At 53.7% G+C, this 56,740-nt stretch carries 56 protein-coding genes and 6 pseudogenes (2 of these 62 running past the window's edge); 37 read left to right on the forward strand and 25 right to left on the reverse strand.

Annotated elements, in window-relative coordinates; all coding sequences use genetic code 11:
• Positions 1–167, reverse strand: the beginning of a protein-coding gene (locus H9L05_RS18800; RefSeq protein WP_187732209.1) for a nucleoside phosphorylase. 706 nt of this gene lie to the left of the window's left edge; 167 of the gene's 873 nt are visible here — the first part of the coding sequence; the start codon lies at positions 165–167; the stop codon falls past the left edge of the window.
• 162 nt (positions 168–329) lie between these two features.
• Here H9L05_RS18800 and H9L05_RS18805 point away from each other — a divergent pair.
• Positions 330–1,752 (forward strand): annotated as a pseudogene (locus H9L05_RS18805) (Glu/Leu/Phe/Val family dehydrogenase).
• Between the two features lie 83 nt (positions 1,753–1,835).
• Here the strand turns inward: H9L05_RS18805 and trhO are convergent.
• From trhO to xerD, 9 genes and pseudogenes are all read right to left on the reverse strand, one after another.
• Positions 1,836–2,789, reverse strand: a complete 954-nt coding sequence (gene trhO / locus H9L05_RS18810; protein ID WP_187732210.1) for an oxygen-dependent tRNA uridine(34) hydroxylase TrhO — start codon at positions 2,787–2,789, stop codon at positions 1,836–1,838.
• Positions 2,790–2,894: 105 nt separating this feature from the next.
• Positions 2,895–3,527, reverse strand: a complete 633-nt coding sequence (locus H9L05_RS18815; RefSeq protein ID WP_187732211.1) for a NeuD/PglB/VioB family sugar acetyltransferase — start codon at positions 3,525–3,527, stop codon at positions 2,895–2,897.
• A 102-nt stretch (positions 3,528–3,629) separates the two neighbouring features.
• The gene (locus H9L05_RS18820) at positions 3,630–4,919 is read right to left on the reverse strand and encodes a hypothetical protein (protein WP_187732212.1); all 1,290 of its coding nucleotides are present in this window, start codon (positions 4,917–4,919) and stop codon (positions 3,630–3,632) included.
• Positions 4,916–5,494, reverse strand: coding sequence for a DUF2851 family protein (locus H9L05_RS25305; RefSeq protein WP_187734340.1), 579 nt, complete (start codon positions 5,492–5,494; stop codon positions 4,916–4,918). Before H9L05_RS25305 ends, H9L05_RS18820 begins: the two co-directional genes overlap by 4 nt.
• Positions 5,443–6,219, reverse strand: a complete 777-nt coding sequence (locus H9L05_RS25310) for a DUF2851 family protein (protein WP_187732213.1) — start codon at positions 6,217–6,219, stop codon at positions 5,443–5,445. The genes H9L05_RS25305 and H9L05_RS25310 overlap by 52 nt, the downstream gene beginning before the upstream one ends.
• A gap of 180 nt (positions 6,220–6,399) precedes the next feature.
• Positions 6,400–7,044 carry a LolA family protein gene (locus H9L05_RS18835; protein ID WP_187732214.1) on the reverse strand — a complete coding sequence of 215 codons (645 nt, stop codon included), beginning with the start codon at positions 7,042–7,044 and terminating at the stop codon, positions 6,400–6,402.
• A 126-nt stretch (positions 7,045–7,170) separates the two neighbouring features.
• Positions 7,171–8,694 (reverse strand): annotated as a pseudogene (locus H9L05_RS18840) (DNA translocase FtsK); the annotation flags it as partial.
• A 233-nt stretch (positions 8,695–8,927) separates the two neighbouring features.
• Entirely contained in the window at positions 8,928–9,887 is a 960-nt protein-coding gene (locus H9L05_RS18845) for a DNA translocase FtsK 4TM domain-containing protein (RefSeq protein WP_187732215.1), read from the reverse strand.
• Between the two features lie 495 nt (positions 9,888–10,382).
• Positions 10,383–11,269, reverse strand: a pseudogene (gene xerD / locus H9L05_RS18850) (site-specific tyrosine recombinase XerD).
• Between the two features lie 211 nt (positions 11,270–11,480).
• Between xerD and aroQ the strand changes: the two are divergent.
• The 7 genes from aroQ (at position 11,481) to H9L05_RS18880 (ending at position 16,288) form a co-directional block, all read left to right on the forward strand.
• Positions 11,481–11,927, forward strand: a complete 447-nt coding sequence (gene aroQ / locus H9L05_RS18855; RefSeq protein WP_187732216.1) for a type II 3-dehydroquinate dehydratase — start codon at positions 11,481–11,483, stop codon at positions 11,925–11,927.
• A 151-nt stretch (positions 11,928–12,078) separates the two neighbouring features.
• Positions 12,079–12,597 carry a hypothetical protein gene (locus H9L05_RS24195; protein WP_223284566.1) on the forward strand — a complete coding sequence of 173 codons (519 nt, stop codon included), beginning with the start codon at positions 12,079–12,081 and terminating at the stop codon, positions 12,595–12,597.
• A 50-nt stretch (positions 12,598–12,647) separates the two neighbouring features.
• Positions 12,648–13,139 (forward strand): hypothetical protein, encoded by a 492-nt coding sequence (locus H9L05_RS24200; RefSeq protein ID WP_223284567.1) that lies wholly within the window; start codon positions 12,648–12,650, stop codon positions 13,137–13,139.
• A 131-nt stretch (positions 13,140–13,270) separates the two neighbouring features.
• Positions 13,271–13,831, forward strand: coding sequence for a MarC family protein (locus H9L05_RS18865; protein WP_187732217.1), 561 nt, complete (start codon positions 13,271–13,273; stop codon positions 13,829–13,831).
• A 100-nt stretch (positions 13,832–13,931) separates the two neighbouring features.
• On the forward strand, positions 13,932–14,396 hold the full coding sequence (gene rnhA, locus H9L05_RS18870) for a ribonuclease HI (RefSeq protein ID WP_187732218.1): 465 nt from the start codon (positions 13,932–13,934) through the stop codon (positions 14,394–14,396).
• A gap of 63 nt (positions 14,397–14,459) precedes the next feature.
• On the forward strand, positions 14,460–15,626 hold the full coding sequence (locus tag H9L05_RS18875; RefSeq protein WP_187732219.1) for an acyltransferase family protein: 1,167 nt from the start codon (positions 14,460–14,462) through the stop codon (positions 15,624–15,626).
• Positions 15,566–16,288: a tRNA1(Val) (adenine(37)-N6)-methyltransferase gene (locus H9L05_RS18880; RefSeq protein WP_223284568.1), complete on the forward strand. Its 723-nt coding sequence runs from the start codon at positions 15,566–15,568 to the stop codon at positions 16,286–16,288. Before H9L05_RS18875 ends, H9L05_RS18880 begins: the two co-directional genes overlap by 61 nt.
• An 86-nt stretch (positions 16,289–16,374) precedes the next feature.
• Here H9L05_RS18880 and H9L05_RS18885 read toward each other — a convergent pair whose 3' ends face one another.
• On the reverse strand, positions 16,375–17,730 hold the full coding sequence (locus H9L05_RS18885) for a saccharopine dehydrogenase family protein (protein ID WP_187732220.1): 1,356 nt from the start codon (positions 17,728–17,730) through the stop codon (positions 16,375–16,377).
• 266 nt (positions 17,731–17,996) lie between these two features.
• On the opposite strand from H9L05_RS18885, the gene cdd reads away from it, so the two are divergent.
• Entirely contained in the window at positions 17,997–18,497 is a 501-nt protein-coding gene (gene cdd / locus H9L05_RS18890; RefSeq protein WP_187732221.1) for a cytidine deaminase, read from the forward strand.
• A 26-nt stretch (positions 18,498–18,523) separates the two neighbouring features.
• Positions 18,524–19,174, forward strand: a complete 651-nt coding sequence (locus H9L05_RS18895; protein WP_187732222.1) for an alpha/beta hydrolase — start codon at positions 18,524–18,526, stop codon at positions 19,172–19,174.
• Positions 19,175–19,182: 8 nt separating this feature from the next.
• Here H9L05_RS18895 and H9L05_RS18900 read toward each other — a convergent pair whose 3' ends face one another.
• Positions 19,183–19,506 carry a hypothetical protein gene (locus H9L05_RS18900; protein WP_187732223.1) on the reverse strand — a complete coding sequence of 108 codons (324 nt, stop codon included), beginning with the start codon at positions 19,504–19,506 and terminating at the stop codon, positions 19,183–19,185.
• Positions 19,507–19,514: 8 nt separating this feature from the next.
• A complete protein-coding gene (locus H9L05_RS18905; protein WP_187732224.1) occupies positions 19,515–20,609 on the reverse strand; it encodes a DUF5723 family protein in 1,095 nt (364 codons plus the stop codon).
• A gap of 336 nt (positions 20,610–20,945) precedes the next feature.
• Between H9L05_RS18905 and H9L05_RS18910 the strand changes: the two genes are divergently transcribed.
• The 3 genes from H9L05_RS18910 (at position 20,946) to H9L05_RS18920 (ending at position 23,618) form a co-directional block, all read left to right on the forward strand.
• Entirely contained in the window at positions 20,946–21,350 is a 405-nt protein-coding gene (locus H9L05_RS18910; protein ID WP_187732225.1) for a hypothetical protein, read from the forward strand.
• A 134-nt stretch (positions 21,351–21,484) separates the two neighbouring features.
• Positions 21,485–22,885: a sensor histidine kinase gene (locus H9L05_RS18915; protein WP_187732226.1), complete on the forward strand. Its 1,401-nt coding sequence runs from the start codon at positions 21,485–21,487 to the stop codon at positions 22,883–22,885.
• A 55-nt stretch (positions 22,886–22,940) separates the two neighbouring features.
• The gene (locus tag H9L05_RS18920) at positions 22,941–23,618 is read left to right on the forward strand and encodes a response regulator (RefSeq protein WP_187732227.1); all 678 of its coding nucleotides are present in this window, start codon (positions 22,941–22,943) and stop codon (positions 23,616–23,618) included.
• Between the two features lie 75 nt (positions 23,619–23,693).
• On the opposite strand, the gene H9L05_RS18925 is transcribed toward H9L05_RS18920, so the two are convergent.
• The 4 genes and pseudogenes from H9L05_RS18925 to H9L05_RS18940 all read right to left on the reverse strand — a co-directional run bounded on the left by H9L05_RS18925 (position 23,694) and on the right by H9L05_RS18940 (position 28,362).
• The gene (locus H9L05_RS18925; RefSeq protein WP_187732228.1) at positions 23,694–24,443 is read right to left on the reverse strand and encodes an SDR family NAD(P)-dependent oxidoreductase; all 750 of its coding nucleotides are present in this window, start codon (positions 24,441–24,443) and stop codon (positions 23,694–23,696) included.
• A gap of 89 nt (positions 24,444–24,532) precedes the next feature.
• Positions 24,533–25,234 carry a type IX secretion/gliding motility protein PorT/SprT gene (gene porT / locus H9L05_RS18930; protein WP_187732229.1) on the reverse strand — a complete coding sequence of 234 codons (702 nt, stop codon included), beginning with the start codon at positions 25,232–25,234 and terminating at the stop codon, positions 24,533–24,535.
• A gap of 26 nt (positions 25,235–25,260) precedes the next feature.
• Positions 25,261–25,985: pseudogene (gene ubiE / locus H9L05_RS18935) on the reverse strand (bifunctional demethylmenaquinone methyltransferase/2-methoxy-6-polyprenyl-1,4-benzoquinol methylase UbiE).
• Positions 25,986–26,115: 130 nt separating this feature from the next.
• Complete coding sequence (locus tag H9L05_RS18940) at positions 26,116–28,362, reverse strand: OmpA family protein (protein WP_223284569.1); 2,247 nt, start codon at positions 28,360–28,362, stop codon at positions 26,116–26,118.
• A 525-nt stretch (positions 28,363–28,887) separates the two neighbouring features.
• On the opposite strand from H9L05_RS18940, the gene yihA reads away from it, so the two are divergent.
• From yihA to H9L05_RS18955, 3 genes are all read left to right on the forward strand, one after another.
• Positions 28,888–29,505 carry a ribosome biogenesis GTP-binding protein YihA/YsxC gene (gene yihA, locus H9L05_RS18945; RefSeq protein WP_187734342.1) on the forward strand — a complete coding sequence of 206 codons (618 nt, stop codon included), beginning with the start codon at positions 28,888–28,890 and terminating at the stop codon, positions 29,503–29,505.
• Positions 29,506–29,566: 61 nt separating this feature from the next.
• Positions 29,567–29,986, forward strand: coding sequence for a TonB family protein (locus H9L05_RS18950; RefSeq protein ID WP_187732231.1), 420 nt, complete (start codon positions 29,567–29,569; stop codon positions 29,984–29,986).
• Between the two features lie 29 nt (positions 29,987–30,015).
• The gene (locus H9L05_RS18955; protein ID WP_187732232.1) at positions 30,016–30,540 is read left to right on the forward strand and encodes a DUF5606 family protein; all 525 of its coding nucleotides are present in this window, start codon (positions 30,016–30,018) and stop codon (positions 30,538–30,540) included.
• 179 nt (positions 30,541–30,719) lie between these two features.
• Here H9L05_RS18955 and fbp read toward each other — a convergent pair whose 3' ends face one another.
• Positions 30,720–31,751, reverse strand: coding sequence for a class 1 fructose-bisphosphatase (gene fbp / locus H9L05_RS18960; protein ID WP_187734343.1), 1,032 nt, complete (start codon positions 31,749–31,751; stop codon positions 30,720–30,722).
• A gap of 270 nt (positions 31,752–32,021) precedes the next feature.
• Here fbp and H9L05_RS18965 point away from each other — a divergent pair, with 270 nt between their 5' ends.
• From H9L05_RS18965 to H9L05_RS18995, 8 genes and pseudogenes are all read left to right on the forward strand, one after another.
• Positions 32,022–33,188 (forward strand): amino acid kinase family protein, encoded by a 1,167-nt coding sequence (locus tag H9L05_RS18965; protein WP_394368448.1) that lies wholly within the window; start codon positions 32,022–32,024, stop codon positions 33,186–33,188.
• A 28-nt stretch (positions 33,189–33,216) separates the two neighbouring features.
• The gene (locus tag H9L05_RS18970) at positions 33,217–33,990 is read left to right on the forward strand and encodes an enoyl-CoA hydratase-related protein (RefSeq protein WP_187732233.1); all 774 of its coding nucleotides are present in this window, start codon (positions 33,217–33,219) and stop codon (positions 33,988–33,990) included.
• Between the two features lie 152 nt (positions 33,991–34,142).
• Positions 34,143–34,625 carry a Fur family transcriptional regulator gene (locus H9L05_RS18975; RefSeq protein ID WP_187732234.1) on the forward strand — a complete coding sequence of 161 codons (483 nt, stop codon included), beginning with the start codon at positions 34,143–34,145 and terminating at the stop codon, positions 34,623–34,625.
• A gap of 125 nt (positions 34,626–34,750) precedes the next feature.
• A pseudogene (locus tag H9L05_RS18980) lies at positions 34,751–35,391 on the forward strand (redoxin domain-containing protein).
• A 196-nt stretch (positions 35,392–35,587) separates the two neighbouring features.
• On the forward strand, positions 35,588–36,469 hold the full coding sequence (locus H9L05_RS18985) for a 3-deoxy-D-manno-octulosonic acid transferase (RefSeq protein WP_317175021.1): 882 nt from the start codon (positions 35,588–35,590) through the stop codon (positions 36,467–36,469).
• Entirely contained in the window at positions 36,409–36,849 is a 441-nt protein-coding gene (locus H9L05_RS26480; RefSeq protein ID WP_317175022.1) for a 3-deoxy-D-manno-octulosonic acid transferase, read from the forward strand. Before H9L05_RS18985 ends, H9L05_RS26480 begins: the two co-directional genes overlap by 61 nt.
• Before the next feature lie 21 nt (positions 36,850–36,870).
• Positions 36,871–37,797 (forward strand): ribosome small subunit-dependent GTPase A, encoded by a 927-nt coding sequence (gene rsgA, locus H9L05_RS18990; protein ID WP_187732235.1) that lies wholly within the window; start codon positions 36,871–36,873, stop codon positions 37,795–37,797.
• A 207-nt stretch (positions 37,798–38,004) separates the two neighbouring features.
• On the forward strand, positions 38,005–38,706 hold the full coding sequence (locus H9L05_RS18995) for an SDR family oxidoreductase (RefSeq protein ID WP_187732236.1): 702 nt from the start codon (positions 38,005–38,007) through the stop codon (positions 38,704–38,706).
• A gap of 74 nt (positions 38,707–38,780) precedes the next feature.
• On the opposite strand, the gene H9L05_RS19000 is transcribed toward H9L05_RS18995, so the two are convergent.
• Positions 38,781–39,386, reverse strand: coding sequence for a fasciclin domain-containing protein (locus H9L05_RS19000; RefSeq protein ID WP_187732237.1), 606 nt, complete (start codon positions 39,384–39,386; stop codon positions 38,781–38,783).
• Between the two features lie 216 nt (positions 39,387–39,602).
• On the opposite strand from H9L05_RS19000, the gene H9L05_RS19005 reads away from it, so the two are divergent.
• The 7 genes and pseudogenes from H9L05_RS19005 (at position 39,603) to H9L05_RS19035 (ending at position 45,101) form a co-directional block, all read left to right on the forward strand.
• On the forward strand, positions 39,603–40,061 hold the full coding sequence (locus tag H9L05_RS19005; RefSeq protein WP_187732238.1) for a peptidylprolyl isomerase: 459 nt from the start codon (positions 39,603–39,605) through the stop codon (positions 40,059–40,061).
• Between the two features lie 291 nt (positions 40,062–40,352).
• Complete coding sequence (locus tag H9L05_RS19010; RefSeq protein ID WP_187732239.1) at positions 40,353–41,624, forward strand: hypothetical protein; 1,272 nt, start codon at positions 40,353–40,355, stop codon at positions 41,622–41,624.
• Positions 41,621–42,028 carry a hypothetical protein gene (locus H9L05_RS19015; RefSeq protein ID WP_187732240.1) on the forward strand — a complete coding sequence of 136 codons (408 nt, stop codon included), beginning with the start codon at positions 41,621–41,623 and terminating at the stop codon, positions 42,026–42,028. The genes H9L05_RS19010 and H9L05_RS19015 overlap by 4 nt, the downstream gene beginning before the upstream one ends.
• 5 nt (positions 42,029–42,033) lie before the next feature.
• Positions 42,034–42,789 (forward strand): radical SAM protein, encoded by a 756-nt coding sequence (locus H9L05_RS19020; RefSeq protein ID WP_187732241.1) that lies wholly within the window; start codon positions 42,034–42,036, stop codon positions 42,787–42,789.
• Between the two features lie 29 nt (positions 42,790–42,818).
• Positions 42,819–43,280, forward strand: coding sequence for a hypothetical protein (locus H9L05_RS19025; RefSeq protein WP_187732242.1), 462 nt, complete (start codon positions 42,819–42,821; stop codon positions 43,278–43,280).
• A gap of 411 nt (positions 43,281–43,691) precedes the next feature.
• A pseudogene (locus H9L05_RS19030) lies at positions 43,692–44,672 on the forward strand (esterase-like activity of phytase family protein); the annotation flags it as partial.
• Between the two features lie 237 nt (positions 44,673–44,909).
• Positions 44,910–45,101 carry a hypothetical protein gene (locus tag H9L05_RS19035; RefSeq protein WP_187732243.1) on the forward strand — a complete coding sequence of 64 codons (192 nt, stop codon included), beginning with the start codon at positions 44,910–44,912 and terminating at the stop codon, positions 45,099–45,101.
• An 82-nt stretch (positions 45,102–45,183) separates the two neighbouring features.
• On the opposite strand, the gene H9L05_RS19040 is transcribed toward H9L05_RS19035, so the two are convergent.
• The gene (locus tag H9L05_RS19040; protein ID WP_187732244.1) at positions 45,184–46,731 is read right to left on the reverse strand and encodes a sigma 54-interacting transcriptional regulator; all 1,548 of its coding nucleotides are present in this window, start codon (positions 46,729–46,731) and stop codon (positions 45,184–45,186) included.
• Positions 46,732–46,827: 96 nt separating this feature from the next.
• A complete protein-coding gene (locus H9L05_RS19045; RefSeq protein ID WP_187732245.1) occupies positions 46,828–47,931 on the reverse strand; it encodes a vWA domain-containing protein in 1,104 nt (367 codons plus the stop codon).
• Between the two features lie 212 nt (positions 47,932–48,143).
• Here H9L05_RS19045 and H9L05_RS19050 point away from each other — a divergent pair, with 212 nt between their 5' ends.
• The 3 genes from H9L05_RS19050 to H9L05_RS19060 all read left to right on the forward strand — a co-directional run bounded on the left by H9L05_RS19050 (position 48,144) and on the right by H9L05_RS19060 (position 50,158).
• Positions 48,144–48,425 carry a DUF427 domain-containing protein gene (locus H9L05_RS19050; RefSeq protein WP_187732246.1) on the forward strand — a complete coding sequence of 94 codons (282 nt, stop codon included), beginning with the start codon at positions 48,144–48,146 and terminating at the stop codon, positions 48,423–48,425.
• 145 nt (positions 48,426–48,570) lie between these two features.
• Complete coding sequence (locus H9L05_RS19055) at positions 48,571–49,164, forward strand: hypothetical protein (RefSeq protein WP_187732247.1); 594 nt, start codon at positions 48,571–48,573, stop codon at positions 49,162–49,164.
• 136 nt (positions 49,165–49,300) lie between these two features.
• A complete protein-coding gene (locus H9L05_RS19060; protein ID WP_187732248.1) occupies positions 49,301–50,158 on the forward strand; it encodes a bifunctional transcriptional activator/DNA repair enzyme AdaA in 858 nt (285 codons plus the stop codon).
• Between the two features lie 67 nt (positions 50,159–50,225).
• Here the strand turns inward: H9L05_RS19060 and H9L05_RS19065 are convergent, their stop codons facing one another.
• The 3 genes from H9L05_RS19065 to H9L05_RS19075 form a co-directional block, all read right to left on the reverse strand.
• Positions 50,226–51,203 carry an acyl-ACP desaturase gene (locus H9L05_RS19065; protein WP_187732249.1) on the reverse strand — a complete coding sequence of 326 codons (978 nt, stop codon included), beginning with the start codon at positions 51,201–51,203 and terminating at the stop codon, positions 50,226–50,228.
• A gap of 66 nt (positions 51,204–51,269) precedes the next feature.
• A complete protein-coding gene (locus tag H9L05_RS19070; RefSeq protein WP_187732250.1) occupies positions 51,270–52,568 on the reverse strand; it encodes a hypothetical protein in 1,299 nt (432 codons plus the stop codon).
• Positions 52,569–52,632: 64 nt separating this feature from the next.
• Positions 52,633–52,896, reverse strand: a complete 264-nt coding sequence (locus H9L05_RS19075) for a hypothetical protein (protein WP_187732251.1) — start codon at positions 52,894–52,896, stop codon at positions 52,633–52,635.
• 94 nt (positions 52,897–52,990) lie between these two features.
• Here H9L05_RS19075 and H9L05_RS19080 point away from each other — a divergent pair, with 94 nt between their 5' ends.
• Together H9L05_RS19080 and H9L05_RS19085 are read left to right on the forward strand one after the other, a co-directional pair.
• Positions 52,991–53,650 carry a hypothetical protein gene (locus H9L05_RS19080; protein ID WP_187732252.1) on the forward strand — a complete coding sequence of 220 codons (660 nt, stop codon included), beginning with the start codon at positions 52,991–52,993 and terminating at the stop codon, positions 53,648–53,650.
• Positions 53,596–54,498, forward strand: coding sequence for a hypothetical protein (locus H9L05_RS19085; RefSeq protein WP_187732253.1), 903 nt, complete (start codon positions 53,596–53,598; stop codon positions 54,496–54,498). The genes H9L05_RS19080 and H9L05_RS19085 overlap by 55 nt, the downstream gene beginning before the upstream one ends.
• A 631-nt stretch (positions 54,499–55,129) precedes the next feature.
• Here the strand turns inward: H9L05_RS19085 and H9L05_RS19090 are convergent.
• A complete protein-coding gene (locus H9L05_RS19090; RefSeq protein WP_187732254.1) occupies positions 55,130–55,939 on the reverse strand; it encodes a phytanoyl-CoA dioxygenase family protein in 810 nt (269 codons plus the stop codon).
• Positions 55,940–56,105: 166 nt separating this feature from the next.
• Between H9L05_RS19090 and H9L05_RS19095 the strand changes: the two genes are divergently transcribed.
• Positions 56,106–56,740: the 5' portion of a glycosyltransferase family protein gene (locus H9L05_RS19095; protein ID WP_187732255.1), read on the forward strand. The gene runs 619 nt beyond the window's last position; only the first 635 of its 1,254 coding nucleotides appear in the window; its start codon is at positions 56,106–56,108; its stop codon lies off the right edge, out of view.

Raw genomic sequence — 56,740 nt, forward strand, 5'->3', positions numbered from 1 at the left:
CGCTTGTTTACCTGCGTTTCAATGGAGTCGAAGTGCTGACTTACCAGTGCCACCCGGTCAGGGTCGCCAACGGTGATAATAGTTTCGGAAATATGATCGGGCAGCAGGTTGAGGTGATACACGCTGCCGTCGCGATTCAGGATGAGTTCGGAGTCGAGAATAGGCATAGGAAGAGGAATTTGAAAGTGACGCGGAAGCGGCAAATTAGTGATATACTGTTACGCAGCGGCCCAGGCATAGTTTGCGGGCTCGTCCTCTTCCGGTTGAGATACAACTGATTCCGGACTTCACTCGTTGGAATTAAGATACATCCACCAACGCCCCATCCCATGAGCAACACCCAAATTCAGGGAAAAGACTTTTATAATAGCGTACTGCAGTTCTATGATCAGGCCGCGCAGTTTTCCAAACTCGATCCGGGCATTCTTTCCCAGATTAAGGCCTGCAACAGCATTTACAAGGTTAATTTCCCGGTTGAGGTCGATGGGCATGTACAGGTTTTTGAGGGAATACGGGTGCAGCACAGCCACCACAAGCTGCCCAGCAAAGGCGGTATTCGCTACAGTGTGTATGTAGATGAGGAGGAAGTGATGGCTTTGGCCACGCTTATGACCTTTAAATGCGCCCTCGTCGATGTTCCCTTTGGTGGGGCGAAGGGGGCGTCAAAATCAACCCGCGTACCAGCTCCGTGGAAACGCTGGAGCGCGTAACGCGCCGCTATGCCAGCGAACTGATCAAGAAAAATCTCATCGGGCCGGGCATGGACGTGCCTGCCCCGACTACGGCACCGGCAGCCGCGAAATGGCCTGGATTGCCGACACGTATCTGGCGTTCAAATTCGGCGACACCAACGCGCTGGGCTGCGTAACCGGCAAGCCCGTAGGCCAGGGCGGTATCCGCGGCCGGACGGAAGCCACTGGGCTGGGCGTTTTCTTCGGCTTGCGCGAGCTATTGGCCGACGGGGAGCTTCTCAAGAAACTCGGGATGACCAGTGGTATGGCCGGCAAACGCATCATAGTGCAAGGCCTGGGCAATGTAGGCTACCACGCGGCTCACTTCTGCGAGCTGGAAGGCGCCATCATCACAGGAATTGCCGAGCGTGAGGGGGGCATTTTTAACGCCGATGGCCTCGATGTAGCCGCCGTGTTCAAGCACCGCACCGAGAGCGGCTCCATCCTGAATTACCCTGGCGCACAGAACGTAGCCGAAGCCAGCCAACTGCTGGAGTATGAGTGTGATGTATTGTTGCCCGCTGCCTTAGAAAACCAGATTCACGCGGGTAATGCCGCTCGTATCAAAGCCCGGATAATTGCTGAAGGAGCCAATGGCCCTACCACGAAGGATGCTGAAAAGATTCTGATAGAGCGCGGTGTTGTCATCCTGCCCGACCTATACCTGAATGCGGGGGGCGTTACGGTTTCCTACTTCGAGTGGCTGAAGAATCTCTCGAACGTACGCTTTGGCCGCATGGGCAAACGGGCGGAAGAAGCCTCCCTGCGTCGCTTGGTATCCACCATCGAACAAACCACCGGCAAGAGCATCAGTGCCCAGGAAAGGGAGTTGATCATTCAGGGCGCCGACGAAACCAGCCTCGTGCGCTCTGGCCTGGAAGACACCATGATTGTGGCTTACCATGAGATCAGAGAGGTAATGCACCAAATAAAAGGCATTGAAGATTTGCGCACGGCCGCCTTCTACAGCGCCATTGAGAAAGTGGGTGTCAGCTACCAGTCGTTGGGTATTTTCCCATAACCTGCGCACCTTTTTCTAGACAGCCATTAAAAAGCCCCCAGAACTGTTCTGGGGGCTTTTTTTGATAAAAACAAACGCAGGAGTTACAACGTGGGAGCCCGATAAGATAGCAGGCCTTGCTCCGGGCGGTAGTTGTTGCTCAGCTTAAAATAAGTGCCCGTTCCGTCGTAGGCCCGCTTATCGGGGTGGGCCTGGCAGGTGGTTGAACACGCACCCTCGAGTTCCTGGCCACAGTTTTCGCAGAGCGCTAAGTGAGCGTTGCAGTGCGGATTGGCGCAGTTGACGAGTCTGTCGGAAGGGGCCTGGCAGTGGTGGCAGTAGGAAATAATGGTAGGATTAACGCTGTTCACATCGACGGCCACGCGGTTATCGAAAACGTAGCATTTGCCCTCGAAATCTTCGCCACCTTCTTCAATACCATACTTGATAATGCCCCCGTGCAGCTGGTACACGTTCTCGAAACCCTGCTCCAATAAGTAGGCGCTAGCTTTTTCGCACTTCACGCCGCCCGTGCAGTAGGTCAGGATTTTCTTGTCCTTAAACTCCTTTAGTCGCTCTACCCGCTCAGGGAAGTCGCGGAAGTTTTCCATGTCCAGGGTAACGGCGTTCTTAAAACGACCCACATTGTACTCGTAGTCGGAGCGCACATCGACTACTACCACATCGTCGCGGTCTTTAAGCGCCTTAAACTCCTGGGGCGAGAGGTGTTGGCCGGTGCGCTCGTGAGGCCGCACATGACGGAGGCTGCTGTGCACAATTTCAGGCTTCACGCGTACGTGCAGCTTCTGAAAGGTATGCGCAGGAGCTTCGTCAACCTTAAACTCCAAGGCCGCAAAGCGAGGATCAGCTTTTACTATCTGCATATACTCCTCGCAGTCGGCCGCCAATCCTGACACCGTGCCATTGAGGCCTTCAGACGCCACAATGATGCGACCCAACAGCTTCAAACGCAGACACAGCCGATGATGCTCCTCACGAAACGCCTCCGGATTCTCAATCGGTGAATAGCAGTAGTAAAGCAGAACGCGGTAATCCATGTTAGTAATTAAGAATTAGTAATTAAGAATTAAGAATGACGAATTAATGCTGCGTTTCCGGCAGGGAGTTTCTCCCATTATTAATTCGTCATTCTTAATTACTAATTAAACCTTAGCGGCCGGGTTGCCAAACACCGTTTGGTTGGCCGCAACATCAGCCACTACCACCGAGCCGGCGCCAACGCGGGCTTTGGCCCCGATCTTAACGCCCCCAACGATGATAGCGCCAGGTCCGATGAATGCCTGCTCGGCCAGCACGGCACCCGCATTGACGATGGCGCCCGCGCCCACCTGCACAAAGTCGCCCAGCTCTACCTGCACGTCAATTACGGCGTTGGCCCCAATGAGGCAGCTGTTGCCCATTTTGCTGTTGCTCGATACGACGGCCCCGGCCCCGATGAGGTTGCCATGACCCAGCCACGCCTGCTCCGAAACGCTGGCGCGGGCATGAATAGCATTCACGGGCACTACTTCGTACTCATCGCGGAGCATATTGGTGAGGCTGCGGCGGCTGGCCGTATCCTCGGTGGCCACAAACACCTCGCACTTTTTGCCCAGAAGCTTAAGCAGCTCGCGGTCGTCTGTGTTGCCCATCACGGGCACGTTGTTTAGCTCGGTATTCTGCAGCTTAGCATCGTCGTCGAGCAGACAATACACAACCACGTCGTTGCTTTGAAAGGCATCTAGTGCCGTTGCGCCCAGACTTTGAGCGCCCAAAATGATAACTGGATTTTCCATGCGAAGCGAAAATGCCCCCAGGGGCGATTTTTTCTAAACCACAAAGATACACCCTGCCGCGAGTGGGGCCAAGTATTGCGCAATAGTCAGCAGGCGGGCTTGCTATCGGGCAGCTGGCGGCAGCTCGGTTCTAAATCGGGGAAGCCAGCGGGCCGCATAGTCATTTTGAAGCAGCAGAAACACTAGATACGGCAGCAAAACCGCCCGGTAGCGGTTCAGGGTTCCCAGGTTAGGCGTACTCAGCCCCAACAAGGCAGCCAAGGCCAGGCAGTACAGCACCAAAACAACCACCAATGCGAACGGCAGATAACCGGGTCGGCGCCGGGCCAGCGCCACCAAAGCTACACCAATCAGCAGCAGTAAAGCCAGGTTTTCGAGGCCGGCAACGATGTATAGCAGCTGCTTGTCTTCCCCGAGCCAGGGGCGAGTAATGGTGCTTACAATGGCCTTGGGCGTATGGCTCAGGATGCTTTCTACTGTCGGCTTCAGGTTATCGTACTCAATATGCGGGCGAGTGCGCGATGCTCTAACCAGCTGATTATAGTTGTGGCTGAGCTGGTTCGTGAATTTATTCAGGCGAAGAACCGGAATTACCTCAGCGGCCACCCGCATCCCTCCTGCCAGCACTACCAGGATAATGGCCAGCTGCACCAGCCAGTGCCGGGCGCGGCCAAAAAACTGTTGCAGCGTATGCACTACTACAAGACTAGCCAACCCACCCAATAGCAAACCAGCAAAGAAAAAGCGCATCTTGAAGTGCAACCAAGCCAGCAGCAAAGCACCCGCTATTCCTACTGGTCGAACGGGCTGACCGCCATACAGCCACCCTACAACCAAAGCGGTAAGCCAGGCTCCGCTCCCCACCAGCAAACTCTCTTTCGTAATGCCCGACGACCAATACACAACCGACGGCCACGCCAGCCATGCCACCGCTGCCGCACCTGCCGGCACCCGCGGCAACGCTATTTCTACAGCCCGCACCAGCTGCCAGCTGCCGATAAAGCTAAACAGACTCAGGTAAGCCCCATTCAGCAGCGTATTCCCCAACGACCCTAGATTCAATACTGACAGGAGCTTGATGATGAAGAAGGTGTTTGAAAAGCCGTGAAATATCAGTTTCTCTCCGTAGCCATGAAATTCCTCTCCCAGCAAAGTCTGTAGCCAAGCGCCGGGGTTATCCCACAGCTGGGCGTTGAGCAGCTTACCCCAGAACTGAAAATATGCAGCGTCGCTGGTGAGCGCGAGGCAGGCAGCAGCGCCAGCCAAGAGCCTCAGCACCAAGGCAGGCAGCAGCACCTTACCCAACGCAGAAGCACGCGCCTGCCGCCGCAGCCAGTAGGCCAGCGCTACTACCAAAAGTATATTCAACCCTATAGCGACAATAATTTTCACCTAGGGGGCAAATTATGCTGCAGAATCCGGCTGCCAACCGCGCACTTTAGGCAGCGGCGGGGCTGGCAATAGCCGTGGTGCATAGCCAGCAGCCCTTGCGAATCGGCGGCGGTGCGGTGCTCAAAGTGCAGAGCCTCATAAGGAGCCGTCAGATGATTATGCTCAGCGGGCAACTGCTCCAGCAAGGCCACGGCTTGCTCCACCAGCTCAGGCTGACCTACGTGGCGAGCGTAGGCTACCCGCAGAGGCACCACCACATTGATTATCAATAAATGAATGCTGCTCCGGCCCAGAGCAGCGACTTTGCTGGGGCTGCCTGGCCGGTAATGGGCTTGCCAATAGGGAGATACCGCCACCCGAAAAAACTGCTCCAACGCTGCCACGCTACCGGCCGTGAGCAGCGCATCGAACAGGGCCGGCCGGGCATGAAGCAAAGCCGCAAGCTGAGCGATACGTACCGTCGGAAAGTTGGCGGGCCGCAGGCGCAGGAAGTTCCAGGCATGGGCAGGCAAGGCCAGCGCACCTAGCTCATATTTATGACGCAGAAACTCATATTCCCGGCACAGACCGGCCAGGTAAGCATCACTGGGGGCAAATCGGGGGCAGTGGGCAAGAGGCCGGCCTGCCCAAAAAGCAACGCCTCCGTCTGGAGCGAATCGTGGCGGTGGCGCCGCAGAACGCTCAGCGGCACGGCTTTAGCCAAACGAGCCAGCGGCTCACTATTTTTCTTAAACCCGAAAGCGGTGGCCAGCGCATGATAAGTCGTGGCCTCCCAGTCGCCGCCTAAGTGTTTATTCTGAGCTTCTATCAAATCAGCTTTTTGCTCCATTCTTTCCAGTAATGCCCGCCCGAGCATCATGGTGCGCGTAATGCCCGGCACCAATGGCAAAAACGGCGCACACGGCACCGATACGGCATCCAAATTGCCCCCCAGCGCGGCATAAGTGGTCAGCAGTGCGGGTGTTAATCGCGGCGCCAAGGTCAGGGAAGAAATAACGGAGCCATTGGTGCGCTGCACGGGCTGGTCGGCGGCATACACCACGTGCAATACTACCTGGTCGTATTTGGGGTCTGTCTGGTGCTGATGACGCTGCCAGTCGGAAGCGCGCAAATGGATTTCAACGGCACCATTCCACTCTACTTCGCCAATCTGAAGACGAGCATTCAGGAAGTCAGGTCCGGCATCCGTATTGTGGTGGCCGGGGCGCAAAACAATCAGCTTTTCGCCCTGGTCCGTCAACAAATCTGCTTTATCAAAATACTGGTGCTGCCAGACATAGTGAAGTAGCTCTTCTTTCATAAGTGATAAGGTGTTCCAATATAAGTAAGTAGCCGTGCTGGTGAGAATAAAGGCAATTGTCAACTCCTTTTTCGGCCAAAGGCCGCATACAAAAACCAAGCACTTATTTGCGTTTATCCACCAAAAAAACGGCCCGCCTCCACCAGAAGTGAAAGCGGGCCGAAATTCATTAGCGAAGGATTAACGCAGGTCAATCACCTTTACGCCCTTGTACTTCGCTTTATCAAAGTTGAAGGTAGTAGCATCAACCGGTGGATTAGGCTGGAACTTGCGGATGGTTACGGTTGTGCGGCTGCCGTTCTTTTTAAACATCTTCCAGCTTTTCAACGACTTATCAGCCTTACTCACTGATAAGCGCACCTTAAAAACCTGATTATTCTTGTCTTCGGGCGCCAATTCGATGATGTCGACGGCCTCACCAGCTTCTTTGGCTTCCTGCACATAAGAGTACTTGTAGCCTTTTTTATAGAGCGTATAAATCTGGGCCGGCGAAATCTCGCCCTCTTCAGGCTCATAATCAGAGATATTCACCTCATTCTCGTCCTTCATGTAAGTCCACATGGTCTGGCCGTTGTTGATGATCTCCTGACCGCTCAACTTCAGCCGAAACTTTTGGCCACTCACCGTAATATCGCCGGTCATATTCTCTTTTACCTTAGCCGCGTCGTTTTCGAGGGTTTGGGTAAAAGTGGCTTTAAACGCTTTCATTGCCTGGTACTTGGCACTCATCTGGTCGAGAATCTTACCAGCTTTGGGGTCCTGCTGCGCGGGTGCGGCTGCAACCAGTGTAACCGATAACGTCAGCAGAGCGAGGAATTTTTTCATTTGTGGGGAGAGAAATTGCTGTTGCAAAGTGGTGGCTCAGAACCAGAAACTTTATTTGTAGCTATAAGAACAGAGGTAACAGTTCTTCGTTTTTATGCTATAGTTTCCAGCCTTAAGCACTTATTTCTAGGTTTTGTTCAGGTTATTCAATAATTGCTCCAAACTGTACTCATCCGGAATTAATACCTCTCGCGCTTTGCTGCCCTCAAAAGGTCCTACGACGCCGGCGTGTTCGAGTTGGTCAATCAAACGTCCGGCTCGGTTATAACCCAGCTTCAAACGGCGTTGGAGCAACGAGGTACTACCCTGCTGATGTGTCACAATTACGCGGGCGGCTTCCTCAAACATGCTGTCGCGGGAGGCAGGATCAAAGTCCTCGCTGTTACCGCCCGTATCACCTTCGGCACCGGCCACTTCCGGCAACAAATAAGCCTCTGGATAGCCTTGTTGCTCGCCCACGAAGTCGCAAAGACGATCTACTTCGGGCGTATCAATGAAGGCACACTGCACCCGAATCAGGTCGGAGCCGGCCGAAAACAGCATGTCCCCTTGTCCTACCAACTGATCCGCGCCACCCGTATCCAGGATAGTGCGGGAGTCAATCTTGGAGGTCACTTTGAAGGAAATGCGGCAGGGAAAGTTGGCCTTGATGATACCCGTAATCACGTTCACGGAAGGGCGTTGAGTAGCCACAATCAGGTGAATACCAATAGCGCGCGCCAATTGAGCCAAACGGGCAATCGGCGTTTCTACTTCCTTTCCCGCCGTCATCATAAGATCGGCCAGTTCATCAATAACCAGCACAATGAACGGCATGAAGCGGTGGCCTTTTTTGGGGCTGAGACGGCGCTCCACAAACTTGCGGTTGTACTCCTTCAGATTGCGGCAGCCAGCATCCTTCAGTAGGTCGTAGCGCCGATCCATCTCCATACACAAGGAGTTGAGCGTGTTCACCACCTTTTTGGTGTCGGTGATGATGGCTTCCTCAGTGTCGGGCAGCTTAGCTAGGAAATGACGCTCGATTTTGTTGAAGATGCTCAATTCCACCTTTTTAGGGTCAACGAGCACAAACTTCAACTGCGAAGGATGCCGCTTATAAAGTAGTGAAGCCAGAATCACGTTCAAGCCCACTGACTTACCCTGACCTGTGGCACCGGCCATGAGCAAATGGGGCATTTTGGCCAGATCGGCCACAAATACTTCATTGGTAATAGTTCGGCCGAAGGCAATGGGCAGGTCCATTTCGCTGGTGCGAAACTTCTCGTGGCTTAGCACCGACCGGATGCTCACCATTTCCTTCTTGGTATTCGGCACCTCAATACCGATGGTTCCTTTACCCGGAATAGGCGCGATGATACGAATACCTAACGCGGCCAGACTCAGCGCAATATCATCCTCCAGACTTTTGATCTTGGAGATACGCACGCCCGCATCAGGCACAATCTCATACAGTGTCACCGTCGGGCCGATGGTAGCTTTGATGCTCGCGATGTTGATGCCATAATGGCCTAAGGTTTCAACGATGCGGTCTTTGTTGTCCTCCAGTTCCTCCTTGCTTACCTGGGCTTTGGCGGCACCATAGTCGTTGAGCAATTCCAAGGTTGGATATTGATAGCGCGAAAGGTCGAGCGTGGGGTCGTAGTTCTCTGTGCCTTCGGCAAAGAAGTCGTCGTCATCGGCCACTGTGATGGCCATGGGGGGCGTTTCGGCGGGAGTTGCTGGTGCTACGGTTAAAGGCGGCGAAGTGGGTGCAGCAGTAGTCCCATCGGCTAAATCAGCCAAGGAAAGCGGCGTGGGCACACGGCTGGTTACGGGAGCAGCTTCGGCATCAACGGGCATTTCAACCGAGAAGCTAGGTCCGCTCATGCTCGCAGCCGAAGCAGCTAATGCTGCTGCCCCGCTGTAGCCACGCTAGGCGCAACAGACAATGGCAGGGCCGCGCCGGCAGGAGCCGTAATGCTGAAAGCTGGAGAAGCAACCGACCCCGTAGGGGCTGGGCTTTCTGCTTCCAATTCGTCGTCTTCATCCTCCCCTATCGTTGAAGTGAACTGGGGGGCAATTTCTTCTTCCGGCTCTCTCCTGACGACTGGCTTTGTGCTACGCAATGTCATCTGGGGGGCAATTTCCGCTTCTTCGGCATCGAGCGAAGCAGTGGGGTCGGCACCGTGATTTACGCCTAGACCTGTGCGGCCATACAGATCCTGACCATCAGCGCTAGCATTGGCGCTGGTGGCGTCTGCCTCATCTTCGGCGGCTGTTCCCATGCTTAGGCTGGTCACATTAAAGAAGAAGACAACGAAGGAAATCAGCAGAAAAGCCAGCAGTAGCACCGTGCCCCAACCAATAAGGCTATCGAGCCAGGAGGCAACTTCATACCCAATGCCACCGCTCAAAAAATCGAGGGTGTGCGCTAGGTTTGGGTCGGCGTCGGGAGTCTGGAGGGTAAGCACAACATAGCCAAGCAAAGCGCTCAGCCACAGCATCGAAAACAGGCATAACGCGATGACGTAGCTGAGCGACACGCCTACGCCGGCGCGTCGAAACACGATTTTATACCCCAAAAAGAAGACGATAGGAATGACCGCAAACGCGGCTACACCAAAGCCTTTATAAATGAGCACCTGCGCGGCCATTGCCCCTAATAAGCCCAGCCAGTTGCCCGATTCCTGCCCCGCTTCTTTGGCAGGCGTGGTGGCCAAGCTGCCTACTACGCTCTGATCGGCGTGACCCGTAAACAGGAACGACACGAACGCAATAGTGAGGTAAATAGACCCCAATAGGAAGAAAAATCCGAGGAACAACTGAAAGCGACGGTCGTGCAGAAAGCCAAAAATGCCCCCCAACGAAGGCAGCTTGGGCCATTGGCGCGGAGGCTTCTGGGCTTTGGCAGCAGGCTTGGCTGCCGCTGGTTTTGAGTTGGCCTCAGCACGGCGACTGTTTTCGCGGAGAGCCGGGGCGGGCTCTGGGCGGGCGCCGGGCGAGTGGCGGGGCGGGCGGCCGGACGTGGCTCGTTGCCGCGGGCCGGCGGAGTATCAGATTGTTTATATGTATTCTTTGCCATGCTTACGCACCGAAAGGCTATATGTAGAACTTACAAGGCGGCAGTGTAGCTTCTCTCAGGAACGATTTATCCCGGCAGCCAACACCTCACGCTTCGTAAAGATACACTTGCCCGCCCGCAGTCCTAACCGAAAATTTGCCCCCAGACCGCTCCATTGCTTAAATAACCTGGTTCCAAAACCATTACAGGTCAAAAAGCTCCCTGCAAAAACGAACACGTCGCCTTGGGCGAAGGTGTGGATGAGCTTCCCCCAAGGCGACGATGCCCAAACCGGCGACTAGCTGCGCGGGTGAAACTCAGTAATAACTTGCTTCAGATAATCCCGGTCGAGGTGGGTGTAGATTTCGGTGGTGGTGATGCTTTCGTGGCCCAGCATCTCCTGCACGGCGCGCAGGTCGGCGCCGCCTTCAATAAGATGCGTGGCAAAGCTGTGCCGGAACGTATGCGGACTCACCGTTTTGCGAATACCTGCTTTATCGGCCAAGGCTTTGATGATGTTAAAGATCATCACCCGCGACAATTTTGCCCCCGACGATTCAAAAACACGATATCCTCGTGGCCGCGCTCAATGTCGAGGTGGCAGCGTATGCCGGTGAGGTAGATGTTGAGGTGCTTCAGCGCGTCGCGGCCGATGGGCACGAGGCGTTCCTTGTTGCCTTTGCCCGTGACGCGCACAAAGCCCTGATCGGCATACAAATTGGATAGCCGCAGCTCCGTCAGCTCCGATACGCGCAGGCCTGACGAGTACAGTACTTCCAGGATGGCGCGGTTGCGGGTACCTTCGTTGGTGCTCACGTCCACGGCGTCCAGCAATTGTGTTATTTCCTCATACGCCAGCGTATCAGGCAGCTTACGGCCGATTTTGGGAGCTTCCAGGGTATCGGTCGGATCTATCAGCAACATATCTTCCATAATCAGGAAGCTGTAGAAGGCCTTAATACCGGAAAGCGTGCGGGCTTGTGAAGTAGCGCCAAGCCCCAATTCGCCCAACCAAGCCAGAAAATCGCGCAGAATCCGGGTCGTTACCTGCTCCGGGTTTGCGGGTAGCTTCGATATCTCGAGGTACTGCCGCAACTTGCCTACATCCCGCACATACGCCTCCACACTATTGCCTGATAACGATTTTTCGAGTTGTAAATAGCCCTCAAATTGTTTGAGGCTCATGGACCAATTCAATAGTAGTAAATTTAGAAGCGAGAGGTGTGAGGAAGAATCCAAGAGTCGTGCCGAATGGGGGGCTTTTTTCTAGGAATCTTTGGGAATATTCAGGTCAGAAAATATTTGCAGCAGCAAGTAGTACTTTTTAGCGCGATCTAGAAAACACTAGTTTTAGCAACGTTCCCCGACCTTTACCTTTTCGCTTCACTCTTGCTTCATGAAAATCATCATCATCAACGGCCCCAACCTCAACTTATTGGGTCGCCGCGAACCGGGCATTTATGGTAATCGCTCCTTCGAAGACTTTTTGCCTGATTTGCACGAGGCATTTCCCGCCATCAAGCTGGAGTACTTTCAGTCGAGCCACGAGGGCGAGCTAATTGATAAGATACATGAAGTAGGCTTCACTTATCATGGCATTGTGCTCAACGCCGGCGGCTACACGCATACTAGCGTTGCCTTGGCCGATGCCGTAGCCGCTATCAACACGCCTGTAGTAGAGGTACATCTGTCTAACCTGGCAGCCCGCGAAGAGTTTCGGCAGAAAAGTTTGCTTGGCAAACATTGCATTGGCACCATCACCGGTTTCAAGCTCGATAGCTACCGGCTGGCCCTGCATTATTTTGAAGGATTACGGCCGAAGCGCGTTGGATTCAAGGTGTAAAGCAATGATGGTTGCTGGGGGGCTTTTTTGTGCCCATGCCTAAATAATGGACATGAATCAGGCCGAGGTAAACGTTAGTCTCCCCAAGAAAGGTGTCGGCCAAACCCCGCTCCTACTACCTTTGTCTTCTCCACTAGCAATCACCAACTGAATGTATACTTTCAATCCTGGACCATCGGCTGTGTATCCGGCCGTGCGCCAATACCTCACCGATGCCTTCGATGAAGGCTGGCTATCGGCTCCGCACCGTGGCGAGCGTTTCACGGGCCTGATGCGTCAAACCGTTACCGATCTTCGGGCTAAGCTTAATATTCCGCAGGACTACACCGTTTTCTTCCTTAGTTCGGCTACTGAGTGCTGGGAAGTCCTAACGCAAAGCCTGACGCCCACCAAAAGCTTTCACTTGTACAGCGGCGCCTTCGGGGAAAAGTGGCTCGACTATGCCCGCGCCCTGCGCCCCGCCTCTACTGGCCAAGCTTTTGGGCTCGATGAGCTGCCCAATGTGCACACGCTCCCCTTCAACGACGACACCGACTTAGTTTGCCTTACTCAGAATGAAACCTCTAACGCGACCCAGCTTCGCGATGGTTTTATCCTAAACGTTTTCAACCGCCTCGGCAACGCCTTGCTGGCCATCGATGCTACCTCGTCGCTGGGGGCATTCAGCTGAAGTATATTAAGGCAGATATCTGGTTTGCTTCGGTTCAGAAAGCTTTTGGCTTGCCCGCTGGCTTGGCTCTGATGGTGCTTTCGCCCCGCGCTGTAGCCCGCTTCCGCCACCTCAACGAGCGCGCTCACTACAACAGCCTGACGGCCCAGTATGAGAAAATGCTCAACTGGCAAACCAACTACACACCCAATGTGCTGGGCATCTACTTGCTCAGCCGCGTACTTCAGGACCGGGCGCCAATCAAAGCCGTGCACCAGCACCTCCAAGACCGCGCTACCAAGCTCTACGACTTCTTTGATAGCGCTACTCAGCTCAGCCCGCTCGTGCAAAACCCTGAAACGCGCTCCACTACCGTTATTGGCTTGCAAGGCCCCCCAGCCCTGATTGATGAGGTAAAGCGCAGCGCCCTGGCACAGGGTATGCAGCTAGGCAATGGCTACGGCACTTGGAAAGCCAACAGCCTGCGTATCGCCAACTTCCCAGCTATTCCGGATGCGGCCTATGAGAAGCTGGTGCAGTTTTTTGCCAAAGACTTCGCCTAACAACAGCCTAGCACCAAGCTCCAGCTTAGCCACCATCCGCGCCGCATTATTTCTCTGTGCGCCGTCATTGTAATTGACTTGCTCATCAAACCCAAGGTTCGTTTCGCAACCTTCAGGTTGGTGCCAACAATATGTTTTCATTAAAAGAAATCCTCTCCGTCACGCTTACCTTGTTTGCTGTTATCGACATTTTGGGCTCCATCCCTATTATTATCCAGATTCGGCAGCGTGAGGGCAAGGTGCACTCCGAGAAAGCCACACTGGTAGCGGGGGCGCTGATGGTGGTTTTCCTGTTTCTGGGCCAGAGCATTCTATCTTTATTTGGCGTTGACTTTCAATCATTTGCTTTAGCCGGTGCCATTATCATCTTCCTGATTGGTATGGAGATGATCTTGGGCATTGAGCTATTTCGCAACGATCCGCTGGCTGCTTCGGGCTCCATTGTACCGTTGGCTTTCCCCCTCATCGTCGGGGCCGGCACTATGACCACCCTACTATCCCTACGAGCGGCTTACTCCTTGCCCAACGTACTGGTAGGCATCGTTTTAAATCTGGTCTTTGTGTACGCTGTGCTCAAAAGCAGCGCTTGGATTGAGCGTAAACTCGGCAAGGCAGGCGAAGACATTCTACGCCGCGTTTTCGGCGTGATTCTGCTGGCAATTGCCATTAAGCTGTTTAAAGCCAACTTTTAAGTAACTGATTATCCGAATTGTAGGCTACCTACTCATCCATCAAATAGATGGGCGTTCAAGCAACCGACAATTCGGATATGTTGCCATTCAATAAGTCAGAATGATATATCTTTTTACTGACGGATCATCCCGCGGAAACCCCGGTCCGGGTGGCTATGGAGCCATTCTACGCTTCGGCCAACACGAAAAAGAGTTGACTGAAGGCTTTCGGCTCACTACCAACAACCGCATGGAGCTACTAGCGGTCATCGTAGGTTTAGAGGCCGTCACGCGTCCCGAAATACCCATCACCGTAGTCACCGACTCCAAATATGTGGTTGATGCCGTTGAAAAGCGCTGGGTATTCGGGTGGGCTATGAAGCCTGATTTTGGCAAAAAAGCCAATGAAGACCTCTGGCGGCGTTTTCTAAAAGTGTACAAGCAGCGCACCGTGCACTTCCGCTGGGTGCGCGGCCACAACGGCCACCCCGAAAATGAGCGCTGCGACCGCCTGGCGGTGTTCAGTGCCACGCAAGGCAAATTACTCGTGGATGAAGGCTACGAGCTTATTGAGGCCAAGCGCTAGCTTTTATTATTCAGTATATCAATCGCAAAAAATAGTTATACCGCTGGTATAATCAAATAAAGCATGCGACTTCCCTACTATTCTTCATTAACTGGTGTGAGAGCAGTAGCTGCGTTTATGGTTTATTTACACCATTATAATCCAGGGGAATTAATATTTGAAAGTTCGTTTTTAAAATCGGTATTTCACGAATTTCACGTTGGGGTAACTATTTTCTTCACGCTTAGTGGTTTTCTTATTACGGAGAGATATTTTACCACAGAACTATTATCAATCAAAAATATAAAAATATACATTATTAATAGGTTTGCAAGAATATATCCATTGTATATAGTTCTAACCCTTCCCGTTTTCTTTATTGCCTTTTATAATGCTGGCTTTACCAGATATTATTTATATGCGCTTATCCTGAACATCACGCTTCTTAAGAGCTTATCTTTAGAGTATATGTTCACTGGTCTGCCACAGGCTTGGTCGCTAACCGTTGAAGAATGCTTTTATTTTTTCGCAATATTCTTTTTTGCAGCCCTGAATAGTCGCAGATTTAATAAAGCGGCCGTCTGGATATCAGCTATCATTTTACTGCCTACTACGGGGTTTTTGCTGGTTAAAGCCTTTAACTTTCTGCATCTACCCTTCTTCGAAAATGTACCCTTCGTAGCGTACACGACTTTCTTTGGTCGCTTTTCCGAGTTCTTTATTGGCGCTGGTTTGGCGTTGTTACTAAAAAAAGTGAAAACCAAACATGATTTTTCTTTTTTAACATACGGCGGTATCCTATTATTTTCGCTGGGAATATTTGCTCTGATGAAAATAAAAGTGGCGTATGGGGCCAATTTCGGCGTGAGTCCACCTATTGGCACTGCGGTAAACAATCTTTATTTTCCTTTGTGCATAGCTACCATATTTATGGGCCTGCTTCGGGAAAAAACTCTCGTTTCTACATTTTTATCTACAAAGGCATTATCTGTACTTGGAAAAAGCTCTTATGCCTTTTATCTTATTCATATGGGGCTTATTCATGAACTGCTATCGCCTTACTTCAATGAGGAATCTACGCTAGGGGCTGTAGCCATTTATTTGGTATTGGTAGCATTATCTATAGCTCTGTATTACTTCTTTGAAGAGCCGGTGAATAAAAAAATCAAATCACTTACTTCTCGTCACGAGTGGCCAACCCCTACTTCCAGTTCAAGCAATTCCGCGTTGAGCAAGGCCAGTGTGCGATGAAGGTGTGCACCGATGCCTGTGTGCTCGGTGCTGCGGCCAATCTTTCCGAGTCTGCTCGCCTTTTGGATATCGGCACGGGCACTGGTCTGCTTGCTTTAATGGCGGCCCAGCGCAACCCAGCGGTTCAGATAGAAGCTGTTGAACTAGATGAATCGGCTGCTGTGCAAGCCGTTGAAAATGTGGCTGCTAGTCCTTGGTCGGAGCGAATAAAGGTTCACGGGTTGAGTTTGGCAGCATTTGCCAGTACCCAGCCAGCGCCCTTCGATTATATTATCTGTAATCCACCTTTTTTCCGCCACTCCCTGCGCTCACCCGACGCGGCACGAACAACCGCCCGCCATACGGCCGCTGATACTTTATCCTTCGAGGAGCTGATAGCTTTCACTGCCCAATACCTCACTCCTGCCGGGCAGCTTACGGTGCTGTTGCCCCCGCCAGAAATGCGCCATTTTGAACAGATAGCGGCTCTGGGGGGCTTTTTTCCCAGCATCCGCCTTCAAGTGCATCATCGACTGGGCAGCCGCGCCAACCGACATATTACCACTTTTACCCGCACGCCGGAGGCCACCGAAAACTGTAGCCTGGCCATATATACCGAAGCTGAGGCGACCTATTCTCCGGAATTTAAGGCTCTGCTACGCGATTTTTATCTGGCTTTCTGAGTTACTCCCGCTGTTCTCAATAAAGCATGGCACCTTGATAATCAACGATATAATTCGGGTGGTTATCGAGGTTTAATCGCTGATTATTAATTCGATAACTCGCTTTCTTCTTCCTGAAACTGAATTCCGTAGTCAGCCTCCAATTCAGCTAGAACAGGCTCGTAGAGGTCGGCGTGAGTTGGAATAACCACGCCATGCTGTGGTACCAGACCACGGGCCAGGCGGCGCACGACCATACCAAGCGGCAGCCCCACCGTTTTGGCCATGGCGGTGTGCGTGGCATCGTCGCCAGGCACCACCAGCGAGGATGTGCGCCGGTACCGTTTGCCGTGCAGCATAAACTCAAAAAGATGCTGCATCACAATCAGGTCGTGGTCGCCGGGCTGGAGGCGCCATTTTTCGGTCAGTAAATGTTCCAGCAGCTGGGCCGGTGTGGCGTTGGGCAGGCCAACGGCCGTGTGCTTGAACAGCCCGAGCCAGCTAAGTAGTCGCATTTCTTCTCCATCCGGATTCAACCCTAAATAGTCAGCCAATTGAGTTGCCAGATTGCCCCCCACGGCAGCGGCGGGAGGCAAATAGGCGGCAATAAGCTGCGGCCACGTCCAGTCGGCCGTGTTGCCCAGATGCACGGTGTCGTCGGTGAGGCCGAGGCGAACCAGGGCGTTCCAGGCAGCGCAATAGCCCGGCCGGCGCAGGGTGCCGCGCAAAATGGTAGGGATAGTATCGAGGCCGTAGGGTGCGCGGTAGCTGAGCGAATCGCGGTTGGCGTAGCCCTCAAACTGCCCGTAGCCGGGAACGTCCAGAACCTCTAAGCGGCGAAAGAGCTGCTGATACGGAATAAAGTGGGGTCGGCCATTTTCCAGGTATTTGGCGGTGCTTTGTCCGGCCAGCACCACGTTCCGCGGGTTCCAGGTAAACTTGTACCGCCACGGATTATTCCCCTCCGACTCGGGCGTAAGCAGACCGCCGCAGTACGATTTGAAGGACACTAATTGCCCCCCACGCGCCCGAATGGCTCCTATTGCCTGCATAGCCGACATATGATCGAGGCCGGGATCAAGGCCGCATTCCATCAGCAGCGTCACGCCAGCGGCCTGCGCTTCAGCATCCAAGGCGCGAATTTCGTCGGTGGCGTAGCTGGCAGTAGCCAGATGACGGCCGTGGCGCAGGCAAGCGCGGGCTACTACCGGATGAAACGCCGCGGGCAGCATGGAAATCACCACGTCGGCGGAAGTTACCAGCTCCTCCAGCAGCGCATCATTCTGAATATCAAATGGTACGGCGCGGGCGTATTCGGTGTGGGCTACCAGTATAGGCACCAAATGCGCAGGCTGCACATCGGCTACGGTAAGGTGCCAGCCCTCAATGGGCGCATAGCGCAACAGGTAGTTAATCAGAGAAGATGCCGAACGCCCGGCCCCGAGCAGCAGGATATTTTTCAAGAGAAGGGTGCGTAGTGATGCACAAGTCTACGAACTCTACCGCTAATCCGCCGCCCGTCAACAAGTCATTGCGCTCGTTGTGAATGACCAGATACCTAAATGCTCTTAGGGCTTAGCCACGGATGAAATAGGGACTTGGGGGCAAATTTCTGATTGTTTTGATGTTGATACACTGGTAAAAGGATAAATGTCTTACATTCACCGCCCCTTCTCCTACCGGGGCCGCTTGGTTGGTGATGGAACGCTGCATTCCCTTAGACCTGCCAATGGCTCACCCGTTACAACTGACTATTACTGTGGATGTACTGGCCTCCGAAGCGGAGCTCACTCCATCCGAAGCCACCATCTGGCACGCGGCCCGCGCCGCCACTGATCACGCTTACGCCCCTTATTCCCACTTTAACGTAGGTGCCGCGCTGCTCCTCGACGATGGCTCTGTTTTTAAGGGCTCTAATCAGGAGAACGCGGCGTATCCATCGGGTTTGTGCGCAGAGCGTACGGCCTTATTCGGCTTGGCGGTAAGTCAGCCCGAACGCCGCATTGTTGCGATGGCCGTGGCCGCGCGCCCGGCCCAGGGCGACTTCATGCTGGCCATGCCGTGCGGAGCTTGCCGCCAGGTAATGACCGAATACGAAAACCGCCAGGGCCAACAGATTCCGCTGCTTCTGCCCGGCCCCGATGGCACCATCTACCGCTTCCGCACCCTATCCGATTTGCTGCCGTTCCAGTTTTCGGCCGAAAATCTGCCGGGGCAACGCACGGAGTAGTTGCGGCAACATTCTACTTATCAGAGGTGGCTTCAGCTCAGGAACATCGGCTTACGGTAGCGCGTACCGCACGCTATTATCAGTTGGGTGAGCTAACCGAGCGCACCCGGTACATTTGGTTTGTGTGCCATGGTTACGGGCAGCTGGCCGCCTATTTTATCCGGCATTTTGCTGTTCTCACCGAAGTCAACGACACCGTCATAATAGCCCCAGAAAGCCTGTCCCGCTTTTACTTGCAGGGCAATGGAGGCCGCATTGGGGCGAGTTGGATGACACGGGAAGACCGGCTAGCTGAGATTGACGATTATGTGACGTATTTAAACCACCTGGCCGAAACGCTGCTGCAAAAAAGCCCCCCAGATGTAGCTATCACTGTGTTTGGCTTCTCGCAGGGCGCAGCAACAGTTAGCCGGTGGCTGGCCCGCGCAACGTTTCGGCCAGACCGGCTCATTTTGTGGGCCGGCGCTTTCCCTGACGATATAGATTTTGCGGTGGCCACCCACTTATTGCAGCGCCTGCCCGTAGTGCTGGTGTGCGGCGACCAAGACGAATTTATCAAGGAAGCTGACCTGCAAAAGCAGCGCGACTTTCTGGTTCGGCTGGGCGTAGAGCCTATCATTCTGCGTTTTACAGGCAAGCATGAGCTTAACGCCGCCACACTGCGGCAATTGATGTAGCTGGTCGCCTAGCTAGTTTTCTGAGTAGTTTTCACCTTCTGAGTTGGGGTTTTGGCCTTTTTTGGGGTCTTATACCGTTTGTTGGCCCAGGTAAATAACGAAAGCTCGGCATAAGCATTGGCCCCGTATAGATTGCTTTTCTCGAAAAGCGCCTGCAGGTTATTGGAGCCAACGGTCAGAGGGCCAAGCCGTAGCATCAGGCCATAGGCCAGCATCTGATAGTTGTTTACCAGCGAAACCGGAGCGGCAATTTCCAGCCAGCGCGTTTCGAGGCGGGGCGTAAAGGCAGCGTAGGAAAGCTGGCGCATCCCGATGGCATAGCGCCCACGCAAGCTCTGGCTTACGGCTGCGTTAGCGTAAATTTTGCCCCCACATGGTAATCAAAGTCCACATTGAGCGCCGTGGCCAGGCCCGCCACAAACTTGGTGTCTTTACTCAGGTCCTGCGCCCGTAGAATCCGCTCGATGCGCTCATCGAAGTTATCCAGGTCGATGCCGTTCACCTCGTCGTTGCTCACGCCCAGGTTAGCCGTTTTGATTTCGTTGTAAGCCACAGTTTGGTCGCGGTAGCGAATGCCGCCAATATCGGTGATGGCTACGGCCAACCGATAGCGGTACTTGTTGCGGCCGTGGTCTACCTTTTCTGCTCCTTTCGCATCCCGATAACGGTAGCGGTCACCGTCGGGCCGGTACTCATAGACGAAGCCAATATCTGCCCCCCAGCCGCTGCCGGGCGTATTCTGCCCTCTGAGCCAGCGCCCGCCCTCCTCCGTATCAAGGTCGTCGAATGCCCGAGGATTGGAATAGCCAAAGGCGCCATCAAGGTTTCGGATTCGCACGGTAGTATCACTCGCCGCATTTGGCGCAGCTACTTCCAGATCCATGCTTTTGGCTTGCAAATACGCTGATCCGGCGCCCATCAGACGCTTTACCGTGATGCCCGTTTTGAGAAAGTGCGGGCCTTCGTCGAACACAACCCGCCCATAAGTCAGGTTCCATTCAGCAAAGGCATTCATGTTGAGATTAAGCTTGTTATCGGTGAAGCGGCCGCCATTCTCGAATTCATCCACCGCATTTCGAATCAGTTCCTGCGAAACGTTATTGCCCTGAAGCGCAGCCCGAACCCGCGTGCTGACCGCAATGCTGTGCTTGGAATTTAAGCGAAGCAACAGGCCCGGGCCACGGGCGTTCACGCCTACACTTACCAGGTTAGGCCGGTCGCCTGTGCGTTGCTGGAGGTAGCGGCTTTCCAGCTCAAAATCTTCGCTGGGGCTCTTCAAACTCCAAGGACCGGTGTAGCGGTAGGCGGTATTGGTGGCGTGCCCATCAACGGCCAGCAGTTCTAGCTGCACGCTGTAGCGATTGTCGGCGATGGTAGCTGGGTTCCAGATTGCGCCCCCTAGCCCAGCAAAGTTGCTGTGCGAAGGATTGAACATTTGCTGGGCGATTGCATCATAGTTGGGTAGCGCTACAAGTAGCGAGCCACAAACATAGAATAGTATCGATTTTCTCATGTAGGCATATATGGTTTAGTGATTGATCAGCAGATGATTACATTATTAGGCAATAGAACTACAAGCTTACAGCCTTGCACTATTTTATGAAATACCTACATTTAAGTAATTTCTGATTTAAAATCGCATTTATTCAAGAGGTTATTTTGATTCCTAAACTGATATACTTAGAGGCACCGATCAGTTGACTTATCCCGGGTTTTCCTGTTATAAGTCAGCTTTGGTTAGTGTGTCTTATTTCTACTTTTACCCCCGGCCATGCCCAGCTATCTAGGTGTTTTTTTGCTGCTTTGGGTGAGCTTGGTTCTGATACCGACAGCTACGCAAGCTGGTCCCGATTTGCCCCCCAAGCTTTCTGACACGCTCTACCTGCGCGAGTCAAATGGCATCCACCTCTCCGAAACCTACCTCTACATTACGGAGCCTTTTTCGGCCCCGCCCACGCCTGCTCATGCTGACAGCCTCTTTCGGTCTGGTGCTTTTACCGCAGGCCCATGGCACCGGACGCTCAACTTAGGCTTTGTGCATCAGCGGCTTTGGCTGCGGTTGGCAGTTGTGAATACTTTACCGCAGCGCACCCGTTTTATCTGGAGTCTGTATAACTATACCGATAGCGCTACGCTGTATTACCGGGGGGCGGCGATGAGCAGTTCACGCGGATAGCCGCCGCGTCCTCCCAGGTTCCGGCCGCCGAGCGCATATTTCCTGCGCGAGCCTTATGTCTGCCCTTCACACTGGCGGCCGGCGAATACGCCGAGCTTTATCTGCGCATCGATCATCATGCGGGAGCCCTTTACATGCCCACCGACGTGACAACAACGGAGGACTTTTTGGCTTGGGAAGTGAACTATGTCTTTTATAAGCGCTGGATTTGGCTTATCGGGTTTTATTTGGGCAGTGCCGTGTTCAACCTGGTTTTGTTCGGTTTCCTGCGCGACCGAATTCACCTCTGGTATGTAGCGTATGTGGTTTTTACCACTATTTTTCTGCTGATGGAGGATGGGCTGGATGCCTTGACTTTCCCGGGCAGTGTGTACCGCCTGCTGTGGTCTATTGGTCAGTTTAACTTTATGCTGCTGGCGGCCGCCTGTGGGCTTTGCATTCTTCAGTTGTTTCTGCGGCTGCGCAACGGCTGGCCGGTTCTCCACCGTGTAGGCACTGGCCTGGTTGTTACGGCCGCTGTCTTTGTGCTGGCTTATACGCTGCTTTATCCGGCTGCTCGCGCTCAGGAAGGTACGCTGGGGCTTACGCTGCTCAACGGGGGGCGAGAGGTATTGCTGGTTTCCATTTTTACGTACTGCTGGGTTGCGCTGATAGCCGTTTTCCGGTCGCCTCGCCGACGCCGCCTGGCCATCTATTATTCCCTCACCTACTTCTTTTTCTTCGGAGGATTTGTGCTATTCTGGCTAAACCACGTCGGGCTTACTACCCTGCATCTGGTTGAGCCCAATGCCCTGGCTTGGGGGCTATTTCTGGAGTTGTTGGTTCTGAGCTTCCTGCTCACAGGGCGTTTTCGCCACACACTACGCCAAAATGCCAAGCTGCGTATCCGGCAGCTGCGCGAACGTAATGACATGAGCGCCCGTCTGATAGCTGCCCAGGAAGAAGAGCGTGAACACCTTGCCCGTGAGCTCCACGACGCTCTGGGGCCAAACCTGATGGCCTTACACATGGCCTGGCAAGGGCAGGCCATTCGGGATGCGCTGGCCGCTTTTCCGGAAGCCGCTGCCGCCGCTCGCCAAACCGAGCTTCTATTGCGCCACCTGCGCGATGAGGTGCGCACGCTAAGTCATGCATTGCTCCCTGCCGAGCCCGGCCTGGGTAGTTTGAGTGACTCGGTTGCGCACTTAGGTGAACTGCTAAATCTCTATGGCAATCCTGTGGTGCGCACCTATTGTGATACCAGCCTCGACACCATTCCACAGCCCCTACAAATGTCGGCGTATCGCATTGCTGCTGAGCTACTTAACAACGCAGTTCGCCATGCGCGTGCCTCCGAAGTAAAAGTGCAGCTGCTCCGGCACCCCACTTCCCTGGAGGTTCTGGTGGAAGACAATGGGAAAGGCTTTGAGTCGAATGCTGCAAGTAATGGCATTGGTTTGCGGGGCGTACGCGCCCGCGCCGACTATCTGGGCGGTCAGGTCCATATTGATAGCTCCAGTAATGGCACTAGCATTATGGTTTGGCTACCGTGTTGAGTTAAGTCAGTCTCGTTTATAAGATCACAATGATTTCTGAGTAACCACCGCACGCATGAATCAAGTTTTATCTGCTGACGCACCACCTTTGCCTTGCCGACTCCTCATCGTCGATGACCACCAGATGCTGATGCAAAGCCTGACCTTGTTGCTGAATGAGCAGCCCGACCTGATGGTAGTAGGCCAGCTCCGGTCGGGAACCGATCTACTGGCCTGGCTGTCAGTCGCAGCTACCCCACCCGCTGATGTACTTCTGCTCGACCTGCACCTGCCTCCTCCCGATGGCCTTACTTTATTGCCCCAGCTGCGGCAGCAATGGCCCCAGCTGAAGATATTAATCTTAAGTACAGCTGCGGCAGGCACTGAGCTTATTGACCGGATAGCCACTGCCGGTGCACGTGGTTTCGTTTCCAAATCGGCAGACGCTGAGATACTGCTGACGGCTATCCGGGCCATCCAACGGGGCGAGCTGGCCTTTCCGCCCCGGCTTCAGCAGGCTACGTTGCTGACGGTTGGCGCTACAGCGGAGCCGTCGCTGCGCCTCCAGCGCCTCTCGAAGCGGGAGCGGGAGATTGTTCGGCTTATCCGCACCGGCCTTACCTCGCGCGTCATCGCTGATCAGCTTTCGCTGTCGGAGCTGACCGTGGCTACGCACCGACGAAATATTATGTACAAGTTGGAGCTACAGAACCTGGCTTCGTTGGTGCAGTTTGCCATCGACCACGGCTTATAAAGCCAAAAAAGCCCCCCAGAGCTTCATGCTGATTCTGGGGGGCTTTTTATCAGTTTTTTTCATGTAATCAGAAGCTTACAACTCTTTGCGCATAGTAGTAGCGGCTGCCTGGGCTGCTGGCAAAAGCAAAACTTCCGCGATGTTTACGTGGGGTGGGCGCGTTACCATAAACTGAATGACATCCGCCACATCTTCGGGCCGCAGGGGCTCGTAGCCTTTGTATACGCTGCTGGCGCGGTCTGTATCTCCCTTGAAGCGAACTGTCGAAAACTCAGTTTCTACCGCCCCCGGATTGACCTCGGCTACTCGAATGTGGTGGGGCAGCAAATCAAGGCGCATGCCTTTAGAAAGCGCTGCCACGGCCGCTTTGGAGGCACAATACACATTGCCATTGGCGTAGGTTTCGCTCCCGGCAATCGAGCCAATATTGATAATATGGCCCTGCTTGCGCTGTACCATGCTGGGCAAAATAGCCTGACTCACGTTGAGCAAGCCTTTCACATTGCTGTCCAGCATCTGATCCCAATCGTCGGGGTCGCCATCCTGAATGGGCGCCAAGCCATGAGCACCCCCGGCATTATTGACGAGCACATCTATTTGCCGGAAATCAGAAGGTAGACTAGACACGGCTGCATCGGTGGCCGCACGGTCGCGCACATCAAAGAGCAGCAGGTGCACAGGAGTAGGTGCCAGCTGCTGCGCCAATTCCTCTAGCCGTTCCCGGCGGCGCCCCGTCACAACGAGCTGGAAACCAGCCTGTGCCAGCGCTACGGCCGTCGCACGACCAATTCCCGAAGAAGCACCCGTGATAAAAGCAGTTTTCATGTTAAGCTGTACTAATATGGAAGTCCGAAACAAGAAAAAAGCCCCCAGAGCACGAAAACAGGCACTGGGGGGCTTTTTGGACTATTGATTTATTCAAAAGTGAGATATAGAGTAACTGTGTGAGCACGCATGCTTTGTAGGCTACGGCTGTACACGTTGTCGCCGGGCTGAAATAGGTTTGTCAAACCGTGGGAGAAGCGCAGCTCAGGCGCAAACTTAAACAGCGGGTAAAACAAATCGAGCCCGACACCATACTCAATGGCAATGTCGCTATCATCGGTGCGGAGCAGGTTGCGCTCAGGGTCTTTGCGGCGGTTGCCCACGTTAAAGCTCGGCTTCACGCCTCCCACCACATACACCCGCGTATTGCGCCGCCGGTCCGAGTGAAACTTCAACAAAAGCGGGAATTCCAGCTGCGTGGTTCCTATTTCCTGGGTCTGGATGGAATCGCTGGTGAGCAAGGGCTTAAACTCCACACGACGCGTGATGAAGCTCACTCCCGGCGTAAAACGCAAGTTGAAATGGTTGGCCAAGCGTATATCACCCACGAAACCAACCGAAAAGCCGGGGCTAATAATAGAGTTGGCCGTTACTGCTTGGCTGCCTACATACGCTTGCGACTGCTCAATGCTGTAGCTCGAAAAATTGGGGGCAACGTAAAAGCCAGGGTGAAACCACCGGTTGTCGTAATCTGCTAGGTTATCAACCGTGATAGACTTAATATTTCCCCTTTTACCAATTTTGGCGCGGGTCTTTCGCTGCGCCTCTGCACTTAGTGGCAGCAGCAGCAAAACGAACCCGACGAGAGCCAGACAAATTATTTTTGAGCTGTGTAAATGGAGCTTATGCCGAACGTGAGGGGTTGCCATGCGGGATTTTTGAAACCAACCTGCGTTAAAATAGACAGGAAGTCAGGACCATCGGGAAAAGCCTGCACCGATTCGGGCAGGTACGTGTAGGCAGCGCGGTCTTTGGAAATGAGCTTACCAAAAACGGGCAGTACGCGCCGAAAATAGAAATTATACGCTTGCTTAAGCGGAAAGGCAGTTGGTTTGGAGAACTCCAGAATCACCATTTTGCCCCCGGCCGCAATACCCGCTGCATTTCAGCGAGCCCTTGCTTAAGGTTTTCAAAATTACGCACTCCAAACGAAGCCGTCACCGCATCGAAGTGATTATCTGGAAAAGGCAGGCTTTCCGAATCGCCTAGCTCGAGCTGAATACGGTGCGATAGGCCCTTGTCAACCAGTTTGCGCCGCCCCACCTCCAGCATGCCCTCCGAGATATCAACGCCGGTCACCTGTGTTTCCGGCGACAGACGCAGGCTCTCAATAGCAAAGTCGGCCGTTCCCGTGGCAATATCCAGAATGCGCGTCGGGCGCAACTCTTTCAACTGATTCACGGCCTTGCGCCGCCAGTAGATATCGGTGCCAGCGCTCAGGAAGTGATTCAGGAAGTCATACTTACCAGCGATGCTGTTAAACATCTGGGCTACCTGCGACTTCTTGCCGGCAGCATCATCTTTATAGGGTACAACGGTCATAGGGCTCTGGGGCGAACAACGAAGGAAGGGGGGCAAAATTGCTCAAACATAACGCGCTGGGGGCATTATGTTGAAAAAAAACGGGTCGAGCGTAATGCCCGACCCGTTTTTAGGGGTACTGGAAAGCCGATTAGTCGTTGTCGGTCTTCACTTTAGTTTTGCCATCAGCGTCTTTCACTTTCGAGTCGATTTCGCCGTTTTTGGCTTTGGTTTTCGACTCTTCGCCATTGGGTGACTCCGTCTTAATTTTCACCTTCTCGTCATCCACTTTCGTCTTGATCGTGGTGCCGTCAGCAGTTTTAACCTTTGCTTTACCATCTGGCAACGCAGTCCCCATAGGAGCAGCAGTAGCAGAAGTGTCGGTAGTCGTAGTAGTAGCTGTAGAATCAGTTGTCGTCGGAGCAGCTGGTGCAGCAGTTGCTGGGACTACAGACTGAGAATTGGTTGGCGTAGTGCCTGCGTCTGTCGTGGTAGTGCTGTTACCTGTGTTCAAGGCAGGAGCAGGCTCGCCTTCACGCTGAATTACGCGGAACTCAACCCGACGGTTAAGTTGCATGTTCTCAGGTGAATCGTTTGGAGCAGCCGGACGACGCTCACCATAGCTGGCTGTTACGAGACGAGCATCAGAGATGCCTTTACGCAGCAAGTACTTGTAAGCAGCCGTCGAGCGGTTGTCGCCGAGGGTCATGTTGTACTCGTCCGTATTGCGCGAGTCGCAGTGGCCTTCCACCGAAATATTTACGCCAGGGTTAGCCTTCAGGATGCTGGCAATTCGGTCCAGCTCCGTGATAGATTCAGGACGCAGAGCGTACTTATCGGTTTCGAAGAAGATCTTCTTGAAAGCATAAACATTGGAGCTATCCACGTAAGGCACGTAGAAGTTCTTCTCAACGATAGTAGAGTCGTTGATGGCTACTGGTACTTGGAACTCCTCGGTGATGATGTTCTTACCATCTACCGATACAGCAACCTGATAAGGGCGGCCTGACAGGACGCTTACCTGATAATCACCTGTTCCGGGCTTCGTTACATCGCGGTAGCTAAGAGCGGTTTGGTCAGCCTGAGCGCCACTGAATACCAGCTCTACACCTGGAATAATGGTGCTGTCGCGCAAGCTGAACACTTTACCACGAATAGTGGCATTCTTGATGTAGTTGATGGTGTAGATATCCTTCTCGCCGTAGCCGCCAATGCGGTAGCTCGACAAGTAAGCATACGTGCCATCTGGGCTCAAACGGTAGTATGTATCATCGTCAGGCGTGTTGATAGGATAGCCCATGTTCTCGGGCCGGCCCCACTTACGACCGATTGAGTCGTAGGTAGATTTGAAAATATCGTAGCCACCCATGGTGTTCAGGCCACGTGAGCTGAAATACATTGTTTTACCGTCCTTGCTCAGGTAAGGGCTGTCATCATCATACTTGGTGTTGATGCCCGTTACCGGCTTAGGCTTACCCCAATCTCCATTGCCAGAACGAGTAGACACGTAGATATCAAGGGTACCATCCTCAGAGTATTTCCCCGTAGAGAAATACATCGTCTGACCATCTGGCGTGATATAAGCGTCCGACTCGAAAGCGCTGGTATTGATGTTACCATTCAGCTTCTTAGGAGGAGTCCAGTCGCCTCCTGCTTTCTCGGAATAAAAAAGGTCACCATTCTCATCCTGACGATACATCAGCATCTTGGTGTCGTTGTCGTACACCTGAATGGATGCGTCGTGGCCTTTACCATTAAGAACACCGCTGAGCGAGCGTGGCTTTTCCCACTCGTCGTCGCTGATGCGCTTCGCTTCAAAGATGTCCTCGAAGTATTCGCCGTCGGACGCTAGATTGCCGCCTTTTTTGCTATTGCCAGAACTGGCACCGGTTACATTTTCGCCCCGGGAAGTGAAAAGTAGTACTTTATCATCGGCCGAAATAACTGGGCTGTGCTCGGAGTGAATCGTGTTGATTGTAGGTCCTAGGTTCTTGACAAAGATGTCCTTTGGGGTGCTGAACTGAACCTTCGCGTTTTTGCTGTGCTGAATCAGCTGAGCCAGTTCCGCTTTGCGCGTGTCTTTTTGCTTCAGCGTAGCGTTGTACGTCTGGTAGTGCGTAATGGCCTCGTCGAAGTTATAGTTAAGGTGATCTACGCGGCCCAACCAGTACTCAACGTCTTTAGAAACCTTTGGCTTCAGGCGCTGCGCCTTATAAATGTAGTCGCTTGCCTTTTCCTTGTCAAACGACATGTATGAAACACCAGCCCGAAACAGAGCAAGCGCATTGTTTGGCTCTGCGGCTAGTACCTGCTCGTAAAAAGGAATAGAAGCTCGGTAGTTCTCTTGAGAAAAGAACTTATTCGCAGTCTTGAGTTGCTTGCGGGTGCCCTGAGCCATTGCGGGCTGAGCTACAGCAGCGGCAAGAGCGAAGGCGCAAGAAGCTTTCAATAAACTTCTGACTAAGTTATCCATTGTTGAAGGGGGGTTTAATACTAAAGAGTGCAGGAAGTATGACGTAGCAAAGGGCACTTACTTATGAGGAGATGACTCCGGTCAAATGGGCCCTTATACTTGAATGTAGTTGTAAGGTTAGAGGGCATTATGCACATTTTAAACATTGCGTTTAAAAAAGTGCAAATAACAGTTTCATTAAACCAGCATATTTCTATCCAAAAAGCAGGTACTTGGCGGCAAAGATAGAAATTTTATAATACGACCTTCATCCTATACAATTTAATTAAAAAAATTCCTGTCACGGCTTTAAAACGCATTAAATCAATAGTCTAAATATTTTGGATTTCATAAAAAAGCAACCCTGCTACAACCTGTAATATATTGCTCTGAGGGTAGCGCAAAAATCTACGGAGCGGTGCGGCCATGGCTTTCACTTACCTTTGCAGCATCACCCGAGTAGAGAAAACCATGCTGATCCGCGAAGCAAAATTTATCACAAGTAACTCACGTGCAGACCAATGCCCGCCTGCCACCCTGCCCGAATACGCTTTTATCGGGCGCTCGAACGTGGGCAAATCCTCGCTGATTAATATGCTTACCAATCAGAAAGGACTAGCTAAAACCTCCTCCTCTCCTGGCAAAACGCAGCTAATAAATCACTTTCTTATTAATAATGAGTGGTACCTGGTCGATTTGCCGGGCTACGGCTACGCCAAGGTGAGCAAGACGGCGCGGGCCACCTGGAGCAAGATGATCAGCTATTACATGCGGCAGCGCGAGAATCTGACCTGCGTGTTTGTGCTCATCGACTCACGTCATCCTCCCCTCGCCCCTGATATCGAGTTTATTGAGATGCTGGGTAAGGAAGGCGTTCCTTTTGTGCTCGTGTTCACCAAAGCCGATAAGCAATCGGGCTCGCGTACCCAGCAGAATGTGGTCGATTATACCCGTAAGCTGAGCGAAACCTGGGACGAGCTTCCGCGTCATTTTATCACGTCGGCGGAGGATATGACGGGCCGCGACGAGGTGCTTGGTTTTATTAATGAGATAAATAAGCAACTGGCTCAAGCCCCTGATAATTCTTAAATTGGCCTCGTAATTGCCAATATGAGAATATTATTTTTCGACGTAATTATCTGTTTTTTTCATGAAAAAAATCTCATTTGTTTTTTTGCTGGCTTTATTATTCGGTGCAGTTCCGAGCTTTGCTCAAACTCCGGCCGCTAAACCAGCCGCCCAAACCAGCGTAGGCAAAGCTATTCCGGTAGCTGAGTATTACGAAGGTGGTCAGGAAGCCATGTATGCCTTCATCGACAAGCAGATCAACTACCCAGTACTAGCCCGTCGCAATCGTATTCAAGGCACTTGTATTGTGAGCTTTACACTGAATACAGATGGTACCATGACCGGTATTAAGCTGGTAAAAGGCGTGGGCGGCGGCCTCGGCGAAGAGGCCCTGCGCGTGGTGCGCCTGCTCAAGTTCAACAAGCCCGATTACGCGATTCTGACTAGCTTGCCCATCGTATTTCGCTTGTCGGCTAACAAGCCGGCTGGCAACACCGAATAACTTTTCTTTTTCATCCCAACTGTTTTTTTATGCCCTACGACCTGAAGGAAATTGCCGCCATAAGCGGAATGCCGGGTCTTTACCGCTTGGTGCGTCCAACCCGCAACGGCGTTATTGTAGAGTCGCTCGACGAGAAGGCGGCCCGCTCGGTAGCCTCAGCCCGCAACAAGGTTTCGCTCCTACAGGAGATTTCCATTTACACCCAAGATTACGACCAGACGGTGCCCCTGACGGAAGTATTCGACCGGATTTATCAGCAGCACGGCAATAGCCTGGCCCTCACCAGTAAGGCTGACGACCGCGACCTGACGGCTTTCATGGAAGGTATTATTCCAGACTATGACCGCCAGCGCGTGTATATGTCTGATATTAAGAAGCTGGTATCGTGGTATCATGCCGTAAGCAGCCGCCTCGACTATCAGGTGCCTGCAACAGAAGAAGCTGCCACTACGGAGGAAGCAGAGAAGCCCGCAAAAAAAGCCCCCAGGCCAAATCGAAAGGTGCAGACACGGCTGGCACTCAGCAGGAAGAAGCGGCATCTGACGAGGCGCTGAGCACGGCGGGTATTATCCCGGCCAAAGGCGAATCGAATGAGCCAGCCAACCCCGAAGCGGGCGATGACACGCAGCCGACCAAGAAGGCTAAGAAAAAAGCTTAGCAATTCCCCACGATTTTTGCACATAAAAAAGCCCCCAGAAAGAACCTGGGGGCTTTTTTATGTGCAAAGCAGTACTTAGTGAGAGCTGATTACAACATTGGTTGAAGCTTGCTCTTTAGCCAAAAAAGCTTCGGCCATCTCGACCAGCTCCGTAGAGCCGATAAACAAGGGGCAGCGCTCGTGCAGGTTGCTGGGCTCGATTTCCATGGTGCGCTGGCGGCCATTGCTGGCTTTGCCCCCGGCCTGCTCTACAATAAAGGCCAACGTGTTACACTCATATAATAAGCGCAATTTGCCTTGGGGGGCTTTTTTGGTGGCAGGATAGATATAGATACCGCCTTTAAGCAAGTTGCGATGAAAGTCGGCCACCAGTGAGCCGATGTAGCGGGCTGAGAAGTTATTCTGCTTGCAGTACGTCACAAACTCGGCGACTCCTTCAGAGAAAGAATCGGAGCTACCTTCATTAATAGAGTAGATAGTGCCCGTTTTAGGCGAAACGATGTTGGGGTGCGAGAGGAAAAACTCACCTAACGACGGCTCATACGTGAAGCCGTTTACCCCATTGCCTGTCGTATATACAAGCATGGTGCTGGAGCCATAAATAACGTAGCCGGCTGCTACCTGGTGGGTGCCAGGCTGCAGGCAATCCTGCTCCGTACCATCGGTGCCAGTGGGCGACATACGCCGGTAGATGCTGAAAATGGTCCCGATGGATACATTTACATCAATGTTGGAAGAGCCATCCAGCGGGTCGATGGCCACGATGTACTTGCCTTGCGTATTCCCGGTTTGGATCATCTCATCATCCTCTTCCGACACGATGGTGCACACCTCGCCGCCATTGCGCAGGGCCCGGATAAAGCGAATATTGGCAATCACGTCCAGCTTCTGCTGATCTTCGCCCTGCACGTTGCGGTTACCGTAAGCGCCGGCAATATCAATGAGGCCCGAACGATTGATTTCGCGGTTCACGATTTTAGCTGCCAGGGCAATGTCGCGCAGTAGCTGAGAAAGCTCCCCGGTAGCATAGGGAAAGTCTTCCTGCTTGCGCATAATGAAGCGGTCGAGGGTGGCGCCGACCGGAAGTGCGAGTTTATTATGATCCATGTGGGTGGGATAGATAACCGTGGGTCTGGTGTACAAAACTAAGCGATTTGAATTGTTTACGAAGCGCTGAGTTGCAGCAATTGTACCTTTTCGGGCACAATTCGCATCACTAAAGCCGAGTACGTACTTTTGGCCCATGCAGGAAAAGCATCGTTTGCAGGTTTACAAATTTGGCGGCGCCTCGGTGCGCGATGCCGAAGCCATTCGCAATCTGGCGCACATTGTGAGCGCAAATGCCCCCAAGGTCATTTACTGATTGTGGTATCGGCGATGGGCAAAACGACTAATGCTCTGGAGGAAATATTTCATCTGGCACACTCCGGTCAGGATTATGACACTCCGCTCGCCGTATTGCGCGAGTACCACCAAAACGTGGCAACGGAGCTACGGCAGGAGTCTGGGGGGCAAATTGGCACTGATGACGCGGAGGCGAGTCAGCTGGAAACCCTTCTGACCCAGCTCAGCGCCCAGCTCACCACCCTCACTCCCGCCGACTACGACCGGCAATACGACCAGATTGTGAGCTATGGCGAGCTACTGGCCACCAGCATCGTGGCGCAGGCGCTGGGGGCGCACTGGCTTGATTGCCGGCCCCTAATTCGCACCGACCACACCTGGCGCGAAGGCCGTCTCGATTGGCCCACCACCGAATATAATATTCGTGATGAAGTACCCCGCCTCCTGCTAACTGGCCCCGTCGTGACGCAAGGTTTTCTGGGCGGAACGGCTAGTGGCGCTACCACCACACTCGGCCGCGAGGGCTCCGACTACACGGCCGCTATTTTTGCGTATTGCCTGCACGCGGAGTCCGTTACAATCTGGAAAGACGTGGCCGGCCTGCTCAATGCCGACCCCAAAATCTTTGCTGATACAGTGCGCTACCCGGAAATCAGCTACCAGGAGACTATTGAAATGGCGTACTACGGCGCCTCCGTTATTCACCCCAAAACTATCAAGCCGCTGGCGGTGCAGCATATTCCGCTGTATGTGAAGTCGTTTGTGGACCCTATGGCCGAAGGAACCCGCATTGGCGACTGCCGACACGCGGCTTTGGCACCAGCTTTTATTCGCAAAACCAATCAGTGCCTCATTTCCTTCGAATCGAAAGATCTCACCTTTATTTCGGAGGAAAACCTGGAGGTGATTTTTGGTGCCTTGGCTCAGGTGCGGCTCAAGATTAACCTGATGCAGAACTCGGCCATTTCCTTCTCCGTCTGCACCGACTTTTCCGCTTACCGTCTCGACAAGCTGCTGGATCGCCTGCGCGACCAGTTTACCATTCACTACAACACGGAGCTGGAGCTATACACCATCAAAAACTACGACCCGGCCAGCATCCAACGCCTCACTACCGGCCGCGAGCTGCTGCTGGAACAGCGTACCCGCCTTACTTTCCAGTTTGTCTCGCGGGGAGGTTTGAATGAATTCATAAAATAACTTTACCCCAACCCATCCCACCCCCCACATGGAATTCATAACCGTAACGCCTGCCGCACGTCCGCAAGTAGCCCTCATTCAGCTTAATCGCCCGAAAGAGCTCAATGCCCTGAATTTGCAGCTTATGCAGGAAGTAGCTGCTGCCCTGAAAGAGCTGTGCGCCGACGATACCGTCCGCGTTATTGTGCTAACTGGCAGCGAGCGAGCCTTCGCGGCCGGCGCCGACATCAAGCAGATGGCAGGGCGTACGGCCATTGATATGCTCACCATCGACCAGTTCAGTACCTGGGACCAGATTCGGAAGACGCATAAGCCGCTGATTGCGGCCGTTTCGGGCTTTGCATTGGGCGGCGGCTGCGAGCTGGCCATGACCTGCGACATGATTGTGGCTTCGGAAACGGCGCAGTTTGGGCAGCCCGAAATCCGGATCGGTACAATGCCGGGCGCGGGCGGCACGCAACGGCTTACCCGGGCATTGGGTAAGGCGCGGGCCATGGAAATGGTGCTTACCGGCCAGCCGATTTCGGCCCTGGAAGCCGAGCGCCACGGCCTTGTAAATCGGGTGGTGCCAGTGGGGCAATACTTGGAAGAAGCGTTTCGGTTGGCGGCCAGCATTGCGCAGATGTCGCCGGTAGCGGCGCGCCTTGCCAAGGAGTCGGTGAATCGGGCGTTTGAGACGCATCTGGATGAAGGCCTGCACTTTGAGCGCAAAAACTTCTATATGACGTTTGCTTCCGAAGATCAGAAAGAAGGAATGGCTGCCTTCGTGGAAAAGCGTCCGGCCGATTTTAAGGGGCGCTAGTAGCGCATACAGTAAGTAGAACTGACATTTGGCGCTGCTTTACTTGCAACCTTACACAGCCGTAGATCAGCCTCACATTTTTGCCCCCCAGCGAACAATATTGCCCTTGCATACCTTATTAAGGCAACACTTAAGAAGAACCCATTCTTTCTGTGAGCACTTCGACTGAACCCACTGATGCTTCATTGCCAACGGCTCCTACCCGCCAATGGCTGCGCGACCGGCTAACCAAGGCGGGCCTGCGGGCTACGCGTCAGCGTCTGCTCATTCTGGAAAGAGTGGTAGTAGCGAAGGGCCACCCAACAGCGGAACAGGTACACCGTCAGGTGCTTACCCATGATGCTACCGTGTCGCTGGGCACCGTGTACAAGGCCCTGGACAGCTTCGTAACAGTGGGGCTTTGCAAGCGTGTGCCCACGGCTGAAGGTGCTTGCCGCCGCTACGATGCCGACTGCTCGACCCATCACCACTTGTATTGCTCGAACACGCAGGAAATAATTGACTACTGCGACCCGCAGCTGGATGCGCTAATTCGGGAATTCCTGGAAGCCCGTGGCTTTCAGAACTTTCGGCCTCGCTCCTTCTCTCTGCACATTACCGGCGAGCGGGCCGATCCGACAAACGAGCAACAATAATTGCCCCCAGCTTCAACTTAGCGTATAGCAAAGCTGCCAAAGCTGCACGTTAGGACGAAATGCGACTTTAGGCAACGTACCAGTCTTTTACGTTCACCCTATTTCACCCGTTTAATAGCATTTCCATGGCAGTTTTAGTTGGCAAGCGTGCCCCTCTTTCAAGGCTACGGCCGTTATTGATGGTGAATTCGAAGAAGAGTTTTCCCTTGATCGGTATCTGGGCAAAAAGCATGTTGTCTTTTTCTTTTATCCCGCTGACTTCACCTTCGTTTGTCCTACTGAGCTCCTTGCCTTTCAGGACAAACTGGCTGAGTTTGAGTCGAAGGGCGTAGCATTGGTGGGCTGCTCCACCGATACGCACTTTTCGCACTTTGCCTGGCTCAAAACGCCACGCGTAAACGGTGGAATCGAGGGCGTCGCGTATCCGCTGGTTGCCGATGTTACCAAAACCATCGCCGCCAATTACGACGTGCTCGGCGGCCACTACGACTACAACGAAACCGGCGAAATGACCTTTATTGGCTCACCCGTCGCGTATCGGGCTCTTTTCCTGATTGATAAAGATGGTATTGTGCGCCATCAGCTTGTCAATGATGGCCCGCTGGGGCGCAACATTGATGAGGCCTTGCGCATGGTAAGTGCCCTACAGTATTATGAGGTGAAGGGCGAACAATGTCCGGCCAACTGGACAGAAGGCCAGGAAGGTGTGTTTGCAACCCGCATCGACGTATTTGACCATCTTAGCAAACAGGGCGTCACCCAATAATTTTAAGGTACTTATTAATAACCAGCATGAGCTCTGACCACTTGGTCGGAGCTTTTTTGCAAATGCCTAACCAGAAGGCTGTAATTTTGCCCCCGCTTAGCAGCCGGCCCATGGCTGCATAAGCCAAAGGCAGTGCACAGAAGCTGACCCTGAGCAGCTTAGCGTATACTTCTCTTCATCATTGATAACTAATTCATTGCTTTTTCTATATAATCTTGCTCTCCAAACCTATGCCTTGCTGTTGCGCTTGGTCGCATCATTTGTGCCCAAGGCGGAGCAATGGCTGAGCGGGCGGCGTGGTTTGCTGCCTCATATTCAGCAGACGCTGAAGGGCGAAACGGCGCCCTTGGTATGGTTTCACTGCGCTTCCCTGGGCGAATTTGAGCAGGGCCGACCACTTATGGAGGCGTTTGCGCAAGAGCACCCGCACTTCAAAATTGTGCTCACGTTCTTCTCGCCATCCGGCTACAACGTGCGCAAATCGTGGCCCGGCGCGCATTATGTGTTCTATCTGCCCCTCGATACCGCCGCCAACGCCCGTGCCTTTCTCGACGCGGTGCGCCCACAGCTAGCCGTGTTCGTGAAGTACGAGTTCTGGTATCACTTCCTGACCCAGCTTCAGCGCCGTCGGGTGCCGGTGGTATGTGTGTCGGCTATTTTTCGGCCTCAACAAGTGTTTTTCAAACCCTGGGGGGCTTTTTTCCGCAAAATCATCAGCCGTTTCACGCACATCTTCACCCAGAATGAGGCGTCGGTTGAGCTGCTGCGCACTATCGGAATCCGGCAGGCCAGCGTGGCCGGCGATACCCGCTTCGATACGGTGGTGCGCACGGCGCTGGCTTCGCCCAAGCCCCTGCCTTTAGTGGAAGCTTTCGTGGCCGATGGCGCGCCGGTGTTCATTGCAGGCAGCAACTGGCCCGAAGATTTGCCGGCCCTCACACCCCTGCTGCGCCAGTATCAGGAGGAGATGCGCTTCATATTTGCCCCCACGAAATCACCGAATCCAATCTGGCTTTGGTGGAAGCGACGCTGCCCGGCCGCGTGGCGCGCTACTCCACGGCCACGCCGGCTACCGTAGCCCAAGCACGCGTGCTGCTCATGGACAACGTAGGTTTGCTGAGCCAGCTCTACCGTTTTGGCACCTACGCCTATATCGGGGGGGCTTTTGGCAAAGGGCTACACAATACGCTGGAAGCGGCGGCCTTTGGCTTGCCCCTGTTTTTCGGGCCTACCTATACCAAGTTTCAGGAAGCCGTGGATCTGGTAGAGATGGGCGCCGCTTTTCCCGTGCATACGGCGGATGAACTGAAAACGGCGTTTGGCCTGCTATGGCACCAGAATGAGGTTCGGCTGCGCGTGCAGGATATGAGCCTGGAGTATGTGCACCAGCAGGCTGGAGCTACTGCCAAGATCATGGCAGCGCTAGCTAAAATGCACGTGGTAGCTGTTGTTAATTAATTCGTAATCAAGCACTCCCACATGACTGGCACCGTTATCAAATCAACCGGCTCGTGGTATCTGGTGCGCGAGCATGGCACTGGGGTGCTGCACCGCTGTCGGCTGCGTGGCAAATTCAAGCAGAAAGGCCTGAAAGTAAGCAACCCCTTGGCCGTAGGCGACCAGGTTGAGTTTACGGTAGAAGAGCAAACGGAAGGCGCCGGCGTGATTCATCACATTGAGCCGCGTCGCAACTACATCATTCGCCGCTCGGTGCATAAAACGGAGCATGCCCACATTGTAGCCGCCAACCTCGACCAAGCTTTACTAGTTGTTACGCTGGTGTCGCCGGCTACCTCGTTTGGCTTCATTGACCGGTTTCTGGTAACCGCCGAGGCTTATAGCATTCCGGTAACGCTCATCTTCAATAAAACCGACCTCTACGACGACGATCTGTCGGGCTATCAGGATCAGATTTCGAATATGTACCAGCGCACGGGCTACCCCAGTTTGCGCTGCTCCGCCGAAACGGGCGAAGGCCTGGAGGCGGTCGATGCCCTGCTTGATGGCAAAGTAACACTGCTGTCAGGTCATTCGGGCGTGGGCAAAAGTACGCTTATCAATGCGCTGGTGCCTGATTTGGACCTTAAGACAGCCGAGATCAGTGAGTTCTCGGATAAAGGCGTGCACACTACCACGTTTGCCGAGATGCTGGAAGTGCGCGAGGGCACTTACCTGATCGATACGCCGGGGATCAAAGAGCTTGGCCTGGTTGATATTCCGCCGGCTCAGCTGGCGCACTTCTTCCCCGAAATGCGCGCTTTGCTGAATCAGTGCCGCTACCACAACTGCCAGCATGTGCACGAGCCCGGATGCGTTGTGCGCGAAGCCGTCGACAAAGGCCGTATCGCGCTGCCGCGCTACGATAGCTACTTGAGTATGCTGGCCGGGCAGGACAACCGGCATTAGTATAACAAACCAGCTACAAGTAAACGTCGAAAGTTTACGTAGAGCTGCTTAAGAGCCGTATAACGCGGTAGAGACGCAACAGTTGGAGTCTCGTCGTTGAACAGCTTACACCTTGCTCATTTGCGTAATGACTGCAACGACGAGACTCCAACTATTGCGTCTTTACCGCACTTCAACCTCACTATCAGTTTGTTATAAACAGAACTTATGCAGCTCCAAAACTCCACCTTTCTTATTACCGGCGGTACGCTGGGCATCGGCTACGCTACCGCCAAAATGTTAGTTCAGCATGGCGCTAAAGTGGCTATTACCGGTCGTACGGCAGCTACCGTGAAGCGCGCCGCCACCGAGTTAGGCGCCCTCGGTATCACGGCTGATGTCAGTAAGCCCGCCGATGTGCAGCGCACCTATGAGGAGTTTCTGGCAGAGTTCGGCCGCTTAGATTGTCTGATCAACAACGCGGGCGTGGGCACGAGCAAAAAGCTGGTTGACATTACGCCCGAAGATTTTCAGCGGGTGCACGATACCAATATTGTGGGTGCCGCGCTGATGGCCCAGCAAGCTGCCAAGCTGTTTATGGAGCAAAAGTCCGGCACGATCATCAATATTGGCTCCTCGGCCGCCACTAAAGGCTACGAGGGCGGCTCTATCTATGTAGCCTCTAAGTTTGCCCTGCGTGGCATGACGCAATGCTGGCAAAGCGAGCTGCGCAAGTATAATGTGCGCGTCATACTGGTAAATCCGAGCGAAGTGACCACCGCTTTTGGCAGCAAAGAGCGACAGGAACGACCTGAGCAACCAAACAAGCTACGCGGCGAAGAAATTGCTTCCGCTATTAAAGGAGCCCTCGAAATGGACGACCGCGGCTTTATCACTGAGTTGAACGTGTGGGCTACCAACCCCTTCTAAAAAGCAGTGTTTGAAAAAAGAAAAAGCCCCAGACTCAGTCTGGGGGCTTTTTGCACTATAAGCAGTAACCCAGCTTACTTCGTAGGCATCAATACCTGGTCAATAACGTGGGCTACGCCGTTGTTAGACAGCACATCAGCTTGTACTACATTGGCGCCATTTACGGTCACTTTGCCGCCCGCCGTGCTAACGGTCAGCTTTTCACCCTGGATAGTGGTCAACTGCTGGCCATCCTTCAGATCAGCGGCCATCAGGCGGCCTTTTACTACGTGATAGGTTAATATACCCGACAGCTTCTCTTTGCTTTCGGGCTTCAGAAGGCCATCGAGGGCGCCTTTGGGCAGAGCCTCGAAAGCAGCGTTGGTAGGAGCAAATACAGTGAACGGGCCTGCGCTGGCGGCTTCGTCATCGAGGCCAGCAGCCTTGAGGGCCGTGGTGAGTGTGCTTATCTGCGACACAGCCATGGCGTTTTCCGCCAGGTTTTTACCCGAGGTATCCATGCGCGAAGAGTCGTTCATTGCCATTGCCGGGTCCATGGCCGTGGTATCGGTCATGGCCATGTCGGTGGTTTCGGTAGTGGTCGTCTCGGCGGTTTTGTTGTCACCACAGCTCGTCATGCCAAAAGCAAAGGCGGTGGCGGTAAGCAACGTAAACGAGGTGTTTCTCAGGGTCTTTTTCATAAGAAGCAGATCAGGGTTTTGGTTGAAGAAAAAAAGAAAGTAAGGTGGTAAAGCAGGAAACGAAAAAGCAGATTAACAGGTAATCATGGCTAAGCTTACGCAGCAAGCTGAACGGTGGGCGCCCGCGCCCTATGTTTTGGCTACCTTTGCGCCGCTTAGTTGAGCTTAATAAGTGTCGACTTGCACTTTGTGTTTAAAAATTTATTTTCTACCCGCATGAAAACTGCTGAGATTCACACCAATAAAGGTGTAATGAAGGTCGAGTTCTTTGAAAAAGATGCTCCACAGACTGTCAAGAACTTCACCGACCTCGCCCAGAAAGGCTTCTACGACGGCCTGAAATTTCACCGTGTTATCCCCAATTTTGTGGTGCAAGGCGGCGACCCTAACACCCGCGAGGGCGCTAAAGGCATGCCCGGAACCGGTGGTCCCGGCTACAAAATCAAGTGCGAAACCTCCGGCGACAACCAGTACCACGACCGTGGTATCCTGAGCATGGCCCACGCTGGCAAAGACACCGGTGGCTCGCAGTTTTTCATCGTGCACTCGCGTGAAAACACCGCTCACCTCGACCGCGTGCATACCGTATTCGGCAAAGTGGTAGAAGGTCTGGACGTTATTGACCAGATCAAGGCCAACGACGAGATCCAAAAAATTGTGGTGACTGAGGCTTAGCCAACTGTCAAACAACTACACAAAAAAGCCCCCGGACTGAGTCTGGGGGCTTTTTTTGGTGAGCTTCTAGTTTGTACCGCCCATCAGCATCAAACATTACGAAGTCTGATTATAACGTTACAATGTGTTGATTTACATATCATTAAAGAACCGATTAAAGCATATACAAAGTCGAATAAACGCCACAATTGGTTTGACTTGACTGTTTACAATGTCCTACTTGGAGGTGAGCATAAGCGCTTCGCATTTCAGCGGCGCATGCCAGCAGATTCTTCGCTTCACTCCCCTTGTATGGCTCCTCCCTCTACTCCTGCGTTTGCTGCTGTGCGGCTGTTTCGCCAACGGCTGGTAGCAACCACGCTGAGCTGGCTAGCGCTGGCCGCCCACTTACTCCTGGTTTCGGGTTGCAACTACTACCGTACGAAGCCTGAGGAAATTACCCCAACGACAGTTACCCGGCTGGCCGAATCCAAGATTTTTCTAATTCATCAGGGCGCCACGGTTTGGCAGCTCAACAATCCGCAGCTCAATGGCGAGGAGCTTATTGGCAAAAAAGCAAACGTAGAGCCCAGCTTGTCTCCATATGTTGGGCCTACGTCCTATGCCTCACCCCGCTACAAATCGAGGGATAGAGAACAGGTATTTAATCTGGTTCACATTTATATCTCCGACTTCCGGGCAGGTGAAGCGGATCAAGTCAGCATTCCACTAAAGGCCATGAACCGACTGGATGTGGTGGAAGCAGATTCCGGCAAAACCACTCTCTCCTATATCCTTGGCGCAACGGGCATCGGGGTCGGCATTTTCCTCCTCATAGGAGTTATTATCATGCTCACTAAAAGCTCCTGTCCGTTTGTGTACGCGCACAATGGCGAGCAGTATCAATTTGTGGGAGAAGCGTACGGCGGGGCCATTTTTGCGCCATCGGAGCGCGACGACTACATGCCGCTGCCCCACATCCAGGCCACTGGGGAGCAATTTCAGGTCAAAATCACGAATGAGCTGCGGGAGCGCCAGTATACCAATGTAGCCGAGCTGTGGGTGGCGCACCACGCCGAAAACGTGCAAGTGCTGCTGGACAAGACCGGCAATGTGCACACTATAACCCAGCCGCAAGCGCCAACCAAAGCCATATCCATGCGCGGCGTCAACTACACGACTCAGCTTGCCGCCACCGACCACAACGTGTTTCTCTTCAACGAAGCAGCGCCGGGCGCCACCCAAAACAGTGTGGTGCTTAGCTTCGATAACCCTACGCAAGCCAAAACGGGCAAGCTGGTGCTGCACGCCCAGAACTCGCTGTGGCTGGATTATCTCTACGGCGAGTTCACCAAGAAATTTGGAAGCGCGTTCAACGAATGGGCTCGCACGCAGAAAGATGTTCCCGCCGAAGAACTGAATCAGTGGTCATTAGACCAAGGCATTCCGCTCAAAATCTCTGTCAGAACCGCGCATGGCTGGGAGCTGATTGACAACATTCCCACAGTTGGCCCCTCGCCTCCCGCGACCTGGTCATTCCCTTTACAGTGCCGGCTGGGTTGGCTTCAAGGCCGCTGCAAGTGAAAATAGAAACGGGCTTCATGTTCTGGGAGCTGGACTATGCCGCCGTCGATTTTACGCCAAACCAGCCCGTGCGCCTGGAAAAAAGCCCCCCAACGACGGCCCGCGACGAAATCGGCCGCGACCAGCGCCAGGTTCTGTCCAAAGTAGATGACGACTATCTGCGCCAGCTCCAGCCCGGCACGGAGGTCACGCTTACGTATCGAGCCACGCCAACCGCGGCGGGCCAGCGCAGCACCGCTTTTTTGCACACGCGTGGCTATTATGAGCACATTCGTCAGTACGAGGGCATGCCCAACCTGCCCCAGCTCTACGCTTTCCGCCGACCGGGTCGCTTTATTGAGTTCTCGAAGGAAAAGTATCAGGAGTCGCAGCAGGAAATGAATCTGGCCTTAGTCAATCCGTAAGTACCATGGAATCAACCCTTATTCCTGAGCTGAACTTCCTGGATGCCGTTCCCGCGCCGGCCGCCACAGCGCCGCTTTCCGTTGACTTGCCAAATTTGCCCCCCACGGTGGTTGCGTCGTCGCTCAGGCGGGCTTTGCTGAATGGCGTGATTAGTCTGGCGGAAAAAAAGTTGGTGTTTCAGTATTTGCGAACGCCAGCCCGAATACTTCGGGCAGCTAAACAGGTGCAGCTACTGCGCACAACGTACTACGGTGAGTATCAGGTGCAGAAGGTAGCCTACGTGGCCGGGCGCTACTACCAGGAATTCCAGAAGCCCGGCTGGCCATCGGCCGCTTTCAACAGCTACATAGCCACCACGCTCAACCGCTTGGTGCCTTTCCGCCCCACGCAGAACGCCGTGCAGATGGTGTTTCTGGCCATCACCAAAAAATGCCCCCTGGCCTGCGAGCATTGCTTTGAGTGGAATGCCTTGAATCAGCGGGAGAAGCTGTCTTTGGCCGATTTGCGCACGATGGTAGCCAACTTTCAAACCCGCGGCGTCACCCAGATTTTTTTCAGCGGCGGCGAGCCCATGGTGCGCATCAACGACATGCTGGAGGTGCTGCGCACGGCCAGCTCCGGCACCGACTTCTGGGTATTCACCTCCGGCTTCAACTTCACTTCCGCTAATGCACAGCACCTCAGGCAAGCCGGCCTGACGGGCGTTTCCATCAGTCTCGATCATCATGAGCCCGCACGGCACAATGCGTTTCGGGGGTAGCTGATGCGTATGAGCTAGCCATTCAGGCGGTGGTTAACGCCAAGGAAGCCGGATTGGTAGTCGCCCTGACGCTGTGCGCCACTCAGTCGTTCACCACCGCCGCCAACCTGATGGCATACGCAACGATGGCGAAGCAACTGGGGGTCACGTTTATTCATGTGCTAGAGCCGCGGGCGATAGGGCATTATGCTCAGCAGGAAGTTGATTTGACCCCGGCCCAAACAGCGCTGCTGGACGAATTTTACCTGAAGCTCAACTACAGCGGCGACTACCACGGCTGGCCTATCGTGCACTACTACGGCTACCACCAGCGGCGCATGGGCTGTAGCGGCGCCGCCGACCGCTTCCTCTACGTAGACACCGACGGCGACATGCACGCCTGCCCTTTTTGCCAGAAGAAGTCGGGCAGCGCGCTTTCAGCCTCATTTGATGACGCGCTGCAAGTAGTCAGGCAAAGCGGGTGTCATCAGTTTCCGGCATCCACCATGTGAGCTGACGTTTTCATGGTGCGAAAGCGGGCCTGCTCGGTTGCAGGCCCGCTTTTTCTTTGCTCATACAAGTCGGAAGGCTGCCATTACCCGTGTGGTAATGAAGGGTATGGAGCTGCTAAATCCAGCTTTTGAATCAACTGAAGCAAACCAAGAAAAAATGTAACGTTTCCATAACTGACCTAAGCTGGTTAATGCCGTTCTTTACTCTTCACCCACTAAACCAAACTCCTCTATGAAACATCTTACGCGCATAGCCGCTTGCTGCTCGCTTGCCTTTCTGGCAGCCTGCAACGAAGATAGCGGCAACCCGTTTGTCATCAACAAGCCTATTCAGGTTACGTCGCTCCGCTTTATCGGGGAGCAGATTGTACCCTTTGGCCAAACCTTTAATGGCACTACGCTGGGGGCTTTTCCAGCATCGATTACCGCCCGGATAATGGCTCCTACTACATTATGTGCGACGATGCCTCCGCGCTACAGCCCGTTCGGTATTACACGGCCAATCTCAATTTCAACCAGAATCAATTCTCCAGTGTCACGTTCACGAGCGTTACTACGCTGAAGCGGCCCGACGGCACCAATTTCCCCAGCCTCGCCGCCGACCGCAACAACGCCATTGACCCGGAGGGTATCCGTTACGACCCTACCACGATGCGCATTATCTGGTCGAGTGAGGGCATTCGTAACGTGACTCTCACGCCCCCTACGCTCAATCAGCCTTTCCTGCGCGAGGCCAACCTTGATGGCTCCTATGTGACCGACTTTAGCATCCCATCGTTGTTCCGCATTCAGGCCACCGAAAATGGTACCCGCTCCAATGGCAGCTTCGAGGGCTTCGACCTTACGGCCGATGGCCGCTACCTATTTGCAGCTCAGGAAGAGCCGCTGTACGAAGACGGTCCCCGCGCCGACGTGGGCGTAGCCAATTCGCCTACTCGCATCGTGCAGTACAACAAAGCCACCCGTCAGCCCATCGCCCAGTACGCCTACCAGCTCGATGCAGTACACCAGGCGCCCAACCCCTCCAACCAATTCCGCCTCAATGGAATAGTGGAAGTACTTACCCTCTCGGACAAGAAATTGCTGGTGATGGAAAGGTCGTTTGCCGTGGGCGCAACGCCCGATTATTCGGTGAAGATCTACGAGGTTGAGCTGGCCGGTGCCACCAATATCTCAGGCCTCAATTCTCTGCAAGGGACGAACTACAGGCCCGTGCGCAAGCGCCTGCTGCTCGACGTAGCGTCCACCGGCATCCGTCGGATCGACAATCTGGAAGGAATGACTTTCGGTCCGAAACTGCCCAATGGCAACCGTTCCCTGATTATGGTATCCGATGACAACTTTAGCAATGCCCAGATTTCTCAATTCCTCGCTTTTGAAGTTAAACCATAACCGATAACAGGAATTGCGTCTGAAAAGGCAGCTTATGTTCTACATAGGCTGCCTTTTTTGGTTAACCGTGCTAAGTGCATTGGTTACAAAAAGCAGACTTGCAGCACGCTGTAACAAGCGTATTATGAACAATTTATAAAGCTAGCCCGTAAGCATAGTAGTACATAAAATACCTATACTATGATGTTCAGAACCAACATACAACGAGGCATACTACTTCTTTCATTACCCTTGGCTATGAGCTGCACTTTAATCAGCGGCGGCACTTCCTCCGACCCACAGGTGCAGGAGATGGAGCGCCGAGTAGAAGAGCAAGAGCGTATCGCGAACGAAGCGGAGCTGCGCGCCAAAAGCGAGAAGCAGGAGCTGGAGGCTCGTAAGCTGCGCCTGAAGGCAGCGAAAAACGAGGCCAAGGCCCGTAACATGTAACTCAATTAGCTTCCATTCATAAAAAAAGCCCCCCAGACGTCGTCTGGGGGCTTTTTTACTTAGTAGTCGATACAAAATAGACTTACCGACGACGGCGCGGCTTCTCTTCTTCCTCGTCCTCGTCTTCATCGCCGCCGAAGCTAGGCATGGTGAACATGGAGCTGAGCAGGTCCTTGAACTGCGTGCCGGCCGTTACGCGGTTGCGCGAAATCAGGCTGTGCTCAGCCAGGCCGTGCAGACAGAACTCCATCAGAAAATAGGTCGTGTCTTTGTCCTCATTAGGATGCAGGAATGCCACAATATCACGCAAGCCAGGCACCTCATCCAGCGACTTCCGATATTCCTTATCAGCTGAATCGTTGAGTACATCGACGGTGTTGCCGCTGCCAAACCAGTCCTGCACCGTTTTGTACGGGTTCGGAATGGTCTTCTTTTTCTTTTGCTTGTCCGGATCGGGGAAGTAGTTCAGGAAGTACGTACGGATGGCTTTGCCCATCAGCTTTTCAGCCACCAGGCCGGCTCCCTCCTGCTCGCCTTCGTACACCAGTTCCACTTTGCCGGTTAGGGCGGGCACAGCCGCCATGAAGTCGGCGATGCGTACGTAGGTTTTCTTCTCGCCGTTAATCAGCGCCCGGCGCTCCGCTGCGCTTATCAGGCTTTCGTAGGCGGCAATAGTCAGGCGAGCCGATACACCACTCTTGGCATCCACGAACTCAGAACCACGAGCTTCAACGGCCACCTGCTCAACAAGGTCGCGCACCAACTCGTTGGTAGTCACCAAGCCTTCTTGCGCGGGCTTAATACGGGCTTCCTGGCGGGTAATACGCTTGCCGATTTCAATCGACTTCGGATAGTGCGTAATAATCTGGGAGTCAATACGGTCCTTGAGCGGCGTCACGATGGAACCGCGATTGGTGTAGTCCTCAGGGTTGGCCGTAAACACAAATTGAATATCCAGCGGCAGGCGCACTTTGAAGCCGCGAATCTGGATGTCGCCTTCCTGCAAAATATTGAAGAGCGATACCTGAATCCGAGCCTGCAAGTCGGGCAATTCGTTGATGACGAAAATGCCACGGTGTGAGCGCGGAATCAAGCCAAAATGAATCACGCGCTCATCGGAGTACGGCAGCTTCAGCGTGGCTGCTTTAATCGGGTCGGCGTCGCCGATAAGGTCAGCTACCGATACGTCCGGCGTCGCCAGCTTCTCGGTGTAGCGGTCCGAGCGATGCATCCACGATACGGGCGTATCATCGCCTCTCTCGGCAATCAGATTTTTAGCAAAAATGGACAAGGGCTGCAACGGGTCGTCGTTCAGCTCTGAGCCTTCTACCACCGGAATATACTCGTCGAGCAGGTCCACCATCAGGCGGGCAATGCGGGTTTTGGCCTGACCACGCAATCCCAGCAGATTGATGTGATGCATGCTCAGAATTGCCCGCTGCAAGTCTGGAATCACAGTTTCCTCGTAGCCAAAAATGCCGGGAAACACCTCTTCCTTACTTTGCAGTTTGGTAATCAAGTTATCGCGCAGCTCTTGCTTAACCGAGCGCGACTTATAGCCGGATTTTTTTAGGGCACCGAGGGTAGTAATTTGTTGAAGTTCTGGAGAAGAAAGCTGGGCGTAAGCCATATAAGGGGGAAGATATTGCGAGAATAAAAATTATGATACAAGAAGAATTGGTAACTCCCTCCTCAACTCAGGAATGGAGCTTGTTGTTCGGGCGCTCTACAGCGACTTACGACGGTTCTTCTTGTAGTCTTCGAAAATCAGGTGACCAAGGCCTTTCAAGCCACTGAAGTACGCTTTGCCTTGGTTCACTTCTGTGAACTCGTTCACGAATTGCTGCAAATACGGGTCAGAAGCAATCATGAAGGTGGTAATCGGAATTTTCAGGCGGCGGGCAGCGGCAGCAAGGTTCAGGGTTTTGTTTACGACTTTGCGGTCGAGGCCGAAGCTGTTTTTGTAGTAGCCGTTGCCTTCTTTCAGGCAGGTAGGCTTACCGTCCGTTATCATAAAGATCTGCTTGTTAGCCGTTTTTCGCTTGCGCAGCAGATCCATGGCCAACTCTAGGCCAGCTACGGTGTTGGTGTGATAAGGGCCGACTTCGAGGTAAGGCAAATCCTTCACTTTAATTTCCCAGGCGTCGTTACCGAACACGATAACGTCGAGGAAGTCTTTGGGATACTTCTGTTTTACCAGCTCGGCTAAAGCCATCGCCACCTTTTTGGCGGGCGTGATGCGGTCCTCACCATACAGAATCATGGAGTGCGAGATATCGATCATGAGCACTGTACTAGTCTGCGACTTATGCTCATTCTCGCGCACTTCTAAGTCGCCCTCAGCCAGCATAAAATCATCGGTGAGACCGTGATTTAGCTGGGCGTTGCGGATGCTCTCGGTCATCGAAATCTGATCGAGTGAGTCGCCGAAGCGGAACTCGCGCATATCGGTGCTCTGCTCGTCACCCTGGCCGGTGTGGGGCGTGCGGTGATTGCCAGTGTTGCTCTTTTTAAGCTTGCCGAAAATCTCTTCCAGCGCCGACTTCCGAATGCCCTGCTCGGTTTTGGGCGTAATCTTAAAAGCACCCCTCTCCTGCTCGTTTTCATCGATGTAGCCCTTTGTTTTCAGGTCATCAATGAAGTTGCCGATGCCGTACTCGCCGTCGGTTAGGCCATATTGCTTGTCGAGTTGGGAAAGCCAGGAAAGGGCCTCTGCCACGTCGCCAGACGTGATAGTGACCAGTTGCATAAATAACTTGAATAAAGAATCGAAGCCTTTTTCAGGCGATTCATCGGGCACGAAGTCCCGGAAGCGAAAACCAGCAGCCATAGGAAGGGGGATTGAGGCTTAAGAACAACGGCGCGGGCGGCAATGTTCATCCGATGCGCCACAAGCAAGTTACAGCTTTGCCGAAACACCCCGCGCTGCACATTTGCGTGTTGAACAACGCTGGCGCTTGTTTGTATTGCAATGGCGTCACAATCAGCGTGCGACGCCCGTAAAAACATCTTCAGATCTATCTCTACTCAATTTCACTTCCTATGAAAGCCATCTGGAATAATACCGTCCTGGCCGAAAGCAACGATACGGTTGTTGTTGAGAATAACCACTATTTCCCCGCCGATTCGATTAAGCGCGAGTTTTTTGAGGATAGCATCGCCCATACTACCTGCCCCTGGAAGGGCCGCGCCAGCTATTATTCCGTGCGCGTAAACGGGGAGCTGAACAAAGACGCTGCTTGGTATTATCCCGAGCCCAAAGACGCCGCCAAGCAGATTGAGGGTCGGGTAGCGTTCTGGAAAGGCGTGCAGGTGCAGCCCTAACTACCCAAAAAATCCCCCCAGCGCAACCTGGACCGCTTCCGACCGTTTGAGAAATGAGGTTAGCCGAGATAGGCTGGCAGATTACGTCATCAACGGAATTCGTTATGAAGCAGTATTCTTTTCAGGGTCTTCTGGGGGCTTTTTAGTGGGAGTAGCTGTTGCAGGCAGTGGCTGTGACAGTCAGCGCACGGCCACTGAAGGCGCTAATCCGACCGCACCTAGTGCGGAGGCCACGGTGCCTATCAGTTTTCAGAAAGAAGTTGCCCAAGACGACTATCGCTTTAGCGTGCAAACAACCGGCACCGGCACTAGTCGCACGCTTTCCCTGACCGCCGCCAAGGATAACCGCGAGTTGTTTAAGACGTCCGTTCCGATTGAGGGCCAAGTAAGCGACGCGGTAGCCACCAATCTCAACGACGATAAGTATCCTGAGCTGTTCGTCTTCGTGGCCGGAGCGGGCAGCGGCTCTTATAGCCGTTTGGTAGGCTACGAGTTTATGAATCAAGGCCATAGGCCCCTAAATCTACCAGAGCTGAGCGGCCCGGCCGCTGCGGGCTATATGGGTCATGATGAGTTTCGGGTGGAAGGCAGACAGCTGCTACGCTCCTTCCCCGTATATCGCCCCGATGACCCGAACAGTACGCCTTCCGGTGGCATTCGGACGGTTACTTACACCATGGAACCCGGCATGGCGCTGTCGGTGGCTGGTTTCAATGATGCGCCCGCGCAAGCACAGTAAGTTCTGAATTTCAGAAAAAGCCCCCCACGAGCTATTAGCTGGCTTGTGGGGGCTTTTTGTTGGAAAGACCGCAAGTTTCGGGTGGCAGCGACGCGGGCATGGTAGTACATTTGGCTACCATCTCAGCTACTTTCCGATGACGGATTACGAACGCATCGCGGCGGCCATTGCTTACGCCCGCACTCACTTTCAGGCTCAGCCCGACCTGGAGGAAATGGCCCGACAGGCGCACTGGAGCCCGTTTCACTTTCAGCGCAAGTTTCAGGAGTGGGCCGGCGTGTCGCCGAAGAAGTTTCTGCAATATCTTAGCCTCGACCATGCCAAAACGCTGTTGCGGCAGCAGCTTTCCGTGGCCGACGCAGCCTACGAAACCGGCCTATCAGGTCCCGGCCGGCTCCACGATTTATTTGTAAATCTGGAGGCTATGACACCCGGTGAATACCGCCAGGGCGGCGCCGATCTGCATATCGACTACAGCTTCGGCGACAGTCCTTTCGGCCGCTACTTGGTAGCAACTACCTCCAAAGGCATCTGTAAGCTGGTATTCCCCGAAACCGATGAGGCGGCGGTAGCTGAGCTGCGTCAGGAGTGGCCTCAAGCCACACTTGCTGCTCAGGCAACGGGTGTTCACGAGCAGGTAGCACGGTTTTTCAACGGCGCCTTCTCTCCCACTGAGCGCTTTACAATGCACCTGAAAGGCACGCCTTTTCAGTTCAAAGTGTGGGCTGCGCTATTGCATATTCCGGAAGGCCAGCTTACCACCTACTCCCAACTTGCCCGCGTAGCCGGCCACGAGCGAGCCGTGCGGGCCGTGGGTACGGCTGTAGGCGACAATCCTATCAGCTACCTTATCCCTTGCCACCGCGTCATTCGACAGACCGGCGAACTGGGCCAATACCGCTGGGGCGCGACTCGCAAAGTGGCATTAGTAGGTTGGGAAGCAGCAAGGGTTCACCCGAATGCGTTGATAGCCTCGCCGGGGCTGTTTCATTAAGAAACTTATTATCACAAAAAAGCCCCCAGAAACATTCCTGGCGGGCTTTTTTAGTAGTGCTTACGGATTACTCAATCCACTTAAACTTGTATTCCAGCTTCGGGACGGGCATGCGGTCGGCTACGCGGCGCAGGCGGTTGGGCAGCGCCATGATATACTCGCGGGCCTTTTCTGCCTGACCATTAAGGCCGGTAATCTGGTCGATTTTCCAAGTAGTGATGAGGCCTTCCAGAATGTCGGTGTAGTCCTGGCTGGTGTATACACCGAGGCGTTGGGCGGCGTCGGTGAAATGGCCGAAGGTTTTCCCCATATCCACGCCCATCTCACGCATGTAGTGGGCCGGCATCACAATCTTTTTGCGCATCATATCCTCGAAGGCCAGCATCATTTCGGATGGGTCAACTTCGAAAATCTTATCGACAAACGTCTGATACACACGGGCGTGGCGCGATTCGTCGCCGGCAATCATACCACAAAGCTTGGAGAGCTGATCATCACCAGCCTTGCGGGCCAGCGTACCTACACGGCGGTGCGAGAGGTTGGTGGCAGCTTCCTGGTAGCTTGTATAAATAAAGGCCCGATAAGGATCGTGGGCGGTGCCGAGGTCAAAGCCGTCGGCAATCAGATACTGCGTGCTTACCTCAAACTCACGCATGTTTACGCGGCCAGATAAGTACAGGTAACGGTTCAGCAAGTCACCGTGGCGGTTTTCTTCCGCTGTCCAGCCCCGAATCCACTGGGCCCAGCCGTTGTTGGGGTCGCGGTTGAGGTCGTCGAGCTGGTGAAACCAGGCTTCATAATTGGGGAGAGCTTCTTCCGTAATGGTATCACCAATAAGCACAGCCAACAGGTCGTAGCTGAGTTCTTTGGCGCGCTCACGCATGAGCTTTACTTCGTCAAAAAACGTATCGAGGCGGGAGTCGGGCAGGAAATCGGAGGGCTGCCAGCTGTCTTCCACTTTTTTGAGGAAGGTGCCCATATTTTCCCGTAAGAAGGATTCCAGATGCTGAAGCACCTCCCCGCGGGAGGTTACGGTTGCGAGCATGACGTAGGGGTAGTAAGTAAAAGGGATCGGAAAGCCAAATGTAGGCATTCCCATTTCTCAAATACGTTATATAGCTATTCTAGGGCTATTACAAAATTTTGGCTTTTGCGGCTTTTCTATAATTCTGGGCCGCACTTCGTAAAGCTGGGGCAGGGTAGAGTCCGCCGTTATCCTATTGAGGAGAGTGAACGTCAGGCCAAGCCTCTCTGACGGGCCGGAATGCTGAGAATATCGGTGCAGAAACGGTACGACTTCGGGGGCTAAAACCCACTGCACACCGGGCTTATTGGCCAACCGATATAAGCTGGCGCTGAAGTCGCGTGTACCAGTAAGCTTTTGCCGAAGCCTAGGCAACGAAGGGTGAAGCGTGGCCCAACCCGTAAGCGGCAGCTGCCGCCCCGGCAGTTCATATACCTGGAAGGGAGACAAGGACTTATACGCCACTTCCAGGTTCGCCGTCACCAGCATTTGCCCCCCAGCCGTGGCGCGGTTCAGCGCGGCGAGGTAAGCTTCGTGGTGGAAGCGCTCAGCGGCCAGCAGCTGCTTTCTGTGAAGTGTTTTGTAGCCGTAAACTCCTGTTGCTACAACCAATATGCTCACCGCCAAACGTGGAAATGGCACTCGCGCAGCAATGGTTAGTCGCAGCCAATAAGCGACATTGCCAAGGGTGAACAGCGTGAAAAGCGGCAGCCCCAGACGCGGCGGCAGCTTTAGCGCTACTCCTATGCCAAGGATCAGCAAGCCAAAGCCAAGCTGAGTCAGCCAGAAAGCAAGCCGGCCGCGAGTCGGGGGACTGCGCAACAGACTCGCATAAATGAGCGCATTCAGCAGGAGCAGTGGGAAGTAGTCGCGCACAACCAGCCTTCCTAGAGTAGCCAGCTTAGCCGGCGCCGATTCACGCAGAAAGTAGTCAGTGTTTTGGGGAACGGTTCGCTGGAAAAAAGCTTCGTTTACCAGAGCGGAGTCGCTAAGAATCCAGTGGCTAACGGCCTGCACACCAAGCGTATCGTGAACGGTTTTTGGCTGCGGCTGGTAGAGTTGAAAGTCGTTGAGGTTGGACTTTAGCACATCCAGAACGCGAAAGCGTGTGGCTTCAGGCGAGCGAGTAAGCGTGAGAAAAATGCCCCCCACTCCTGCCACCAGCAACGCCGCAGCCAGCACGTAGGCCCCCCGGCGCTGGCCCAGCCACACCCCACCCGGCACCGCTACCAGCAGTCCCAGCACGGCCGCGCTGGGCCGGATCAGCCAGGCTAATCCAAAAGCCAGTATTCCGACTGCTATAGCCCCGCTTCGGTGGTTGCGCTGGGCGGCAAAAAGCCCCCGGCTCCGGCGAGCAGCAACGGCACGCGCATGTAGTTGAACCACAGACTATTCTCAATGAATACCAAGCAAAAAAAGAGGATCAGGAGTGAGGTTATTTGCCACGCTGTCAGGCAAGCAGCCAGAAGCCGGTTAAGCACTGCGAAAAGCAAAACCAGAGCCGTGTAGAGCAAAGCGTAAAGCGACAAACCATACCACGGCACTGCCGGAAACTGCGCATATAAGGCAGCCAATATCGGGCAAAGCCGTGGAAATAAAGGTGCAGATCCGTGACGGGAGCAGCCGCCGTAACACCACGCAGCAACTGCGTGATAATGAGGTCGTCGTTGGTTTCGTAGTAGGCGCCCAGCCCGCCAATGGACAGTGCCAGCAAGAGCAGCGGCAGCAGTAGTACCCGAAAAAAGCCCCCACGGTAGCGGTGTTCATGCCTGCAAGGTAGGCAGCGCCGAGAGTTAAGTTAGCAGGTCATGCGCGGCGCTGCCTACCTTGCGGCCGTGAATACTCGTCCGTTCGTTCGTCTGGCTTTCCTCACGCTCCTGTTTGTGGGGCTGTTTACCGTTGCCTACTTTTTCCTGACGCACGAAGGCTTATATGCTCTCGACGATTATTACTATTCCCGCTATGCCCAACAGCTAGCCACGGGCACCTTCCATCTAGCGCCCGATCCTGAGGGTTTGCTCGTTGATCCGCTACGCGAAAGGCCCGTGATTTTTGGGCCCGTTGCCCTGCTGTACAAAGCCTTTGGCATCAACATTATTACGACTACTCTGTGGCCGCTGCTGGCTACGCTGGGGTGCGCACTAGTGCTTTGGCTTTTGTATGGAAAGCGCGAACCTATAGTAGCGGCGGGTGCCATGGTGCTGCTGGGACTGCATTACTTTACCCTTAATCTCACAAATTACCTGTACCCAGATAATATACTGATGATCTGGTGTATATGCTGTGCATCTGCGCTACTTATCGGAAGGCGTGAGGGACAGGTTGCGGGAGGCCTGTGGGGGCTTTTTTTGCTGTACTCAACTTCGCGGCCTTGCTCAGCAAGGAGACGATTGTATACTATCTGCCATTTTATGTGGGCGTGCTTTTACTCGATGGGTGGCGCCAGCGCAACCGACAGTTTTGGCTGACAGCCTTCACTGTAGGCACCGTGCTACTGCTGGGTTATCTGGCCGTTTATCAGGTATATACCGACGACGCGCTGTATCGCATCCACCTGATTGAACGCACCAATGAGTTCTTGAAAGAAGGCAATTATATTCTCGGCAAACGGGGGGCGTTGTTTTATCGTCTTACCACTGCCCCGCTCGATTTTTTCATCGGTACGGGGCTTGGGGGCGCCTTGCTATTTGCCTGTGCAGCCTTGCTAAATCAACGCCGCTGGCCCGATTCCGATGCCAAATATTGGCTGGCGCTGGCGGGTTCTACGCTGGCTTTCTATTGGTTTGGCAGCACCTCGCTTACCCAGTACAACCCCATCACATTACTGCCGCGCATGACTACTCCCCTGCTGCCGCCGCTATGTTTGGCAGCAGGCTTCGGGCTTCGTGACTTTAGCCGCTCGGGGCGCGGAGCCGACTGGCTGGCGCTGGCATTGCTGGCTTACGCAGGCTGGGCGCGCAGCTCTGTTTCCCTGATTTACGGCGGATTGAGCTTGTACTTTGGTTTAATGGCAATCCTGGCCAGTCCGACTGCTCACGCCGGCTGGCGGCGGCCCGGCACTTATGCCTTTGCAGCGCTACTCTTGCTGGTGGTGGCCGGGACTACAGCGGTCAGGCCGGCCTACTTCATGACCAAGCCAAGCGTATCATCTCACTTTGAGCAGAACAAGCTGATTAAAAAACACTTACAACCACCGGCGCAAGGTGTAGTATTTGTCGACGACTATCTGGTGGACAACTATGACTATTATTACGGGCATAAAAAGCCCCCGGCATTCATTTCCGCCGCTATGCCGCCCGCGATTCCGTTCGCCTGATACCGGGCCAACAGGCGTGGCTGCTCCTGAACCGCAGCACACTTACCAACGATGAATTGACGAGAAAGCTTATCCGCTATTCGGAGGCCGAGGTATTGGCCTGCTATCCAGGTCGGCAGCTGGTAGCCGAAGTGGGCAAAGTCAGTTTGTATAAGCTTGATTTGGGCGAAACGGCAGCCGCTCCGCCAGTAACTACGTTAGGTAGAAGCGAATAAGAATGCTTTGTAGGCCTGTCTGCGTTTACGCTTCAACGGACTCAGTCCGTTCTAATTTGTGAATAGCATCAGCAGACAGCTTACAGCCAGCAACAAAGTGACCATGTAAGTTTGGCGACGGTAGTAGATAGATGTTTTCATAAGCGTGTCACTGGTATTTAATCTATATCCAAATTTCCCGATAAAGCAGTTGCTTAACAAGGAAAAATGGAGGCCATTTGTGACATATAGAGCAACTGAATAATAGGCAATTACAAATAAAAAATACAAGTATTTGAAGGCAACCGAAGCTTGTACTGTACGCTTCTACTCCGGCTCAGCTATAAGATTAAATTAAGAAATCGGCCTAAGCGACAACTCTTACACGTTGGCTTCCAATCCGGTAAACAGACTCATGTCTAGGGGCTGATCGTCGTCTAAACAGACCAAAATCGCATTTCCAAGGACAATCGGGTAGCATCAGCGTTAAGATTTACGGCCCCGCCGTGTAGCAGATAAGGCGAAAAGAGCAACACCTCCGACGGACCGGGATTGGGACGAATAAGCTGTAAGGGCTCAACTGTATGTTTGACAGCCGGAACCGTGTAGGTAACGCCATTGTACACAGCCCCGTTTTGGGTGCGTTCCACGCGGTTTTCGGGCCACCAATGGCTACCCGGAACCAAGCTTAGTGATGAGTCGGCGGTGCTGCCGGTCACCGGCATGTAGATATTAAGGCAATCATCATAATCAGGCAGCCACACATCCCTGTGAAGCGGATTATTATCGGAGCGGCCGGGCCTTACCAGGCGCAGATGAAACAGGCGCATCTGATCCCATGGATTATAGGCTTGCACCCGGTGGCCGCACAGCTCTGACACCCGTGCTTCCAGGAGAGCCGCCGGCACGGGCAGCCGCTCCATCGTGTACTCCTTTGTCAGGTTTACAACTGCCAGATGCCGCTGTTGGTCATCACCAATCAACTTATGGTAATCGGCAACCGGAAAATCGGCAGCTACGGGCAGGCCCACCGCCGCCAGCGCCTCACGCACCAAGGCTTCTAGGCCTGCCTGCAACTGCTGCTGCTCGGGAGCCGGCAGAAACTCCACCACCATATAGCCGGCGCCGGACCACGAGTTACCACGGGTAAGGTCGATGCTGTCAGCCAGAAGCACTTTATCTTCGGCTTGGCCACTTTCGCCCTCAATCTGGTAAGTCACCTCGCGTGCGTTGATGCTAGCTTTCATAATAATGGGGAAGGTTTGATATCAGGTTAGCGCTACAAATACTGCAATGGTTCAGGGCAACGGCGCCAAATGGTCGCGCAAATTAGGGCAAAGCGGTAGTTAGGCGCAAAATTTCATTCTTCTGCCGGTCCTATGTTAACGCACCAACATTGGATAACTTGCCCCCGTGTCTGCACCTGCCTTTCGTTTACTGCCCCACTTTACGCTTGCGTTTGTTGGTCTCTTCACTATCGCCTTCTTCATTTTTGCGCACGAAGGCCTTTATGATTACGACGACTACAATTATGCTCGGTACGCCCACCAGCTCGCAACGGGCACTTTTGACCTGACTCCCGAACCGGGCCATCTTGACTATACCCCGCTCCACCAGCGTCTCATGGTTTTTGGGCCGGTAGCGCTGTTTTATAAGTTGCTGGGCGTCGGAATATTTACGACTACCTTCTGGCCCCTGCTCTGCACGTTCGGCACTAGCCTGATTTTCTATCTGCTTTATCGTCAGCAACATCCGGTAGTGGCCAGCGCGGCTATGCTACTGCTGGGGCTGCATTACTTCACGCTCAACCTCAGCATCTATCTCTACCCCGATAATGTACTGATGTTCTTTGCGGCGGACAGTGCGGCAGCGCTCCTGTATGGCCGCCGCCCCGCGCAGGCGCACCCGGTTTGGTGGGGACTGGGTTTTGCCCTGCTGAACTTCGCAGCCTCACTGAGCAAGGAAACCATCGTCTACTACCTTCCTTTCTACCTGAGCCTCCTGCTGCTAGATTTATGGCATCGCCGCCACGGTAAGTTCTGGCTAGG

The sequence above is a fragment of the Hymenobacter qilianensis genome (genome assembly GCF_014489555.1).
In the GTDB taxonomy this organism is placed as follows: domain Bacteria; phylum Bacteroidota; class Bacteroidia; order Cytophagales; family Hymenobacteraceae; genus Hymenobacter; species Hymenobacter qilianensis.

Coding starts and splice junctions, on each gene's coding strand:
- trhO (WP_187732210.1), bottom strand. CDS start 2,789: ATGGATTACCGCGTTCTGCTTTACTACTGCTATTCACCGATTGAGAAT.
- H9L05_RS18815 (WP_187732211.1), bottom strand. CDS start 3,527: ATGGAAAATCCAGTTATCATTTTGGGCGCTCAAAGTCTGGGCGCAACG.
- H9L05_RS25310 (WP_187732213.1), bottom strand. CDS start 6,219: ATGAAAGAAGAGCTACTTCACTATGTCTGGCAGCACCAGTATTTTGAT.
- H9L05_RS18835 (WP_187732214.1), bottom strand. CDS start 7,044: ATGAAAAAATTCCTCGCTCTGCTGACGTTATCGGTTACACTGGTTGCA.
- aroQ (WP_187732216.1), top strand. CDS start 11,481: ATGAAAATCATCATCATCAACGGCCCCAACCTCAACTTATTGGGTCGC.
- H9L05_RS24195 (WP_223284566.1), top strand. CDS start 12,079: ATGTATACTTTCAATCCTGGACCATCGGCTGTGTATCCGGCCGTGCGC.
- H9L05_RS18865 (WP_187732217.1), top strand. CDS start 13,271: ATGTTTTCATTAAAAGAAATCCTCTCCGTCACGCTTACCTTGTTTGCT.
- rnhA (WP_187732218.1), top strand. CDS start 13,932: ATGATATATCTTTTTACTGACGGATCATCCCGCGGAAACCCCGGTCCG.
- H9L05_RS18875 (WP_187732219.1), top strand. CDS start 14,460: ATGCGACTTCCCTACTATTCTTCATTAACTGGTGTGAGAGCAGTAGCT.
- cdd (WP_187732221.1), top strand. CDS start 17,997: ATGGCTCACCCGTTACAACTGACTATTACTGTGGATGTACTGGCCTCC.
- H9L05_RS18905 (WP_187732224.1), bottom strand. CDS start 20,609: ATGTTCAATCCTTCGCACAGCAACTTTGCTGGGCTAGGGGGCGCAATC.
- H9L05_RS18910 (WP_187732225.1), top strand. CDS start 20,946: ATGCCCAGCTATCTAGGTGTTTTTTTGCTGCTTTGGGTGAGCTTGGTT.
- H9L05_RS18915 (WP_187732226.1), top strand. CDS start 21,485: ATGCCCACCGACGTGACAACAACGGAGGACTTTTTGGCTTGGGAAGTG.
- H9L05_RS18920 (WP_187732227.1), top strand. CDS start 22,941: ATGAATCAAGTTTTATCTGCTGACGCACCACCTTTGCCTTGCCGACTC.
- H9L05_RS18925 (WP_187732228.1), bottom strand. CDS start 24,443: ATGAAAACTGCTTTTATCACGGGTGCTTCTTCGGGAATTGGTCGTGCG.
- H9L05_RS18940 (WP_223284569.1), bottom strand. CDS start 28,362: ATGGCTCAGGGCACCCGCAAGCAACTCAAGACTGCGAATAAGTTCTTT.
- yihA (WP_187734342.1), top strand. CDS start 28,888: ATGCTGATCCGCGAAGCAAAATTTATCACAAGTAACTCACGTGCAGAC.
- H9L05_RS18950 (WP_187732231.1), top strand. CDS start 29,567: ATGAAAAAAATCTCATTTGTTTTTTTGCTGGCTTTATTATTCGGTGCA.
- H9L05_RS18955 (WP_187732232.1), top strand. CDS start 30,016: ATGCCCTACGACCTGAAGGAAATTGCCGCCATAAGCGGAATGCCGGGT.
- fbp (WP_187734343.1), bottom strand. CDS start 31,751: ATGGATCATAATAAACTCGCACTTCCGGTCGGCGCCACCCTCGACCGC.
- H9L05_RS18965 (WP_394368448.1), top strand. CDS start 32,022: ATGGGCAAAACGACTAATGCTCTGGAGGAAATATTTCATCTGGCACAC.
- H9L05_RS18970 (WP_187732233.1), top strand. CDS start 33,217: ATGGAATTCATAACCGTAACGCCTGCCGCACGTCCGCAAGTAGCCCTC.
- rsgA (WP_187732235.1), top strand. CDS start 36,871: ATGACTGGCACCGTTATCAAATCAACCGGCTCGTGGTATCTGGTGCGC.
- H9L05_RS18995 (WP_187732236.1), top strand. CDS start 38,005: ATGCAGCTCCAAAACTCCACCTTTCTTATTACCGGCGGTACGCTGGGC.
- H9L05_RS19000 (WP_187732237.1), bottom strand. CDS start 39,386: ATGAAAAAGACCCTGAGAAACACCTCGTTTACGTTGCTTACCGCCACC.
- H9L05_RS19005 (WP_187732238.1), top strand. CDS start 39,603: ATGAAAACTGCTGAGATTCACACCAATAAAGGTGTAATGAAGGTCGAG.
- H9L05_RS19010 (WP_187732239.1), top strand. CDS start 40,353: ATGGCTCCTCCCTCTACTCCTGCGTTTGCTGCTGTGCGGCTGTTTCGC.
- H9L05_RS19020 (WP_187732241.1), top strand. CDS start 42,034: ATGGAATCAACCCTTATTCCTGAGCTGAACTTCCTGGATGCCGTTCCC.
- H9L05_RS19035 (WP_187732243.1), top strand. CDS start 44,910: ATGAGCTGCACTTTAATCAGCGGCGGCACTTCCTCCGACCCACAGGTG.
- H9L05_RS19040 (WP_187732244.1), bottom strand. CDS start 46,731: ATGGCTTACGCCCAGCTTTCTTCTCCAGAACTTCAACAAATTACTACC.
- H9L05_RS19045 (WP_187732245.1), bottom strand. CDS start 47,931: ATGGCTGCTGGTTTTCGCTTCCGGGACTTCGTGCCCGATGAATCGCCT.
- H9L05_RS19050 (WP_187732246.1), top strand. CDS start 48,144: ATGAAAGCCATCTGGAATAATACCGTCCTGGCCGAAAGCAACGATACG.
- H9L05_RS19060 (WP_187732248.1), top strand. CDS start 49,301: ATGACGGATTACGAACGCATCGCGGCGGCCATTGCTTACGCCCGCACT.
- H9L05_RS19065 (WP_187732249.1), bottom strand. CDS start 51,203: ATGCTCGCAACCGTAACCTCCCGCGGGGAGGTGCTTCAGCATCTGGAA.
- H9L05_RS19080 (WP_187732252.1), top strand. CDS start 52,991: ATGCGCGGCGCTGCCTACCTTGCGGCCGTGAATACTCGTCCGTTCGTT.
- H9L05_RS19090 (WP_187732254.1), bottom strand. CDS start 55,939: ATGAAAGCTAGCATCAACGCACGCGAGGTGACTTACCAGATTGAGGGC.